We start from the raw sequence: 56,386 nt of genomic DNA, 5'->3' as shown, positions 1-56,386 counted from the left end.
CGACGTTCGACGAGAGTGCCATGGATCGGCTGATCGCCGAGGCCCAGCGGCCCGCGGGCGGGCTGGACGACCTCTACGATCAGGTTCTCGCCGTCAAGGGGTCCGCGCAGGACCCGGACAAGCTGGTACGGGTCGAGTGCTCGGCGCAGGGCGTCACCGGGCTGGACATCGACCCGAGGGCCATGCGCTGGGGCTCGCAGCGCCTCGCCGAGACGATCCTGGTGCTGATCGCCGACGCCCTGGCCGACATGCAGGCCAAATCGACCGAGCTCCTCGGGGACGTCCTGGGGGAGGGCCCGCTGGACCTGGCCGCCGAGAACAACCCTGCCGACCTGCGCATGCGGGAAGCACGGGAGGCGTACGAGCAGGCCATGGACCAGGCGGTGGCCGAGCTGGGCCGCATCGAGCGCGACCTGGACCGTTAAAGGCCAGGGTCGAGGTAGGCGGTCTGCACGAGCTTCTCGCCCGACCGCCGGTCCACGTAGAGCCCGCGCCCCGGCGGGAGCTGGCGCGGGCGCACGTTCCCGAACAGCTGGCCCTCGTCCCGAGGGCCCGACAGCATCACGGCGGGCGAGTTCATCTCCTTCAGCCGCCGCACGATCGGGTCCAGCATGCTCCGCCCGGCCCCGCCCATGGCGCGTGCCAGGACCAGGTGCAGCCCGATGTCCCTGGCCTGCGGCAGCAGCTCGCCGAGCACGGACAGCGGGTTGGCCGAGGTCGCCACGAGGTCGTAGTCGTCCACGATGACGTACAGGTCCTGGCCGGTCCACCAGCTCCGCGTCCGCAGCTGCTCCGAGGTGAGGTTCGGCGGCGGCAGGCGCGTCTGCATCACCTCCTGGACGCCCTTGAGCAACTCCGCGGCGGCGGCGCTGGAGGCCGCGTACCCGATGCGGTGCTCGGTGTCGGTCGCGTCCAGCAGCGAGCGCCGGTAGTCGATGACGATGAACCGCGCCTCCAGCGGCGTCTTCCCGGCCGCGATACCCCGGGCGAGCACCCGCAGCAGGTTGGTCTTGCCGCTCTCCGTGTCGCCGAACACCACGAAGTGCGGGTCGGCGTCGAAGTCCAGCAGGACGGGCGCCAGCGCGGCCTCGTCGATCCCGATCGGGACGCGCGTGCCGCCCTGCGGGGGAGCGGGCAGGGTGTGCGCGGGCAGCAGGGCGGGCAGCAGCCGTACGGGAGGCGCCGGATGCCCGCGCCAGGCCGCCGCGGCGGCCTCGACCAGGGCGGCGACCCCGTCGGCGAGGTCGTCCACGGTGGAGCGGCCGTCGATGCGCGGCAGTGCGGCCAGGAAGTGCAGGGCCTCGCGGGTGAGCCCGCGCCCGGGGGCCCGCTCGGGCACGTTCGAGGCCGCCTTGCGGTCGATCTCGGAGTCGAAGGAGTCGCCGAGCCGCAGCTCCAGCCGGGTGCCGAGCAGGTCGCGCACCCCGGCCCTGAACTCCATCCACCGGTTCGCGGTGCCGATCACGTGGATGCCGAACCCCAGGCCCCGGGTCACCAGGTCGCCGAGGTCGGGTTCGAGCAGCTCGTACTCCTGGCGCAGGATCGCCCAGCCGTCCACCACGATGAACACGTCGCCCCAGCCGTCACCCTCGAAGGCGCCCGAGGCGACCATCCTCCGGTAGGTGGCCATGGAGTCGATCCCGCGCTCGACGAACAGCCGTTCACGCCGGTCGAGCAGCGTCTTGACCTCGGCGACCGTCCTGCGTACCGCGTCGGCGTCCAGCCGGTTGGCCACCCCGCCGACGTGCGGCAGCCCGGTCAGCGAGGACAGCGTGCCCCCGCCGAAGTCCAGGCAGTAGAACTGCACCTCCTTGGGGGTGTGCGTGACCGCGAGCGAGGCGATCAGCGTGCGCAGCAGCGTGCTCTTGCCGGTCTGCGGCGCGCCGACGATCGCGACGTTGCCCGCCGCCCCCGACAGGTCCAGCCAGTACGGGTCCCGCCGCTGGTCGAACGGGCTGTCCACGATCCCCGCCACGGCGTGCAGCCGCCCCGGCCGGTCCTGGGCGGTGCCCGCGGCCGTCAGCCCGTGCTCCGGCGAGACCTCGACGGGCGGCAGCAGCTGGTCGAGCGAGGCGGCCTCCTTGAGCGGCGGCAGCCAGATCCGGTGCGCCGCGGGCCCCTGCCCGGCCAGCCGGCCCACCACGATCTCCAGCAGGCTGTCCTTCTTGCCCTGCTTTCCGGGCTCTGCCACCACCGGCGGGGCCTGCTCGACGGGCGGCATCGGCACCCGCTCGGGGCCGTACCAGACGATCTTCCCGCGGTGCCCGGCGCGCGCCGTCACCGCCGGTCCCTGCGCCGAGGCGAGCTGGTACGGCCCCGACACGTACGCCGCCTTGAACCGCGTCATGCCCGTGGTCTCGAACATCAGGTAGGCGTTGCCCGGCTCCGGCGGCAGCGAGTACGCGTCCGCCACCCCCAGCACGGCCCGGCTCTCGGCCGCCGAGAACGTCCGCAGGCCGATCCGGTACGACAGGTGCGTGTCGAGCCCGCGCAGCCGCCCCGACTCCAGCCGCTGCGAGGCCAGCAGCAGGTGCACGCCCAGCGACCGGCCGAGCCGCCCGATCATCACGAACAGCTCGATGAACTCCGGCTTGGCCGACAGCAGCTCGCTGAACTCGTCCAGCACGATGAACAGCGTCGGCATCGGCCGCAGGTTCGCACCCTGCTCGCGGGCCTGCTCGTAGTCCCGCAGCGAGGCGTGGTTGCCGGCCGCCCGCAGCAGCTCCTGGCGGCGTACCAGCTCGCCGTGGAGCGCGTCGTGCATGCGGTCCACCAGCGGCAGCTCGTCCTCCAGGTTCGTGATGACCGCCGAGACGTGCGGCAGCGTGTCCAGCCCGAGGAAGGTGGCGCCGCCCTTGAAGTCGACGAGCACGAAGTTCAGGGTCTCGGAGGAGTGCGTGATCGCCAGCGAGAGCACGAGCGTGCGCAGCAGCTCCGACTTCCCGGAGCCGGTCGCGCCGACCACGAGCCCGTGCGGTCCCATGCCGCCCTGGGCGGCCTCCTTGATGTCCAGCTCGACGGGCCGCCCGTCGGCGCCCAGGCCGATCGGGACGCGCAGCCGGTTCCTGACCGGGCGGGGCTGCCACGTCTGGGCGGGCGCGAGCCGCCGCGCGTCGCCGATCCGCAGCAGCTCGGTGAGCGTCGTGTTCGTGGCGAAGACGTCCCGCACCTCCTCCGCGCCCGCCCCCGAGCCGGTCCGCATCGGCGCGAGCTGCCTGACCAGGGCGGCGAACGCGGGCGGGTCGAGCCGGTCCGGCCGCCCCAGACCCGACCGGACCTCCTTGCCGAGCTCGTCCTCGGCGACCCGGACCACCTCGTCCGCGCCGACCTCCAGCCGCAGCGTGAGCTGCGCGGGCACCTGCGCGGTGCTGCCGCCGACGTCGATCACGGTCACGCCTTCGATGACGTCCAGGCCGAGCTGGCTGCCCGCGGGCACGGTGCCGCCGTCCATGACGACCACGTGGTACGGCAGCGCGTCCGGCGAGAGCCCCTTGCTGAAGCGCGGCCGGTCCTTCAGCTCGAACCCCAGCAGGTCGTCCAGCTCGCCCAGATCCCCCGAGACCAGCCGCACGGGGCCGGCCCCGTCCTCCTCGGTGGGGTGCAGGGCGTGCGGCAGCCACTTGACCGGCTCCCACTCGCGGGCCCGTTCGGCGCCCGCGCAGACCGAGATCCGCAGGTCCTCCGGCGAGTGCAGCGCCGCCGCCTGGGCCAGCAGGGCCCGTACGAGCCCGCGCGCCGCCGCCGGGTCGCCCGTGATCACGATCCTGGCGAACGAGTGCAACGCCAGCGCCACCGGCAGCCCGGGCACGGTGGCGTGCGTGCGCACGAACCGCCGCAGCGCTCCCGCCGTCACCGGGTCGAGGTCCTCGATCGGCTTGGTCTCCGGCGGGATCAGCGGCAGCGCCAGCCGCTGCGCCGAGGTGGCGATCCTGATCTGGGCGAAGTCGTCGTCGCGGGGCCGCCGCTCCCACAGCCGGGTTGTCATCACCAGCGACCACAGGGCGGCCGGGTCCGGATGGCTCCAGGTCATGACCTTGTGCTGCTGCGCGGCGGCGGCCCGGACCCGCTTCCTGACCTGCTCCAGGTAGCGGTAGTAGTCGCGGCGCTGGCCGTTGAGCTGGCTCTTGCGCTCGCCCGCGCCGCGCATCATCTGCCCCACGGTCATGCCGATCATCGAGACCGCGAACAGGCCGCTGGAGACCAGCATGATCGGGTTGTTCGTGGACCCGCCGGTGAACATCAGCGCCATCGCGCCCGCGCCCGCCAGCATCGGCAGGTACGTCAGAAGCTGGGTCAGCCCGCCGCCCGTCACCGTCTCGGGGACCTCGGGCGGGGACTCCAGCAGGACCTCGCCGCCGGGAGGTTCGGGTGGCCGGCGCCGCTCGGGCCTGCGGACCACGATCAGGCTGCCGCTCACGACGCCATACAAGTCGCTGACGTAGCGAAACAGGCGATATTTCAAATTTCCTGTACGTATTAAGCCCGTCGCGTTCGGTGTCCGATCCATACACTCGTCCGGGTGAGCGCCACCGGAACCGACCTGTGCCGGGTCACCGTCGTGACCCCGCGTGGATTCCTGGACCTGGGCCTGCCGCCGGACATCCCGCTCGGCAACCTGCTGCCTACCCTGCTGCGCGTCGCCGGCGAAGGGCTCGCGGAGGCGGGCCTGGCCCACGGCGGCTGGGTGCTCCAACGCCTGGGCGGCCCGCCGTTCGACGTGAACGCGACGCTGTCGGAGCTGGCCGTGCACGACGGCGAGATGCTGCACCTGCGGCCGCGCGGCCACGAGCTGCCGGAGGTCGTCTTCGACGACGTCGCCGACGCGGTGGCGACCGGCGTGCTGGAGCGCACCGGCCGCTGGCAGCCCGCCACGACCAGGGCCTACGGGTTGCGCGCCGCCGCCACCCTGCTCGGCGCGGGCGCCGCCGCACTTCTGGCGACCGGCCCGCCCTGGCTGCCCACGGCCCTCGTCGCGGGAGCCGTCGCGCTGGTCCTGCTGCTGGTGGCCGTGGCGCTGTCGCGGGCCCTCGGCGACGCGCGGGCGGGCGCGGTGATCGGGTACGCGGCCCTGCCGTACGGGTTCGTCGCGGGCCTGACCGGACCGGCCTCGGCGGCCGTCGTCCAGCCGGACACCCTGCTGTCGGCCTGCGGCGTGGTGCTGATGCTGGCCACGGCGACCGGGTTCGCGGTCGCCCAGGGGCTGCCCACGTTCCTCGGCGTGGCCGCCGCCGCGCTGTCCGGGCTGCTGGCGTCCGGGCTGGTCATGGCCTTCGACCTGCCCGCGGCCGGGGTGGTGGCGGTGCTCGCGGCCCTCGCGGTGGGGCTGACCACGGCGATCCCCTCGCTGTCGTTCCGGCTGGCGGGCATGCCGCTGCCCGCGCTGCCGACGACGGCGGAGGAGCTGCGCCGCGAGAGCGGCGACCTGGACGGCGAGCTGGTGATCGACAAGACCGTGGTGGCCGACCGCTTCTGCACGGGGCTGGTCGCCGGCGTGGCGGTGATCGTGCTCGCCGCCCAGGTGCTGCTGACGGTGGCGGGCACCTGGGCCGCGTTCGCGATGAGCGCCGTGCTGTCGCTGTCGCTGCTCATGCGGGCCCGCGTGTTCGAGGGCCGCGGCCAGCGGGCCTGGCTGCTGACCGCGGCCCTGCTGGGGGTGGCCCTGCCCGCCGCGGCCGCGGTGGTCACGGCGGTGGTCACGGCGGCCGACGGGGTGGTGCTCTACGGGATCGTCCCCGGGCTGGTCGTGCTCGCCCTGGCCGTGGTGGGGACGGCGCTGTGGCTGACGTCCGCGCGGCCGTCCCCCTTCTGGGGCCGGGTGGGCGACATCTTCGACATCCTGCTGATGATCGCCCTGATCCCGCTGGCGCTGGCCGTGATGGACCTGTACGAGACCATCCGCGGGCTGGTGAGCTAGCTACGGCTCTTGACCACGTCCTCGAGGCTCATGTCGCCGCCCGGCGCCTTGACCGTCCACGGGAAGGACCCCGTGCCGGGCGGGAGCGGCTGCCCCTGCGGAGGGGCGGCGAACGTCCCCGCCTTCGCGGGGTCGACGGCCCCCGTGCCGAAGTCGATCGCCGCGGCGCCGGTCGGGCGCATGAAGGCGAGCTGCACGGCCGCCGTCCCGCCGACGCCCGCCGCGACGCCGCCCAGCACGTCCTTGAGCCCGAGCGAGCCGAGGAAGCGCTTCAGCGCGCCGGTCGAGGCGGTCAGCGACGCGCTCGCCTGGACCCCCGTCCTGCGCATGGCGATCCTTGCGGCCAGCCTGGTCTGCGGCGCCAGCGCGAGGACCTGCAGCGCGGCCAGCCGCAGGTACGTCTCCTGCGCGATCTTGGCCGCAGCGCCCCAATAGACCATGAATCCGTCACCGATGCTGTCCACGTGCCCGGCCACCCACTGCACGTTGGTGCGGAAGGCGTCGAGCTCGGCCCGCAGCCGGTTGGCCGCGCTCGCGAACTCCTTCTGGTCCCCGGCGACCCAGTTCTGCCCCGAGTTGTTGATCACCATGGTCATCGAGTTGTTCGCGCCCTTGTCGAGCCGCCCGCCCGCGCCCGCCTGGAGGTTGGCGGCCGCCTCCCAGATGCCGGGCACGTTCGCGACCGCGGGAACGGTGGCCAGCATGCCGACCACGACCGACGGCTCCATCCTGGCCGCCTTGCGCAGGATGCCCTGCACGGCCTCGGGGTCGGGCGGGTTCTTCGACAGGCGCAGGGGAGAGCCGTCCCGGGCGCGCCCGGCCACCCTGGGCCTCACGGCTTCTTCACCCGCTGGACGATCAGGTCCTCGGCGGTGCGCCAGTTGCGCTCGGCGAAGGCCAGGTCCTCGCCCTCCCACTTCCGCATCACCGCGAGCGCGGTCTCGGTGTCGCGGACGAACGAGTCGATCAGCGACCGGTACAGTGCCCCGACCGTCCACTCGCCCAGCGGCCCCCAGCCGGGGAAGCCGACCGCCCGGTTCTGCTCGAAGATCTGGCGCACCTCGTCGAAAACCGGCAGGAGGTCGTCCCTGATGCCCCGCCGGACCTCGCCGATCGCGTCGGGGGTGATATAACGCGTATCCGGATTCACGATCATCAGCCTGTAACGTGCCGGGCGCGCGGGACAGGTACGTCATTCACTGGTCATTGATCATTCTCAATTACGAAACCATGCAGCTTCTCCCTATTTATCCCGATAAATTGGGTTAAGTAGGGGAGTCATGTGATCCAAGGGGCGGGAGTTGCACAGCCAGCGCGACCTTTATCAGGCGTACCGCCTCACCGTTCAGCGCATCGGCCTGGCGCTCCTGCGCGCCCAGCCGAACCAGCCCGAATGGCCGCTCCGCCGGCAGAACATCGGCTTCCTCGCCGGCATCATGGTCGCGGTCCTGCTCTGCGTCGGCTTCGCGGTCTTCGGCCTGCTGCGCCCGGGCGGCACGAAGGCGCTGGAGGAGCCCGGCACGCTGATCATCGAGCGCGAGACCGGCGCCAGGTTCGTCTACAGCCAGGAGCAGCGCCGGCTCATCCCCGTCGCCAACTACGCCTCCGCCCGCCTCGTGCTCGCCTCCCAGGACGTCAAGGAGCGCGTCGTCGCGCGGGAGGCGCTGGCCAAGTACGAGCGCGGCGCCCTCATCGGCATCCCCGAGGCCCCCGACTCGCTTCCCGGCCCCGCGAACCTGGCCCGCGGCCCCTGGGCGGCCTGCGTCCAGGAGCGCGCCGAACCGACCGGGCGCAAGCCGTACGTGACGCTGGTCGCCGGGCGCGACCTCGGCGGCACGCCGCTCGCGGAGGGGAACGCGCTGCTGGTCGACGTGGGCGGCCAGCGGTGGGCGATCTGGCGGGGCGCCCGCATGCGCGTCCCCACCGGCATCGCCCGCGGGCTCAGCTCGGCCGTCCCCGCCGCCGTGCCCGTGGCCTGGCTGAACGCGCTGCCCGAAGGGCCCGACCTGGCCGCGCCGGACGTCCGCGGGCGCGGCCGGCCGGTGGCGGGGCCCGGGGGCAGGACGGCGGCCGTGGGGCAGGTCTTCCGCGCGGGCGGCGTGGCCGGCGGCGAGGACCGCTGGTACGTGCTGCTGGACGACGGACTGGCCCCCATCACGCAGACCCAGGCCACGCTGCTGCTGAGCGACCCCGACAGCAGGGCGGCCTACGGCGGCGGGGCGGTCAGGGAGATCGCCGTCGACGCGGCCTCCGCCAACGCCGCCCCCCACTCGCGGACCGCCGTCCCCGCCGACGGCCTGCCCGCGGTCATGCCGCGCATGACCGCCTACGACCCGGCCGGTGCCATCTGCGTCGTCTACGCCGACACGGGCACCGGATCCACCCGCGTCCGGCTCACCACCGGCGCCAAGCTGCCCGAGCCGCGCGGCGACGCCACCGACCTGGTACGCCTGCCGCCGGGCAGGGCGGTGCTGGCCGGCGTCCTGCCCGGCGACGGGCAGCTGAACGCGGTCCAGTCCTACTACCTGGTCACCGCCGAGGGCCGCCGCTACGCCGTGCCCGGCACCGACGTGCTGGCCAAGCTCGGCTACGCCCCAGGCCAGGCCACCCCGGTGCCCGCCAACGTGCTCCAGCTCATCCCCGAAGGGCCGGTGCTCGACCCGGCCAGGGCCGCCAAGCCCGTGCTCGAAGGGAGGGGGCAGCAGGCCGCGGGTCAGTAGCCGCGGTAGCCGCCGCCGGTCTTCATCCCGACCACGCCGGGCACGTTCGAGACCGAGCCGTAGCGCTCGATGGCGTACCGGACGCCCGCGATGATGTTGTCCACCGGGTTGTAGACGTTGTCGTGTCCCGGCAGCTTCCACCGCTGGAAGGTGGGGTCGATCGTCTGCATCAGCCCCTTGGACGGCGTGCCTCTGGCCGCGTTGGAGTCCCAGGTGTTGATGCTGTTCGGATTGCCGCCGGACTCGTGCCGGATGATCGTGTAGATGTCGTTGACGTTCATCTTCTCGACCGGGTAGCCGTTGGCCTTGAGGATCTCGATGGCCTGGCTGATCCAGCCGGCGATCTCCCCTGGAGGGGCGGGTCCGCCGCCGGGCGGGGGCGGGCCGCTGGTGCCGTACCCGCCGAACCCGGCGCCCGACGAGCCCGTGGTCGCGGCCAGCGCGGTCGTGCCCGGGCCCTGCTGCGCGGGCGACCAGCCGAGCGGTTTGCCCGCGCGGGGGGCGAAGGGTTGCGCGTCCGGCTCGCCCAGCTCGGCGGCGACGTCCGGGATCGTGCCGAGCGCCTTCTGGATCTTTCCCGCCGTGTCGGACAGGACCGTGCCGGTGTCGGCGACGAGCTGCTGCAGCGTGCCGCGGGCCTGGTCGAGCGCGGGTTTCAGGCTCTGGGTGACCTGCTCCTCGGTGGGCCGCGGCTCGCGGCCCCGCACCTCCTGCGCGGCGGCGGCGTAGGCGTGGCAGGTCTCCAGCGCCCGCGACTCCGCCGAGCGCAGGGTGCTCGCGGCGGCGTCGAGGTGGCCCGCGCACTCCTGCAGCGCCTGCCGCAGCCCGTCGCCGCAGCGCACCACCTGGCCCATGTAGCCGGCGAACGCGTCCGCGCTGCCGCCCTGCCACGCGCCGCCCACGCCGGCGGTCGCGGTGCGGATCGCCTCGGTGTGCCGCTGACCGGTGCCGGCGGCGGTGCGCCAGGCGTTCGCCGACGCGGCGATCCCGCCCGGGTCGCCGATCACCTTGGCGGCCAGCTCGGCCAGCTCCGCGCCGCCCGGCGCGGCTCTGACCTCGTCGAGCGGGCTCATGCTCGAACCGCGCCGCCATCGGCCTCGATGACCGTGCTCCGGACGGCGTCGAGCGTGCGCTCGACCGCCTCCAGCCGGCCGCCCAGGGTCCTCGCCGCCAGCTCGGAGACCCGTGCCAGGTCGGCCGCCGCCGTGGCCATGGCCGCGGATCCGGACACGTTCCCGAACGCCGCCGCGCCCGGCGCCTGGCCCTTGATCCCCGAGAACGCGCCGGACGCCGCACCGGCGGCCTCGGCGCACGTGGCCAGCGCGTCGCGCTGGAACTTGAGCATTCCGCTCCTTCCCGTCAACGCCGGAACAGCTCCAGCAGTTCGTCCGCCCGATGGGTGCGGGCGATCCACACCTCGCGCCCGCGGCGCTCGCGCGTGATCAGCCGCCCGGCCCGCAGCCGGTCGCAGTGGTACGTGAGGCCGCTGGGCGCGATCTTCATGTCCGTGGCCAGCATCGACATGGTCATGGGCTGGTCGAGCGCGCACAGCAGGTCCGCGCGGACCGGCCCCACGAGCGCCGACAGCTCGTCCACCGCCGGCGCGAGGGGCTTGCGCCACAACGAGTCCGCCCCGCGCACGGGGTAGGCGATCCACACCGCCTCCGGGCTGTCCATGCTGAGGATCAGGGCGTCCTTGCCGGCCAGCATCGGCACCAGGACGATCTTGCGGTCGCCCAGCTCGAACGTGCCGGGTTCGAGGTCCGGGACGAGCAGGCCGTGCTCGCCGTACACGAGGCGGTCGCTGAGCGCGCCGAGCAGCAGCTCCGGGCCGCCGCGCACGGTGGCGACGCCGACCCGTTCGATCTCCCTGTCCAGCAGCGGGCGGCCGCGCTTCCACAGGGGCTCGGTGGTGTTCCAGACGTCGGCTAAGGCGCCGGCGTAGCCGAGCAGCCAGCGGGCCGGCCGCTCGGCCGCCGCCCGCCAGTGCGGGGGCAGCGGCCCCGGGCCGAACGCCTGCTCGAGGTCCCTGATCAGGTGGTCAGGGGGCGTGTCGTGCAGGGCGCTGATCTGGGCCTGCATGGAGACGTCCTGGCCGATGGGCGTGTGCGGCACCAGGATGTCCGGCGCGACGGAGTGGCCGGGTGCGGCCAGCGGGCGTACGGCCTCGTGGCCCAGCGGGCCGACGCGCGAGCTGATCGCCCGCCGCCAGAGCTCGGGCAGGCCGCGGCGGCGGCCGGCGAGGGCGTCGGCGATCATGGCGAGGACGGTCAGGTTGGGCGAGACGGAGATATAGAGCTGAGGAGTGGAGCTCACGCGCAGCTCGCTCCACACCTTGGTGCGTGTTACTTGGGCCCCCACAGGTAGGACTGTAGACAGGGGAGACATCTCCGGAGGAATGCTTCGAGAATGCTCGAAACGTCCGTAAGCGGGATGATCAACTTCTACGTGATGCGAACGCTCCGGCTTTCCGGGACGCGCGTCCGCCGCTCTGGGGTCACGTTCATGATGTGTCCTCTTTGTGGTGCTGTGCTGTGATTTATCGAGAACTTACGCCCCTCCACTAACTTCTCACTTAAAAGGCTCTAACAGACACTTGTCCATCACTGGCCACTGGTGCGCCCTGAGGGTCGGCAATCTTGCGTCCCGGGTCAAGAGATCGCCTCCTGTGAGTGGGTTTTTCCAACCTCCCTCGTCCCCGGCCCAGTGGCCGGGTCACCCCTCGGGGTGCAAGGCTTCCCGCATCCGCCCCGGTCCTCCTGCGAACGGGTGGCCGGGGTGGAATCCCCGCAGGGCATTGGAAGGAGTGCGTATGAGTCAAGTCGCCGGCCGCGTCGAGGCCAAGCGGATCAACGACCACGTGGAGCTCATTCACGTCGACAACCCGGACGCGGTGTTGGAAGTACCGCGCCGCGACTGGGAGTCGTTCACCACGGCGGTCAAGGCGGGCTCGTTCGACCTCGAGACGCTCAACCGGTTGGCCCAGGAGAACGTGGCCTGACGCCCCGCCGCACGAAGAGGCGCCCGCTCTCAGCGCAGTGGAGCGGGCGCCTCCGTGGTCATGGGGCGGGCGTCAGCCGCGGCCGGTCCAGTACGCCTTGGCGCGGTCCCAGGCCGCCGTGCCGACCGCGCGGCCGAGGGCGCGGCCCTGCAGGTCACCCAGGCGGAAGTGGATGCCGCCGTACCGGCGCGAGATCCCGGCCTCGTCGGCCGCGGCGGTGAACGTGGGCCAGCGCAACGTCACGTCCTGCGCCGGCGTCACCCCGGGCTCCACCAGCGACGAGCCCTTCGCCACCACGGCCTGCCCGCCGAACGCGTCACCGCCGGTGAAGCGCTTGAGCACCTCGGCCGCCGCCCCGCTGAACGTGCTGTGCCCCGAGACGTACTCGGCGAACGGCGGCGTCGGGAACGTCGGCACCTGGAACGGCACCCACGTGGCCCCGTCGATCGTCCGGCCGCCCCACGTCGGGATCTGCTGCCCCTTGTACAGGAACCGGATCGCGGTGATCGGGCGGCCCGAGTCGTGGTCGCGCTTGACCTCCCACGAGGCGATCCCGGCGTCCATGACCGAGTTGGCCAGCGCGAAGAACAGCTTCACGTCCTGGTCGAGACCGTAGTGGTCGCGCGCCGAGATCTGCTGCGCGAACAGGCTCCAGTGGCCGGGCGGCGTCTCGCTGCTGGGGCCGTCGGCCCAGTATTCGGCGATCGACTTCTGCCGGTCGGTCAGCGCGGCCGTGATGGACACGATCTCGGCGGCCTGCGTGCGGAAGCCGGACGAGCCGTAGGCGTACGGCGGGGGCACGGCGTCGGCGAGGCCGCGGGCGGTGCCGCTGAAGGAGGCCACCTGGCCCCAGTGCGGCGCGAGGAACGGCGGCGTGACCGTCGCCCCGGCCCGGTTGACGAACGTCAGCGGCGCCCACCGGCCGGGATCGTTGAGCGAGGTCAGCGGGTCGGCCACCACCACGGGGGCGTTGACGGGCGCGTAGCCGGTGGTGTCGGCGTAGCCGCCGAGCTGGTTGGAGCCGTCGGTGTGGCGGTAGTCGAGCACCGCCTGGCAGGCGGTGACGCCGGTCTGCGCCGGGACGCTCGACGTGTCGGCCGGGTCGTAGCCCAGGTCGGTCATCAGCGCGTCGAACGTGGCCCGCTGCGCCGGATAGAGGTCGACCGCCGCCAGGTGGGCGGCGAAGCTGACGGCCTTGGCCTTGTTCGCATCGGTGCGCTCCGCCGCGGGCCGCCGCAGCGAGCCGCCCAGCCGGGTGCCGACGGCGACCGCGTCGTAGGCGGCCCACGCGTCGTAGGCGCAGGTGTGCACGATCGCCAGCGCCCTGGCCACGAGCGGCGGCCCCAGCGTGCCGGTGCGCACCGCGGTGAGCAGCGTCTGGTTCCACCGGACGACCACGTCGGGACCCGTGGCCTGAGCGGGTAAGGCGGGCAGGACGAGCGCGGCGGCGCTCACCAGCGCGAGCGCGGCCACGCGTAAGGATCTCAGAACGGGCAAGGCATTCCCCTCGCTGTCGGCGGCCCCGGGGGTGTCCCGGGGCATGACGACAATTCCACGCTCGAACACATTTTCGGGCTAGCCTTCCGGTGACAGTCGCCTGCCGTTGCGGTGACCCCCGCTCGATCTTTTCCAGGCGCGTCCTGGGGTGCTGACCTGGCCAGTGTGCCTGCGCGGCAGCGTGGTCGGATTCCTCGCAATTTTCCTTGATAACGCCGCAGTCCGAAAGTTTCGGCGACCCATCGAAATATTCTTGACGGCTTTTGCGGTGGGCACCTAGAGTCCGAATTCAATGATCGGAATGAGCTTTCGAAGGTTTCAGAAGGAAGGCCATGACATCAGTGAACGCGCCGGGTCTGGCACCCTGGCGGGACAGCGCGCGGACGGTCGGCGAACGGGTCGAGTCCCTCCTCGCGGAGATGACGCTGGAGGAGAAGGTCGCGCAGCTCGGCTCCGTCTGGCTGCAGAACGGGCCCGAGCACGGCAACGTGGCGCCCATGCAGGACCGCTTCGACAAGGCCGAAGGGCTGGACGAGCAGCTGGCCCACGGGCTCGGGCACCTCACCCGCGTGTACGGCACCGCCCCGCTGTCCGCCGCCGAGGGCGCGGCCCGGCTGCGCAAGCTCCAGGAGCTCGTGGTCACGTCGAACCGGCTCGGCATCCCGGCCATCGCCCACGAGGAGTGCCTGACCGGGTTCGCGACGTTCGGGGCGACCGCGTACCCGACCCCGCTGGCCTGGGCGGCCACGTTCGACCCGGAGCTCGTCGAGCGCATGGCCGCGGCCATCGGCGGCGACCTGCGGGCCGCGGGCGTGCACCAGGGCCTGTCGCCGGTGCTCGACGTCGTACGCGACTACCGCTGGGGGCGGGTGGAGGAGTCCCTGGGCGAGGACCCGTGCCTGGTGGGCCGGATCGGGACGGCCTACGTGCGGGGCCTCGAAGGCGCCGGGATCATCGCCACCCTGAAGCACTTCGCCGGGTACGGGGCCTCGCGTGCGGCCCGCAACCACGCCCCCGTCAGCATCGGGCCGCGCGAGCTCGCCGACGTGATCCTCCCGCCGTTCGAGGTCGCGCTGCACGAGGGCGGCGCGCGTTCGGTGATGTGCTCCTACACCGACCTCGACGGCGTGCCGGTCGGGGCGAGTGCCGACCTGCTGCGGCGGCTGCTGCGGGATGAGCTGGGGTTCGACGGGACCGTGGTGTCCGACTACTGGTCCGTCCCGTTCCTCGCCTCCACGCACCGGGTGGCCGAGGACGACGCCGCGGCCGGGGAGGTGGCGCTGCGGGCGGGCGTCGACGTGGAGCTGCCCGAGACGGTGTCGTACGGCGCGCACCTGGTCGCGAAGGTCCGCGCGGGTCACGTCGAGGAGGCGCTGGTCGACGAGTCGGTACGCCGGGTCCTGCGCCAGAAGATCGAGCTCGGCCTGCTGGACGGCGGCCCGCTCGTCCCCGACGGCGCGGACGACGTCGATCTGGACAGCCCGCGCAACCGCGGGATAGCCGCCGAGATCGCGGAACGTTCCATCGTGCTCCTGAGCAACCCCGACGGCCTGCTGCCGATCGGCCCCGGCACGACCGCCCGGCTCGCCGTCATCGGGCCGTGCGCCGACGACCCGCGCACCCTCATGGGCTGCTACGCCTTCCCCAACCACGTGCTCGACCGCTACCCGGAGCACGGCATGGGCCTGCCCATCCCGTCCATCAGGGAGAGCCTCGCGCTGGAGTTCCCCTACGCCGAGGTGCGCCACTGCCTCGGCGCCGAGGTGTCGGGCGACGACGCGTCGGGGATCCCCGGGGCCGCCGAGGTCGCGGCCGAGGCGGATCTCGCGCTCGTGTTCGTCGGCGACCGGGCGGGGCTGTTCGGCGGGGGCACGTCGGGCGAGGGCTGCGACGTGGCCGACCTGCGGCTGCCGGGACTCCAGCCCGACCTGGTCGAAGCGGTCCTCGCGACCGGCACGCCGACCGTGCTCGTCGTGGTCTCGGGCCGGCCGTACGCGCTCGGCGCCTACAAGGATCGGGTGGCCGCGCTGGTCCAGGCGTTCTTCCCCGGTGTGGAGGGTGCGGCCGCGGTGGCGGGCGTGCTGAGCGGGCGGGTCAACCCGTCGGGGCGGCTGCCGGTGCAGATCCCCGGCACGCCGCCGATCAGCCCGTCCACCTACCTCCAGCCGCCCCTGGGGAGGAGGGCGGAGGGCATCACGGTGCTGGACCCCACTCCGGCGTACGCCTTCGGGCACGGCCTGTCGTACTCGGCCGTCGAGTACGTGGCCATGACGACGGACACGGCCGAGTGCCCCACCGACGGCTCGGTCGAGGCCCTGGTGAAGGTGCGCAACACCGGCGCCAGGCCGGCGGAGGAGGTCGTGCAGCTCTACGCCTCCGACCCGGTCGCGCAGGTCGCCAGGCCCGTCGTGCAGCTCATCGGGTTCGCCAGGGTGGCGCTGGAGCCGGGGGAGGAGCGGGCGGTGGCGTTCGGGGTGCCCGCGGACGCGTTCTCGTACACCGGTCCCGACCTGCGGCGCATCGTCGAGCCTGGGACGATCGTGCTGTCCGCCGGGCCCTCCGCCGAGGACCTGCCGCTGCGGGCCGCCGTCCGGCTCACCGGCGAGACCGTCGTGCTCGGCTCGAAGCGGCGGCTCACCACCCACGAGACGCCGGCCCGCCGAGCCGGTTAGGGCAGGCGCAGCTCGGCGAAGACGCCGCGGTGGTCGGTCCTGGGCACGTCCACGATCTCGACCCGGTTCACGGCCACCCGCCGGTCGGCCAGGACGTGGTCGATGGAGATGACGGGCGGCACGGCCCGGCCGTTCGGCCAGGTCGGGATCAGGCCCTTGCCCACCTGGTCGGCCGCGTCCACGTAACCGCGGTCGAGCAGGTCGCGGAAGGCGCGGTGGTCGAGGCTGGCGTTGAAGTCGCCGGCCAGCACCCGGATCGCCGACGGCGAGGCCGGGGGGAGCGCGCGCAGGGAGGCCTTCCACTCCGCCTCCATGCGCCCGAGCGGCGGATTGGGGTGGATGGCCACGAACTCGACCTTGCCGCCGCCGGGCAGCGCCACGGTGGCGGCGGGCATGTTGTGGCCGATCGGGGTGAACAGGCCGGTCAGCTCCGTCACCGGATGCTTGGAGAAGATGCCGCTGCCGGTGGCGCCGAAGTCCGCCTGCAGCACCCGGTACGGCAGGAGCTGCTTCAGCCCGGCCGCGTCCAGGCGCTCGACCTCGGCCGGGGTGAGCTCCAGGGCGCTGAACACCTCGACGTCGAACCTGCGTACCAGGTCGACGACGGTCTGCGCGTCACCGCGGCCGAACAGGTTGACCGACAGCACCCGCAGCGGCGCGCCCTTGGCGGGCGGCTGCTCGGCACTGAAGGCCCGCGGCGTCACGACCGACACCAGCACCGCGCAGACGAGAGCCGCGGCGAGCGCGGCCGGGCGGTTGCGCCTGAGCAGGGACAGGATCGCGGTCAGCGCCGCCAGGCCGGCCCCGATGGGGGTCACGGTCATGAGCTGGGTCACGAACGAGCCGCCCTCCATGCCGGCGACCCTGATGACGGCCCACAGGGCCAGCAACGCGACGACCGTCCACGCGAGCCACCGCCTGCGCCGCTTCCCGGGAGCAGGGGAGCCGCCCTCCTTGGCCCGCCCGGTCTCCACCGTTGTGCTCACACTCCGCCGTCCTGTCCGCGCGTCCTTCCGCTGCTTGAACCTTAAACCGCCTTGCGGCGGCTCGCGCCGGGTCCACAGCTCGCTCTCAGGGTTCGGCGTCGGCGGAGGTCAGCGCTTGTGGCCCACCCCGGCGTACATCCAGGTCGCCGGGTCGGCGAAGAGCGGCGTGTGGTGCCACTCCGAGACCGCCACGAGCCCCGGCTCCACCAGGTCGAACCCGTCGAAGTAGCGGGTGATCCGCTCGCCCGTCCTGGGCGTCCGGCGCCTGCGCCTGCGCGACCTCGTGGGTGTTGCCCTGGGTCGGGATGCCCGTGCCGACGTCCGGCGGTCGGCCTCGAAGTTGTCCTTGCCGCCCAGCCAGTAGTCATAGACGCGGGCCGAATGCGGGACATCGGGGTTGATGCCGTGCAGTACGGTCACGCTCACGAGCTTAAGCCGGGGATGTAAGAAATCCTTCCTTCGGACCACATACGCCATGAAAGACGTGTTCCCGACCGAAGGAACGGGCTTGCCCAACCGACATGAGCGCTTCACCGTGCTCTACAACACCTACCAAACGCGGGTGTACGGCTATGCGGCCGGCCGAGCCGGGCACCAACTCGCGGAGGAAGTGGTCAGCGAGACCTTCCTGGTCGCCTGGCGGCGTCTCGACGACATCCCCGACCAGGCACAGCTGCAATGGCTCTTCCGCGTCGCCCGCAACATCCTGCGCGACAACTTCCGGCAGGCCGCCCGCCGTGAATCCCTGGAGGCCGAGCTGCGCACGTGGATCACGGAGGCCGTCGCCGACGTGGGCGAACACGCCACCGAGCGGCTCACCGTGCTCCGCGCGCTGGCCACCCTGTCCGACGACGACAAGGAGATCCTGACCCTGACCACCTGGCACGGCCTGTCCACCGCCGAAGCGGCCCAGGTGCTGGGCTGCACCAGAGCCGCCTTCTTCGTCCGGCTGCATCGGGCGCGCCGCCGGCTGCAGTCGGCGATCGACGCCGCGGACACCGCCGCATCCCGAAAGCCCGTGACCGTTCCAGGGAGGGGACCCCGATGAGCCGTAAGCCCGACGCGATGCGCCTGCTCACCATGGCGCGACCGGCCTCGCTGGACCGCGGATCGAGCGTGTCCGCCGACGACCTGCTGGTCATGGCGGCCGCCGAGGCGCCGGCAGAGCCCGGCCGCAGGCGGCCGCGCCTCTTGACCGCCTTCCGGCTCGCCTCCGTCGCGACGGCCGTCGCGGTCGCGGCCGTCGTCCTGGTCCGGAGCGAGGGCGCTACGCCTTCCCTGGAGCCCGCCCGTACGGTGCTGCTCGCCGCCGCGGATCGCATCGAGAACGCGAACCCGGCGACCGGTCGGTACTGGCACACCATCGGTCAGAGCATGGCTGTCGGGGCGGGGGGAGAGGCGCCCGCCGGCATGGAGCCTCGATTGGTCAACTACCGGGTCACGTGCACCCACGAGGTCTGGATGGCGAAGTCGGGTCGGGATCCCAGCTGGCTCGTGGTCACCGCCCAGTCAGGGAAGCCGCTCACCGAGGCCGACGAGGAGACCTGGCGGCGGCAGGGAGCGTACCGGCTCGGCGGTTGCGAAGGGCCCGGCGTTCCCGGCGTGGGAGGTGTGGTGCCGGCGCCGCCGTTCGCCGTACGGCTCGACGACGAGCTCGCTCCTGAAGTCTCCTATCCCCAGGTGGGATCCACCCACGTCACCACGAAGGAGGTCATGAACCTGCCGACCGACGTGGCGAAGCTCCGGCAGGTGCTCCAGGGGTGGACCCGGAGAAGTGGTCAGCGGGCCGACGACGAGTCCCTGTACACGCAGGCCACCAGCCTGCTCTCGCAACTTCCGACGACTCCCCGGCTGCGCGCCGCGCTCTACCGCGTGCTGGCGGACGTGCCGCGAATGCGGAACACCGGGGCGACCACCGACCCGATCGGACGCGCCGGGACGGGCATCGAGCTGTCGGGCAGCGGCCGGCGGATCGTCATCGACGAGACCTCGGGCCGGCTGCTGGCCGCGGAGGAACGGGACACACGTGCACTGACCTCGTGGACCGCCCTGACCGCCTCCGGCTGGACGGACGCGAGACCGGAGCTTCCCACCAGCGTCATCGGCTCATGAGGCGGCCCTACCACGAAATCGGCACGCCACCTGGATCCCGGGCCGCGCGGGCGTCTCAGGCGGTGGCGTAGTCGGCGATGATCACCGTGGCGTCGTCCTTGGGGTCGGCCGCGGCCATCTCGTCGTACAGCCGGTCCAGGCACGCGCTCGGCGACATCCCCCCGGTGACCAGCTCCTTCATGCGCGCCGCCCCCAGCGCCCTGATCGCGCCGCTCGTGACGACCACGACGCGGTCGCCAGGACGGAGCGGAACGGCGCCGACCTCGGGGTTGAGCTCCGAGGGTAAGCCGATCCCGCGTAACGGCGGGCCGTCGCCGAAGGAGTGCGACGTGGTGAGCTGCTGCGGTCGCCCGCCCTTCGGGCAGTGCCAGATCGCGCCGTCGCCGACGTGCGCGAAGCGCAGGCGCGGGCTCTCGCCCGGTTCGAGGACGATCACGTCCAGGCTGGTGACCATGGCGGACCCCGCGCCGCCGCGCAGGGACGCGGTCCGCACGGCGCGATGCGCCGCCTGTGCGCACTCGTCCAGGTTCTCCTGGTACTTCGGCCTGGCGCCGACCACGGCACCCAGGGCCAGGGCCGCGGCCGTGTGGGCCGCCCCGCCGCCGGCCGCGCCGCGGGCCGCCGCGACCAGCCGCTCCTGGATGACGTACGCGTCCGACGGCCGCCCGCGTGAGCCCTCGTACGTGCCCCCCACCGCCACCAGGCGCGGCCGGGCCACCGGCATGCCGGGCGGCCAGTTCCCCCGGCGGCCGCGGGCCGTCATCACCGACAGGCAGCCGACCAGGATCGAGATCACCAGCAAGGTCATGAGGTCCCCTCTCGTCGCATCGTCGCGACCCGCAGCCCAGTACACGCGCTGCCGAGCGGACGCGACTGACGGCTGATCGGCCGTCGTAGCGAATGACGGCCGATCAGCCGTCGTGCCGCGGGACGCGCGGGGAGCGAGGGTGCGGGGAGGCGGTCAACACCGCGAGCAGAGCCGGCACGAGGGAAATGACGATGCGATCCATGTCTCCACCCGGCGCCACACAGACGCTCTTACGTTATTGTGAAGCCCGTCTTGTGCTGTCATCGCGAGCGGGCGGCTCATGTCTCTCCCCGGTTCCACGAGATACGACTCCGCGACCAGGCACATGGAGCGGACCATCGCGCGCACCGGTGCGGGGGCACGGGGTGTGGTGGGGTTCGTGGCGATCGTCGCCGCGACCCTCGGCGCCGTTCCACCGGTGTCCGTCGCCTGGCTGGCGCCCGCGCTCGCGGTCGACCTGGTGTGGACAGGGCTGTTCCTGTGGGTGGCCTGGCGCGGCCGGCGGCTTCCGGCCTGGCTGGTGGCCGGTGACGCGGTCATCACCGTCGCACTCTGCCTCGCGCAGGGCCATCTCGTCGGCGGGGCCGCGCTCGAGGGCGGGTCGAGCTGGATCGCGGGGCTGGTGACGATGACCATCGTCGTATCGGGGGTCACGTGGCGGCCGTGGGTGGCCGTGTCCGTCGGGCTCGTCGTGGCGGGGGCGTACCTGGCCGGGATGCGGCTGGCGGCCCCGTATCAGGAGGTGGCCGGGACGCTGGGGATCCACCTCGTGCAGATCCTCTGCATCGCGCTGCTGATGACGCTGTTGCGCCGCTCCGCCGCCTCGGCGGACGCGTTCCTGCGGGAGAGCGCGCGCGCCGAGATCGCGCTCATCGTCGAGCGGCTGCGCCGCGAGGACGAGCTGCGCCAGGTCGGCAGCGTCCACGAGACGTCGCTGCACACGCTGACGATGGTCGGGCTGGGCACGTACGACAGGCTCTCGCCCACCCTGCGCCGGCAGGCGGTGGCCGACCTGGCGGCGCTGGAGAAGCTGCGTGACCGGCCGAGCGCCGAGTCCGCGCCCATCGCCCTGGACGCCCTGCTCGACGAGGTGGCCGGGCGGGTGACGGGGCTGGACGTCCGCAGGCGGCTGACGCCGGAGACGGTGCCGGGGGAGGTCGCGGAGCGGTTCGCCCGCGCGGTCACCGAGGCGCTGGCCAACGTGGCGCTGCACGCCGGGGTGCGCGAGGCCGAGCTGGTCTCCATCCGGTCCGACGGCGAGATCAGGGTGGAGGTCGCGGACGCGGGAGGCGGCTTCGACATGGAACGGGTGCCGTCCGACCGGTTCGGCGTGCGCGGGTCGATCCTCGACACGATGCGCTCGCTCCCGAACGCGGGCGCCGACATCCGGTCCGGCGACCAGGGCACCCGGGTGAGCCTGTGGTGGCGGCCATGACCGGCGGCATCTGCGGCCCGGGGGGCGGCTCGCGGCGTTGGGGGCGGCCATGACCGATGACATCGAAGAGGTGGCGCAGCGGTACGCCCGCTACACCGCGATCGGCGCGGTCGTGATCACCGCGGTCTGGCACACCGGCTATGACCTCACCGTCACCGTCTCGGGCTGGCCCACCTTCCGCTGGCCGTGGCTGGTGGCCGTGGCCTGGATCGCCTACACGGCGGTCGTCGTGATCGCGGCGCGATCGCTGGTCACGGCGTTCGAGGGGCCGGCCAGGGCCCGCGCGCTGGCCGCCGTCGTGCTGGCCGCGGACATCGCGGTGATCGTGTCCTGCCGCCCCGAGGACCTGCTCGGCCCCAGCGACTGGGGATGGGGCTCGGTGGGCTGGGTCGGCGTCCTGCTCCTGTGGAACCGGCCGGCCTGGCGGCGCGAGCTGATCGCGTTCCTCGCGCTCAACGCCGGGATCATGCTGACGGCGATGATCGTGACGGGGACCGACGACCGGGTCTCCATCGCCAAATACCTCATGGTCATGGTGGGGAGCATCACGCTCCAGCTCGGCTACGCGGCGGGCTGCCACACGCTGCGCGTCCGCGCCGAGGACGCCGCGCTGCTGGCCCGCCGGCTGGCCGCCGACGACGCCTGGCGGGAGTCCGCCCAGCGCATCCACGCCGACCGGATCCGCCGTTACGCCGCGATCCGTGACGTGGCGGAGACGCTGCTCGAACAGCTCGCCGACGGGGCCGACCCGGGGGATCCCCGCGTACGCGAGGACTGCACTGCCGGGGCCATGCGGCTGCGGCGGCTCATCACGGAGCGGGAGGACGTACCGGACGAGCTGGTTTCGGTGCTGCGCGAGCGCATCGACGCGGCCGAGCGGCGCCAGGTCCTGGTGACGGCGCCGCCGTTCGGGGAACGCATGCCCGCGCTGCCGGACGGCGTACGGGAGGATCTGCTCAGAGCACCCGTACGGGCGCTGGACGGGGCGAGATCGCGGGCCAGGGTCACGGTGTCCGCGATGTCCACAATGGTGAGCGTGGCCGTCGTGGCCGACAACGACGACCTGCCCGTCAGCGCCACCCCGGTACGGGAGCCGAGCGGGGTCGTCGTCACCTATCAGCGGCAGGGAGGGGAGGTATGGGTCAACAGCATCTGGGAGGGCCCGCCGGCGGAGCGGCGGGACGCGTGACGGTCGCCCTGGTGGAGGACCATCAGGTGGTGGTGGACGGCGTGAGGTCGTGGTTCGGGCCGCCGAGCCCGGTTGAGCTGGTCGCGCAGGGGCCGACCATCGAATCCGTACGGGGCGTGCAGGCCGACGTGCTCCTGCTGGATCTCAACCTCAACGGCACCATGGTCGTGGACCGGGTCGCCGAGCTGTGCGCGGGCGGCCAGCGGGTCATCGTCTTCTCCGAGCACGAGGAGCCGGAGACGGTGCGCGCGGTGCTGGACGCGGGGGCGTCGGCGTTCATCGGCAAGGGCCGGGCCACCCGGGAGTCCTGCCTGGAGACCATCCTGGAGGTGGCGGCCGACCGGCCGTCCGTCACGCCGCCCATGGCCCAGGCGATCGCCACGGACGAGGGCCCGCACCGGCCGCAGCTGTCCGACAAGGAGCGGGCGGCGCTGCTTTTCTGGTTCCAGTCGATGTCGAAGGCGTCGGTGGCGGCCAGGATGGGCATCAAGGAGCGCACCGTGCGCCAGTACATCGACCGCGCCAGGGTCAAGTACGCCGCCGCCGGCCGCCCCGCGCCGACCAAGGAGAAACTCCTCATCTGCGCCATCCAGGACGGGCTGGTCCAGCCGGACGAGGTGACCGTCTACACCTCACTGGCCGCCCGGGCGACGCCGTCCGACGAGTTCCGCCCTGGGTGAAGACGTTATGCCGTGGGCGATGCGGGGCTGCCCGGGGCGATCCGGAAGGGCAAGGTGATTCTCGAACGGTCTGCCGATCGAGAGGTGGTGTGACGCCATGGCGGTGGCGGAGGTGCTGGGACCGGGGGAGTGGCTGGGGTCGGAGCTGAGAGGCGACGACAGCTGGCGGATCCGGCTCACGGAGGCGCACCGGCAGGAGGTGCTCGCCGCCGTGCACGCGGCGGGGAGCGAGGTCACGGAGGCGCACCGGCGGGAAGTGCACGCGGCGGGGAGTGAGGTCACGGAGGCGCGTCGGCAGGGGGTGCTCGCGGCGGGGAGCGAGGTGTCGCGAGAGAGCTTCCGGCTGCCGACGCTGGGCCCCGTCCTGCGCCGGGTGCGCGACGAGCTCACGCACGGCCGCGGCTTCGCGCTGATCCAGGGGGTGCCCGTCGAGGGGCTGAGCGAGCGCCAGTGCGAGACGGCCGCCCTCGGCCTCGCCTCCCACGTGGGCGGCATCGTCCCGCAGCCCCCGGAGGGAGCGCCGCTGATGCACGTACGCGACACCGGCGCCGACCCGTCCCATGCGCGGACCAAGAGCTACCAGCACAGCGGCCGGCTCGGCTACCACAGCGACCCGACAGACGTCGTGGCCCTCCTCTGTGTCCGTCCGGCGAAATCCGGCGGGCTCAGCGCCGTCGTCAGCTCCGTGGCGGTGCACAACGAGGTCGTGCGCACCCGGCCTGACCTGGCCGAGGTCCTCTACGAGCCGTGGTGGCACGACCGCCGCACCGGCGACGGCCCCGACAGCTTCTACACCAAGCCGATCTGCGCGGCTCGCCCCGGGGGCGGGGTGTCCATCGCGTACGGCCCCGACTACCTACGCTCCGCCCAGCGCGGCGCCACCGTGCCGCCCTTCACCCCGGCGCAGGAGGAGGCCATGTCCCTCCTCGACGACCTGACCAACGACCCCCGCTTCACGCTCACCATGGATTTCCGGCCCGGCGACCTGCAGTTCCTCAACAACCACGTGACCTTGCACAGCCGCACCGCCTACGAGGACCACCCCGAGCCGTCCCGCCGCCGCCACTTACTCCGCCTCTGGCTCACCACCGCTCCAGATGAGCGCCGCTAGTCGCCGAGCAGTTCGGCAGGGTCGAAGCTGACAGGGAACGGCCAGGTAAAGCTCGCGAGCGTGCCGGCCTTGTAGCGGACCGGCGTGTCATAGCACTCGTCTTTGAGCTCGTAGACCCAGAGTGTCGGCCCTTCTTCCGGCTCGATCCGCCAGTAAACGGGGATGCCCGCGTCTCCATACGCTTCGGCTTTGAGAACCTTGTCCCGCATCTTGGTGCTCGGGCTGCCCACCTCCACCGCGAGCAGGACGTCCTGAGGCGAGAACATGAGCCCGGTAGTTCGCGACCTCTTTTTGGGCACGACGACAAGGTCAGGGATGTAGACGTCCTGATTGGTGGCTTTTAGATTGACGGTCGTCAACACCTCCATCTGCGGTGGCGCCGCATGCTTGAGGAGAAGCAGCCCATAAGTTATGGCGATCTGGTGCAGGACTGTGGGGGCAGGGCTCACCAGTAGGCTCCCGTTGAAGAGCTCGTAGCGGTTCCCGTCGTCCGGGAGCTTGAGTAGGTCGTCGACAGTGAACGGCGCACTGGGAAATGCTGTGCGTCCCGCCGGTTCGATCGTCGCCATTGCGGTCACCCACCAAGTATCGGGAACCTTGCCCTCGCTCACATGCTACTTCCCCCATTCTCATCACTTTGAGTTCTGGGTCGATCACATATTGATACATCCCATCCGGATCGGACATAACTGAAAGTTTCAGTCAATCTGCCGGGTTGATGGGAAAGCCCTTTCCGCTGCTCATCTGGCACGCCGACCTGGGTATGCGGGGTGATGACCATGAGCTGACATAGCCCGTCATTTGTGTGTACTTGCGGGGTCAGATACGGTCGCCTCGCGGAGCGCTCCCCTTCCCGGAATCCCCCCGACCGGAACACGGAGATCGCACTATGCCCCAAGCCGGACCCCACCGCTGGGCGCGGCGCGCCCTCGCGGTGCTGCTGACAACGGCGATGATCTTCGCCGTCCCCCTGGCCGAGTCCGCCTCGGCACACGGCTCGGTCGTCGACCCCGCCTCCCGCAACTACGGCTGCTGGCTGCGCTGGGGCAACGACTTCCAGAACCCCGCCATGCAGCAGCAGGACCCCATGTGCTGGCAGGCGTGGCAGGACAACACCAACGCCATGTGGAACTGGAACGGCCTCTACCGCAACGGGGTCGCCGGCAACCATGAGGCGGTCATCCCCAACGGCCAGCTGTGCAGCGCCGGCCTGACCGAAGGCGGCCGCTACCGCTCCATGGACAAGCCGGGAGCATGGACGATGGCGAACCTCACCGGCAGCACCTTCAACATCCGCCTGAGCGACCAGGCCAGGCACGGTGCGGACTACATCAGGGTCTACATCACCCGCCAGGGCTACAACGCCCTCACCACGCCCCTGGGCTGGAACAACCTGGAGCTGGTCCGCACGACCCCCAAGTACGCGCCCGGTGACGTGTACATGATCAACAACATCAGCAAGGGCTCGCGCACCGGCCGTCACGTGATCTACACGATCTGGCAGGCCTCGCACATGGACCAGTCGTTCTACTTCTGCAGCGACGTCAACTTCGGCTGAGCCGCTGCTACGGGCGGGGGCGGGTCGAGGCGCGGATGGAGAGCTCTATCGGGTGTACGCGCTCCGTGCCCAGGGGCGCGGCCCCGGACAGCAGCTCGAACAGCAACTCCGCGCAACTCGCCCCCGCCTCCTTCGGTCGCAGGTCGATCGCGGTGATCGGCGGATCGGACTGGCGGGTGGCGGCGCTGTCGACGCACGAGGCGAGCAGCACGTTCACGCCTGCCTCCCGCAGCAGCGGCGCCACCTCGGTCGCCGCCCCGGCCGGCGCACACACCAGGGCATCCAAAGGCCCATCCCCGCCCCGCCCCAAGGCCGTCCCCGCCTCATCCAGCCCCTGACCGGCGTCCCGGCTGATGGACCGGCCTTCACCCCGCTCGACCCCACGGCCGGTTGGACGGTCGTCGCCCTGCTCAGCCCCTAGGTCGGCGCCTCGGCCGGAACCCCCGGCGGTGTCGAGGAGGGCGCGGGCGGCGGCGCGGACCTCGTCGCCCGAGGCGTCGAAGGACACCCGTCGCACCAGCGGCACAACCCCGTGTGCCGCGCACCACTCCAGGTAGCCCCGGTGCACGCTGGCCGCCCAGTCGCTCTCGTCCCCGGCCACGATGAGCGCCGGCCGTGACGCGCCCGACTCGCGCAGGTGGTCGAGGAGGCGGCCCAGCATCGAGGCGTGTTCCGACCACACCACGCCGTCCGCCTGCCGGGAGCCGGGGAAGCGTTCGCACGAGACCGTCGGCAGGCCCGTCGCCATCAGGCTCTCCACCACGGGGTCGCCTCCCAGCGGGTCCCCGAGCACGAGGCCGTCCACGCGCGGCGGCCGTGAGCGGCGCTGGCCGGACGTGATCAGCGTGACGTCGTAGTCGTGCCGCGCCGCCTGCTCCACCACGCCGAACACGAACGACATGTAGTAGGAGGAGCGGGTCAGGACCTCGGGAACGTGCAGGCCGATGGTGCCGGTGCTGGCCTTGCGCAGGTGCCTGGCCGAGCCGTTGGGCACGTAGCCGAGCCGCTCGGCGACCTGCGCGACCGCCTCCCGGGTGCGCTCCGAAACTCGCCCGGAGCCGCGCAGCGCGTCGGAGGCCGTCGTCTTCGACACCCCCGCCTCCCTGGCGACGGTGAGGATCGTGACCGGCTCCTCCGTGCGCACGCCTGCCCGCTCGCGCTCCTCGTCTGCTCGCACGCCCCGATGCTAGCGGCCCTGATCGCCCACTTCCGCCGAGCGAGCCGCCGCGCCCCCACCGGACCGCCCGACGGTCTCCGCGTCTCGCGCAGCGGGGCCCTCCGGTGGTTTCGGCGTTTCCAGTGTGGCGGGGGTTCTTCGGTGGTCTCGGTGTTTCGCGTGTGGCGAGTCCGTCCGGCGGTCTGCGCGTTTCACGGGTGGTGGGGTCGTCCGACGGTCTGCGCGTCTCCCGAGGTGCCGGGCCCGTCCGGTGTTCTCCCTCGTCGGGTGGCGCGACCCAGGGGCGGGCGGAGGTCCGCGTGGGTGGTGGGGGCTTCGGTAAACGGTCTGTTTCGGGTGGCGGTTGGGTCTTGTCTCCGTCCGGGGGTCGCAACTAAGTTAGCCCAAACCTTGCCGGAACGTTCCGGCATCAGAAAGGGGCGGAGCGTTGCACCTGACCACCGGGAAGCACCCCCATCCTCTCGACCCCCTCGCCGCGCAGGAGATCGACGAGGTCAGGCGGATCCTGATGCAGGAGGGCCTGCTGACCGACACGGTGCGGGTGTCCTACCTCGGCCTCGAGGAGCCGCCGAAGGGCGAGGTCCTGGCGTACGAGCCGGGCGCCCCCGTCGGACGCCGGGCCCGCGCGTTCCTCCTGGACCTGGCCACCGAGACGGCCGAGGACGTGATCGTGTCGATCGGCGCGGCCACGGTCGAGGAACGCAGGCCCATCGACCCGGTCACCGACGGCCAGGTGCCCATGCTGGACGAGGAGCACGCCCTGGTCAGGCGGGTGCTGAGGGAGGACCCGGCCTGGGCCGAGGCGCTGCGGCGCCGGGGGATCGAGGACCCGGCGGGCGTCTACCTGGCCGCGCTGAGCGCGGGCAACTTCGGACTCCCCAAGGAGAAGGGCCGGCGGGTGGCGAGGGTGCTGGCGCACCTGATGCCCACGCCCGAGAGCCTCCCGTGGGCCCACCCGGTGGACGGCCTGGTCGCGTACGTGGACCTGGTCAAGGGCGAGGTCATGGAGATCGTGGACACCGGCCCCCAGCCGATCCCCGCCGAGCCCGGCGACTACCACCTGGGCCCGCACCGGACCACGCAGAAGCCCATCCACATCACCCAGCCCGACGGCCCCAGCTTCACGGTCGACGGCCCCCTGGTCACCTGGGAGAAGTGGAGCCTGCGCCTCGGCTACGACATGCGCGAAGGGCTCACCCTGCACCAGATCGGCTTCGAGGACGACGGCCGCGTCAGGCCGATCGTCTACCGGGCGTCGGTGGCGGAGATGCTGGTCCCCTACGGTGACCCGAGCCCGATCCGGTTCTGGCAGAACTACTTCGACACCGGCGAGTACCAGCTCGGCAAGCTGGCCAACTCCCTGGAGCTCGGCTGCGACTGCCTCGGCGAGATCACCTACTTCGACGCCGTCGTGACGGACGGAGCCGGCGTGCCCAAGGTGATCGCGAACGCGATCTGCATGCACGAAGAGGACTACGGCGTGCTGTGGAAGCACACCGATCCGGCCAACGGCTCCAGGGAGACCCGCAGGCAGCGGCGCCTGGTGATCTCGTTCTTCGTCACGGTGGGCAACTACGACTACGGCTTCTACTGGTACCTCTACCTCGACGGCACCATCGAGCTGGAGGTCAAGGCCACCGGCATCGTCTTCACCGGCGCCTACGACGACCGCGCCGCGCCCTACAGCTCGGAGGTCGCGCCGGGGCTGGCGGCGCCGTACCACCAGCACCTGTTCAGCGCCCGGCTGGACATGACGGTGGACGGCGTGGCGAACGCGGTCGACGAGGTGGAGGCGGTCGCGGTCGAGAGCCCGTACGGCAACGCCTTCGGCCGCGCCGTGAAGCGGCTGCGCACCGAGGGGGAGGGGCGGCGCGACGCCGACCTCGCCAGGGAGCGCACCTGGCATGTCGTCAACCCCGACGTACGCAACCGCCTCGGCCGCCCGGTCGGCTACGCCCTGTACCCCGAGGGAAAGCCGGCCCTGCTCGCGCACCCGGAGTCGTCGATCAGCAGGCGGGCCGAGTTCGCGACCAGGCATCTGTGGGTGACGCGGTACCATCCCGCAGAGCGCTATCCTGCCGGTGACCTGGTCAACCAGCATCCCGGCGGCGCGGGCCTGCCCACCTACACCAGGGCCGACCGCGACATCGACGGGCAGGACATCGTGCTGTGGCACACGTTCGGCCTGACACATTTCCCCCGCACGGAGGACTGGCCGATCATGCCGGTCGACACGTGTGGCTTCGTACTCAAGCCGGTCGGGTTCTTCGACCGCAACCCCACGCTCGACGTCCCGCCGAGCGCCGCCGAACGTTCCTGCCACTAGAGGAGAAGAGGCCCATGCGTCCCATACGCCTGGCCTGCGGTGTCATGGCAGCCCTGCTGGCCTCGGCCTGCGCCGCCACCGGAACGACCACCACCCCCGCCACAGCCCCCGACCAGCCCAATCCGACCGGTTACCTCGCCACAGCCGACCCGTCGCTCCCCACCGGTGGCACGCTCAACCTGGCCGTGCACATCGACAGCGGCGCCGCCACCGGGTACGACCCGCAGCTCGCCGACGTCGCCACCACCTGGCAGCTGCTCTCGCTGTCCTACGAGACGCTGGTCACGGTGGGCCCCGACTTCAGCGTGCAGCCCATGCTGGCCGAGAAGTGGGACACCCCCGACCCCAAGACGTACGTCTTCCACCTGCGCGACGGCGTCACCTTCTCCAACGGCCGCGAGATGACGGCCGACGACGTGGTGGGCAGCCTGAAGCGGCTGCTGGCCTCCAAGTCGGTCTGGCGCGGCCAGCTCGGCCCGGTCAAGTCGGTCGCCAAGGACGGCGACCGCGCGGTCAAGGTCACCCTGAGCGAGCCGTACACGCCGTTCCTGGCCGCCCTCGCCAACATCCCCGCCGCCGTCCTGCCCATGAAGGAGATCGACGACAAGTCGGTCGACCCGGCCAAGACGCTGCTCGGCACCGGCCCGTACGTGGTGGAGAACCACCGCCAGGACGTGTCGTGGACCTTCAAGCGCAACGACAAGTACTGGGCCAAGGGCAAGCCGGCCGCCGACGCCGTCAACGTGACGATCGCCCCCGAGGAGGCCGCGCGCATCGCCGCCCTGCAGAACGGCAGCGCCGCCCTGGCCACGCTGGGCAACGTCGACTCGGCGACCATGCTGGCCGGGGCGAAGAACGTCCAGGTCGTCACCCAGGCCACCACGGACTTCTACTACCTCATGCTCAACACCCAGGCGGCCGGCTCCAAGTTCGCCGACCCGAGGGTGCGCCAGGCCGTCGCCATCGCGCTCGACCCGAAGCAGATCGCCGACGTGGCGCTCGGCGGCAAGGGCAAGCCGACGGCCGTCACCCCGGCGGGCCTGCCGGGCGCGTGCGACCCGGCCGCGCTGCCGTCGGCGTCCAAGAGCGTGGACGAGGCGAAGAAGCTGCTGGCCGACGCGGGCGCCCAGAACCTGACGTTCACGCTCAGCATCTTCTCCACCGAGCCCGCCCCGGCGGTCGCCCAGGTGATCCAGCAGAACCTCCAGCAGGCCGGCATCACCATGAAGATCGAGCAGCTGGACGAGGCGAGCTGGTCGGGCAAGGTGTACGGCAAGGCGCCCGCCGAGTTCGACGCCGCGATGTCGTGGTTCGCCGGTTACGCCGACCCCGGCATGGTCACCAAGTGGTGGAACCCGGAGACGGCCGGCTTCAACGTCGGCTTCATGAAGCCGGACAAGGAGCTGAACACCCTCATCGACGCAGCCGGCAAGGAACCCGCGGGAGCCGCCCGCGACAAGGCGCTGGCGGCAGTCTGCGCCAAGGCCGACACCGACGCGCAGATGATCCCGCTGGTCACCCGCCCGGCCACGATCGCGTTCCGGACCGACGCGCTCAGCCCCAGCCTGTACGCCACCGAGGGGTACGGCAACGTGCTGCGCCTGATCGCCGACGCCCGCGTGAAGAAGACCCAGTAACCATGCGCCTGCTGATGTGGTGGTCCGGCCGGGCGCTCAGCTCGGCCGCCACGCTCCTGGGCGTCTCCGTGCTGATCTTCACGGCCGTGCGCCTGATGCCCGGCGGTTTCGCGGAGACCGTGCTGGGCCCGTTCGCCACGGCCGAGCAGAAGGCGGAGCTCGCCGCCCGCTACGGGCTCGACCAGCCGGTGTTCATGCAGTACGGGCACTGGCTGGCCGCCGTCGCGGGCGGCGACTTCGGCATCTCGATGATCAGCCGCCAGCCGGTCGGCACGGAGCTCCTGGCCCGGCTGCCGGTGACCGGCGAGCTGACCGTGCTGGCCGTGATCGCCAGCGCGCTGGCGGGGGTGCCCCTGGGCGTGCTCACCGCCGTGCGCTCCCAGTCAGACCGCTCGCCGGGCGGCGGCGGCGCGGCGGGGCGGCTGCTCAGCGGGCTCGGCGTCAGCGTGCCGGAGTTCGTGCTGGGCAGCCTGGTCGTGTTCGTCTTCTCCCGGTACGCGCTCGGCCTGGAGGTCGGCACGTGGGTGCCCTTCACCCGGGACCCGGCCGCGAACCTGGCCACGATGGTGCTGCCGGCCGCCGTCCTGTCGGTGTTCGCCATCTCCGTCACCGCCAGGACCACCCGGGACGCCGTGCTCGGGGTGCTGGTCGAGCCGTACGTCACGGCAGCCGTCGGGCGCGGCGAGTCGCCGTGGTTCATCGTCCGGCACCACATCCTGCGCAACGCCGCCACCCCGGTGGTGACGCTGCTCGGCACCATCACCGCGTACCTGCTGGGCGGGGCGCTCATCGTGGAGCACGTGTTCAACCTGCCGGGCGTCGGCTCCTACATCGTGCAGGCCGTCGGCCGCCGCGACTACGCGGTCGTGCAGGCGGGCGTGCTGCTGGCGGCGGCGGTGTTCATCGTGATGAACGTGCTGATCGACTTGCTCGTCGGAGTCCTGGACCCGAGGCTGGGCGTGCTGGCGGGGAGGCGTTCATGAGGAAGCTGGACCGGCTGTCCATCGGCGGGCTCGTCTGCCTGGCGGTCCTGGTGGTGTTCGCGCTGGGCTCGCTGGTCGGGGCCGGGGGAGACCCCGACGCGATCGTCGGCCCGCGCCTGCAGCCGCCGGGGCCCGGCTGGTGGCTGGGCACCGACAACCTGGGCCGCTCGGTGCTGCCGCGCGTCATGGAGGGCGTGGGCACGACGCTGCTGCTGTCGTCCGTCGCCGTGCTGGTGACGGCGGCGCTCAGCGCGACGTTCGGCATCATCGCCGGATACCGCGGCGGCTACCTGAACGAGCTGGTGATGCGCCTGGTGGAGGTGCTCTACTCCTTCCCCGCCATCGTGCTCGCGATCCTGGTCGCCGCGGTGCTCGGCCCCGGGCAGACGGCGGCGCTGGCCAGCATCGTGCTGGTGACGATCCCGCTGATGACCCGGCTGGTGCGAGCCGCCGCCGTGGCCGTGTCGCAGCGCGACTACGTCACCTCGGCCGTCATCAGCGGGGCCGGGCTGCCACGCGTGCTCGGGCGGCACGTGCTGCCCAACGTAGCGGGCACGATCGCGGTGCAGGGCACGTACGCGCTGTCGGTCGGGATCGCGGTCGAGGGCGGGCTGAGCTTCCTCGGGTTCGGCGTGCAGCCGCCGCAGGCCTCGCTCGGCGTGCTGATCCAGCAGGGCGGCACCTACATGATCGCCGCGCCCTGGCTGATCCTCGGCCCGGGGGTCGTGCTCGTGGCGGCGATCCTGGCGATCAACGTGGTGGGCGACGGGCTGCGCGACCGGCTCGAACCCCGGGAGACGAGGTCTTTGACATGAGCCTGCTCACGGTGCGGAACCTGGTGATCGACTACGCCGGGACCCGGGCGCTGGACGGCGCCGATCTGGAGGTGGCGCAGGGGGAGACCGTCGGCCTGGTCGGCGAGAGCGGGTCCGGCAAGTCCACGCTCGGCTCCGCCGTCGGCCGGCTGCTGCCCAGGGCGGCCCGGCGGAGCGAGGGGGAGGTCGTGGTGGCCGGGGAGCCGGTCTTCGACCTGCCCGCCGACCGGCTGCGTCACCTGCGCAGGAAACGTCTCGGGTTCGTCTTCCAGGACCCGATCGCCTCGCTCAACCCGACCATGCGCGTCGGCGACCAGCTCCGCCTGGTGCTCGGGCGCGGCGCCGACGTGGGCTTCCACCTGGGGCGGGTCAAGCTCGACGACCCCCGCGTCGTGCGCTCGTACCCGCACCAGCTCTCCGGCGGCATGGCGCAGCGGGTGGCCATCGCGATGGCCATGGCCACCGAGCCCGAGCTGCTCGTCGCGGACGAGCCGACCGCCGCGCTGGACAGCCAGGTGCGCGAGGAGGTGCTGAACGTGGTCTTCTCCCTGGCCGCCGCGGCCGGGACGAGCATCCTGTGGCTCAGCCACGACCTGCCCGCCGTCGCCCGTAGGTGCGACCGGGTCGCGGTCATGTACGGCGGCCGGGTCGTCGAGACCGGGCCCGCCCGCGAGGTGCTGGGCCATCCCGCCCACCCCTACACGGCGGCGCTGGCCGGGTCGGCGCCCGCCGCCGCGGCCCACGGCGTCCGCCTGGAGCCCGTGCCCGGCCGCCCGCCCGTGCTCACCGGGCCGTCGCCGGGCTGCGCCTTCGCGCCGCGCTGCCCGTTCGCGGAGGAGCGCTGCGAGCACGAGCGTCCGCAACCGGTCCGGGTGGGCGACCAGGACGTGCTCTGCCACCGCGCGGGGGAGGTGGCGGCGTGATACTCGAACTCGACGATGTCACCGTCACCTTCGCCGCGGGCCCGCCGCTGCGGCGCATCCACCTGGACGCCATGCGGCACGTGTCCCTGTCCGTCGCGGAGGGGGAGACGCTCGGCCTGGTCGGCGAGTCCGGCTCGGGCAAGACGACCAGCAGCCGGGTCGCGCTCGGCCTGCAGCGGCCCACGTCCGGCACGGTCAGGTTCGACGGCCGTCCCTTCCCCAAGCGGCGGCGCGAGCTGGCGGGCCGGATGCAGGCCGTGCTGCAGCACCCCCACTGGTCGCTCAACCCGCGCATGCGTGTCGGCCAGAGCGTCGCCGAGCCGCTGGACGTGCTCGGCCGCCCGGCCGGCGACGCGGTCACCGAGATGCTGGAGCACGTGGGGCTGGAGGCGTCGTTCGCCTCGCGCTACCCCCATGAGCTGTCCGGCGGCCAGCGGCAGCGCGTCTCCATCGCCCGCGCGCTGGTCACCCGGCCCAGGTTCATCGTCTTCGACGAGGCCGTCAGCGCGCTCGACGTCTCCGTGCAGGTGCAGATCCTCAACCTCATCAAGGACCTGCAGGCCGAGTACGGCTTCAGCGCCCTGTTCATCTCCCACGACCTCGGCGCGGTCCGCTACGTCGCCGACCGGATCGCGGTCATGCGCAGGGGCGAGATCGTCGAGACCGCCGACACCGCCACCTTCTACACGGCACCCGCCCACGAGTACTCGAAGCAGCTTCTGGAGGCATTGTGACCAACGAGCCCCGGCTCGCCACGCCGTCCGCTTTCGCGCCCGGGGTCCCGCGCAACGCGGACCTGCCGCTGACCCCGCAGGCCAGCCCCGGGCGCGGGTCGGTCGCGTTCGACCTGCCCGGCGTGCTCGTCGGCACGGCCGAGTACGCGGAGGGCCCAACCGGGTGCACCGTGATCCACGTGCCGGCGGGTGCGCGCACGGCCGTGGACGCGCGCGGCGGCGCGGTCGGCATGAGCGGCGGGTACGACTACAACCACGCCATCTGCTTCGCCGGCGGCTCGGTGTACGGTCTGGCCGCCGCCGCGGGCGTGAGCGACGAGCTGCTGGCCCGCAGGGACAACCGGACCCGCTGGGACGACCTCCAGCTCGTGTCCGGCGCGGTGATCTACGACTTCTCGGCCAGGGAGACCGCCGTCTACCCGGACGGCGAGCTGGGCCGGGCCGCGCTCCGCAACGCCGTCGAAGGCGAGTTCCCGGTGGGCCGGTGCGGCGCGGGCCGCACGGCGAGCGCCGGCAAGGTGGACTTCGGCCGGGCCGAGTTCGCCGGCCAGGGGGCCGCGTTCGGCACGTTCGGCGAGGCCAAGGTGCTGGTGGCGACCGTGGTCAACGCCGTCGGCGCGGTCGTCGACCGGCAGGGCGGGATCGTGCGCGGCAACTACCACGCCGAGGACGGCGCCCGCCGCCACCCCGGCGCCGACTACGCCGCGATGGTCGGAGACCCGGCCCCGGCCGTCATGGGCAACACCACGCTGACCGTCATGGTGACGAACGTGAAGCTGACCGACATCGAGCTGCTCCAGGTGGGCCGCCAGGTGCACAGCTCCATGCACCGCGGCATCCAGCCGTTCCACACCATGAACGACGGCGACGTGCTGTTCGCGATGACCACGGACGAGGTGGACCTGGTGAGCGTCAAGCCCACCGGCCTCGGGACGCTCGCGTCGGAGCTCGCCTGGGACGCCATCCTGAGCGCGGTGGAGTAGCCCGATGCACGTCTTCCCCCGTTACGCCGCCACGGACCCGGCCCAGGCGGTCGAGCTGGTCAGGCGGAACCCGTTCGCCCTGGTCGTCAGCACGGTGGACGGCGTGCCGGTCGCCACGCACGTCCCCGTCATCCTCGAGGGCGGCGCCCTCGAAGGCGGCGCGCTGCTCGGCCACATGGCCCGCGCCAACCCCCACTGGCGCTCCTTCGAGTCATCGCCCGAGGTGCTCGTGGTCTTCTCCAGCGCGCACGGGTACGTCTCGCCCACCGTGTACGCGACCGACCCGGCCGTCCCGACCTGGGACTACGCGGCCGTGCACGTGACGGGACGGGTGGAACTGCTCGACGACGCGCTCGACGTGGTGGAGCGCACCGTCACGGCGCTGGAGTCGCTCCGCTCGCCCTCCTGGGAGCCGACCCCGGCGTCCAGGGAGAGGTTCGCGGCGCTCTTGCCGGGGGTAGTGGCTTTTCGGGTGCATGTGCATACCGAGAAGAGCATGTTCAAACTGAGCCAGGACATCGACGCCGAGCGGTACGCGCGCGTCCGCGCCTCGTTCGCGGCCGAGAACCCCAGGCTCGCCGACCTGATGGATGGTTCATGACTTTCCCCAGCTTCACGTCGACGCAGATTGACCCCCGAGCCCGCGGCAAAGAACTCGGCACGCACCGGAGCAAGGCGATCCGTGCCAACCTCTCCGGCTACACCGACCTGTTCACCGTCGCGGGCGCCACCGCGACGCAGGTCCGTACGTGGGGCGAACTGAGCCTGGAGCGCACCGCCGACTGGGCGCCGCACCTGGCGGAGGAGATCGCGGGGATCGCGCGCGGCGCCGGCCTGGAGCCCTGGCAGGTCGCCGTCGTCAACGCGCGCACGGAGATCCTGGCCGCCATCGACGCGACCGGCGAGGGGGAGTGCTCCACCTCCGTCGTGCTGCCCGGGGTGGGGGAGGCGCCGCGCACGGTGCAGACGTGGGACTGGCACGACCACCTGCGCGACGCGCCCATGCTCTGGGAGCTGGAGCCGCGTCCGGGGCACGTCGTGCGCACGTTCACCGAGGCCGGGGCGCTGGCCAAGATCGGGGTGAACACGGGCGGGCTCGGCATCCACTTCAACATCCTGCGCCACGACTCCGACACGGCCGACCTCGGCGTGCCCGTCCACCTGATCGCCCGCAGGATCCTGGACGAGGCCACCACGGTCGAGGAGGCCGCCGACATCGCGCGCTCGGCCACCGTCTCCGCCTCGACCGTCATCACGGCCGTGACCTCGTCGGACGCGGCCTCGATCGAGATCTCCCCGGCCGGCGTCGCGGTCATACCGCCGGAGCCCGACGGCGTGCTGCAGCACTGCAACCACTTCCTCGACCCCGCGCTGGCCAAGGACGAGCGGCATTCCACCGACCGGCCCAGCACGTACGCCAGGTTCCAGCACCTGCGGGCCAACACCGAGGGTCTGAGCAGCGACGACCACACCAAGCGGGCGCTGGCCATGCTCAGCCACGGCCCCGAGGACGCGCCCGTCTGCGCCCACCCGGACCAGACGATGCCGATCAACCAGCGGTGGGAGACCGTCGCGACGATCGCGCTGGACCTCGTCGCCGCGCGGCTGCGGGTGCACCAGGGCGGGCCGTGCCAGGTCACCGAGGCGACCTGGCAGACGTTCTGATCAGTGGAACGCGGCGATCCCGGTGAGCGCCTTGCCCAGGACCAGGGAGTGGATCTCGGACGTGCCCTCGTAGGTCAGCACCGACTCGAGGTTCACGGAGTGCCTGATCACCGGGTATTCGAGGGTGATGCCGCTCGCTCCGAGCAGCGTGCGGCACTTCCTGGCGATCTCCAGGGCCTCGCGCACGTTGTTCAGCTTGCCGGCGCTCACCTGCTCGGGGGTGATCGTCCCGGCCTCCTTCAGCCGGCCCAGGTGCACGGCGAGCAGCAGGCCCTTGCCCAGCTCCAGCGCCATGTCGGCGAGCTTCTCCTGGGTGAGCTGGAACGAGGCCAGCGGCCTGGCGAACACCTCGCGGTCGCCCGCGTACGCGATGGCCGTCTCCAGGCAGTCGAGCGCCGCCCCCATCGCCCCGAACACGATCCCGAACCGCGCCTCGTTCAGGCAGCCGAGCGGCCCCGACAGGCCCCGCGCGCCGGGCAGCATGGCCGCGTCCGGCAGGCGCACCCCGTCGAGCACCAGCTCGCTCGTCACGCTCGCGCGCAGCGAGATCTTGTGCTTGACGTCGTTCACGGTGAAGCCCGGGGTGCCCGCCGGGACCAGGAAGCCCCTGACGCCCTCGTCCGTACGCGCCCACACCACCGCCACGTCCGAGACCGAGCCGTTGGTGATCCACATCTTGGTGCCGTTCAGCACCCAGTCGCCGCCCTCGCGCTTGGCCGTGGTCCGCATGCCCGCCGGGTCGGAGCCGAAGTCGGGCTCGGTCAGGCCGAAGCAGCCGATGCGCTCGCCGGCCGCCATCGCGGGCAGCCATTCCTGCTTCTGCTCCTCGCTGCCGTACTTCCAGATGGCGTACATCGCGAGGGAGCCCTGCACCGAGACCAGGCTGCGCAGCCCGGAGTCGGCCGCCTCCAGCTCCAGGCAGGCCAGCCCGTACGAGACCGCGCCCATGCCCGCGCAGCCGTACCCCTCCAGGTGCATGCCGAGCACGCCCAGCGAGCCGAGCGTGCGGGCCAGCTCGCGGGCCGGCAGTTCGCCGGTCTCGAACCACTCCGCGACGTTCGGGCGGATCTCCCGGTCGCAGACGCGCCTGACCGTGTTCCTGATCTCGCGCTCCTCCTCGGTGAGCAGCGTGTCGATGGCGAAGAGCGCGGTCGGGGTGATCATCGGATGGCCTCCGTATTTTGGATCCAATATTGAAAATCCAATATTGCACAGTTAGGGTTCGTTGACCATGGACCTTCTGAATCTCATCGGCGGCCGCTGGGTCGAGGGCGACGGCGAGGAGTTCGCCGACACCAACCCGGCCCGGCCCAGCGAAGTGGTCGCGCGGGGGCGTTTCGCCTCCGCCGCCGAGGTGGAGCGGGCCGTCGCCGCGGCCCGTGCGGCGGCGCCGGAGTGGGCGGCGACGCCGCACCACGCCCGCGCGGCGGTGCTCGTGGCCGCCGCCGACCTGGTGGACGCCGCCGCCGAGGAGTGGGGCGCCGAGCTGGCCCGCGAGGAGGGCAAGACGCTGCCCGAGGCGGTCGCCGAGGTACGGGGCTCGGCCCGGATCCTGCGCTACTACGCGGGCGAGGCCGACCGGGAGAGCGGCGAGATCTTCGCCTCCCCGCGGCCCGGCGAGAACGTCCTCGTGGTCCGCAAGCCGATCGGCGTGGCCGGGCTGATCACGCCGTTCAACTTCCCGATCGTCATCCCCGCCTGGAAGATCGCGCCCGCGCTCAGCTACGGCAACACCGTCGTGTGGAAGCCGTCGTCGCTGGTGCCGCTGCTGGCCTACCGGCTGGCGCAGGCGCTGACCTCGGCGGGGCTGCCGGACGGCGTGCTCAACCTCGTGTACGGCGAGGCCGAGGCCGGCTCGGCCATCGTGGACCACCCCGGCGTGGACGCGATCTCGTTCACCGGCTCCACGGCGGTCGGGCGGGCCGTGATCGCGCGCTGCGGCGAGCTGGGCAAGCCGGTGCAGACGGAGATGGGCGGCAAGAACGCCTCCGTCGTGCTCGCCGACGCCGACCTCGACCACGCGGCCGAGCAGGTCTGCCTCGGCGCGTTCCGCTCCACGGGCCAGAAGTGCACGGCCACCTCGCGGCTCATCGTGGCCTCCCCGGTCGCGGACGAGCTGCTGGAGCGGGTGGCCGAACGGGCCGCGCGCCTCGTGGTCGGCGACCCCCTGTCGCCCGGCGTCGAGATGGGCCCGCTGGTCAGCTCGGCCGCCCGGGACCGGGTGACGTCCGGGGTCGCGCGGGCCGTGGACGAGGGGGCCAAGCCGCTGGCGGGCTCCCCCCCGTACGACGGCGAGGGCTGGTTCGTGCCGCCGACCGTGCTCGACCTGCCGGGGACCGGGGTGGACTTCTGGCGTACCGAGCTGTTCGGGCCCGTGGTGGGCGTGGTGCGGGCGTCGGGGACCGAGGAGGCCCTGGGGCTGGCCAACCTCAGCGACCACGGCCTGTCGGCGGCCATCTTCACCAGGGACCTGGGGGTGGCCCTGCAGGCGGTCGATCGGCTGGACGTCGGCGTGCTGCACATCAACTCCGAGTCGGCCGGGACCTTCCCGTACGTGCCGTTCGGCGGGGTCAAGCAGAGCGGGTTCGGGCCCAAGGAGCAGGGGCGGGCGGCCCGCGAGTTCTTCACCCACACGATGACCGTCTACCTCGGGGCGCCGGCGTGACTAGTGCGCTGTCGGGGCTTTTGGTGGCGGACTTCAGCCGGGTGCTGGCGGGGCCGTACGCCACGATGCTGCTGGCCGATCTGGGCGCCGAGGTGGTCAAGGTGGAGCGGCCGGGCGCGGGGGACGACACCCGCGCCTGGGGGCCGCCGTACGCGCCCGACGGCGAGGCCACGTACTTCCTCGGCGTCAACCGCAACAAGCGCTCGATCGCCCTCGACCTGCGCGCGGACGTCGAGGTCGCCCGGGCGCTGGCCGCCCGGGCGGACGTGGTGGTCGAGAACTTCCGGCCCGGCACGATGGACCGGCTCGGGCTCGGCTACCCCTCGCTGCGCGAGCTCAACCCCGGGCTGGTGTACTGCTCGATCACCGGGTTCGGGTCGGGACCCGGGGCCGGGCTGCCCGGCTACGACCTGATCGCGCAGGCGGTGGGCGGGCTGATGAGCGTCACGGGCGAGCCCGGCGGGCCCGGGACGAAGGCCGGCGTGGCGCTGGTGGACGTGATCACCGGCCTGCACGCCGGGCTGGGCATCCTGGCCGCGCTCCGCCACCGCGACAGCACCGGCGAGGGGCAGCACGTCGAGGTTTCGCTGCTGTCGTCCCTCCTGTCGGCGCTCACCAATCACGCCTCCGCCTACGCCGCCGCCGGAGTGGTCCCCCAGGCGATGGGCAACCGGCATCCCAGCATCGTCCCGTACGAGGTCTTCGAGGCCGGCGACCGCCCGATCGTGATCGCGGCCGGCAACGACCGCCAGTTCCAGGCCCTCTGCGGGGCGCTGGACCGCCCGGACCTCGCCGGTGACCCTCGTTACGCCACCAACGCGGACCGGGTCGCCGGTCGCATCGGGCTCGTCGCCGAGCTCAACGCGGCGCTGGCCGCCCGCACGGCCGACGAGTGGTTCGAGACGCTCACCGCCGCCGGGGTGCCCTGCGGCCCGATCAACGACCTGGCCGCCGCCTTCGCCCTGGCCGACGACCTCGGCCTGGAGCCCTCCGTTCAGCTCGACGGGGTCGGGCAGGTCGCCAACCCGCTGCGGCTCAGCGCCACCCCGCCCTCCTACCGCCACCGGCCGCCCCGGCTGGGGGAGGACGAGGAATGGGTTCGTGAGATATTGGGGCGATGAGTTCGGACGAGGCACGACGCAGGCCGCCGACGGCCCAGCAGTTCGTGCTGGGCGAGCTCCGCCTTGCCATCACCACCGGGCGCCTGCGCCCCGGCGCCCCCATCCGGCAGGACGCGCTGGCCGAGGAGCTGCAGGTCAGCCGCGTCCCCCTGCGCGAGGCGCTCAAGACGCTCGAAGGCGAGGGCCTGGTCACCTACAAGGCGCACAAGGGCTACTGCGTCGCCATGCTCTCCCTCGACGACCTGCGCGAGGTCTACCGCATCCGTGAGCTGCTGGAGGAGGAGGCCGTCCGGCGGGCCGTCGAGCGGCTCACGGACGACGACCTCTCCCGGCTGGAGTCGGCCCAGGAGGAGGTCGAGCGGGCCGCCGCGGCGGGTGACGTGCTGGCCATGGCGACGGCCAACCGGCTGTTCCACATGACACTGTTCGACTGCGCGGGCATGCCCCGGCTGGTCCGCCTGATCAGGACCCTGTGGGACACCACGGACGCCTACCGGTCGATGTACTACGGCGACGCGGGCAACCGGGAGCGGGTCGTCAAGGAGCACCGCGCCACCCTCGACGCCCTGCGCCGCCTCGCCGCCGACGAGGCGGTGACGACCCTCGACATCCACCGCGCCCACGCGGTCGCCGAGCTGGAGTCACTCCTCGACCACCCCGCCTGATCGGGGGAGCCGGAGCGGTTACGGGGCGCAGTGGTCGCGGCAGCCGCCGAAGCGCGCCAGGTCCGGTTTCGCGAACGCCGTCCCCGCGCTGCCGGCCAGCGCCTCCGTCATCGAGGACTTCCAGATCGGGCCGGGGATCGACGTGCCCTCGACGTGCCGGTAGCGACGGCCGCCGATGGTGATGTCCGACAGCTTGTGCTTGACCGCGCCGCGCGGGTCGCCGAGCGCGACGGCGGAGGCCAGGTCGGGGGTGTAGCCGGCGTACCAGGCGGTGGAGAACTCGTCAGCGGTGCCCTCCATGCCCGCCGCGTCCCGGCTGAGCCCCTTGAGCGGGCCCTTGGCCAGCGCCTGCGCCAGCACGCCGGTCACCGCGTCGGCGACCGCGGGCTCCAGCGCCTCCTGGCACCGCGCCGGGAAGGAACGTACGACGCCCGAGTCGCCGCGCACCTCCGTGACCAGCCGCGGCTCGCACCGCCTGCCGTGCGCCGCGAGGGTGGCGTACGAGCCGGCGAGCGAGACCGGGTCCACCTCGTTGATCCCCAACGGGAACGTCTCGAATTCCTGGAACGGCAGGCCGTCGGCCCGCTTGAGCCCGAGGCGCTTGGCCACCTGCACGCTTTCGCACAGACCGACCTTCTCCGTCAGCTTCATGAAGAACGTGTTCTCGGCGGTCCGGGTGCCCGAGCGCAGGGTGGTGAACGCGCCGTGGTCGCGTTCCCTGTTGACGATCGAGAATGACGGCTCGGCGACGTTCTGACCTTCGCAGTTCTTGAACGCGTGGTAGTTCGCCGCCCGATACTGGCTGAGGTAAGGGAAGCCGTCGTCGTAGCGCATGCCGCTCTCCAGCGCGGCCGTCAGCGTGTACACCATCGCCGTGGTGCCCTGCTGGAAGCCGAACCGGTCGGTGGGCGGTTCGGCGCCGGGTCCGGGCGCGCGGCTGGCAGCCAGGGCCCTGATCTCGCCGGTGCCCGGCACGATCATGGCCTGGGCGGCGACCGGCGCGTCCTCGCGGCGCACGTACCGGTCGATGCCCTGCTGTGCGGCGCGCTGCACGCGCTGGTCGATCGCCGTCACGATGGTCAGGCCGCCGCGGCGGAGCAGGTCCTCGTCGAGGTCCTTCTTCGCCTGAATGCAGACGTACGGGTAGCGGCTGGCCGAGCAGTCGCCGGTGAGCTCCTCCAGGACCGCGCCCTGGGCGTCCACCAGCACGTTGGGACGCACGACCATGGGCGCGACCGTCAGGCGATCACGCGGCGGCGGGTTGTCGCCGCCGCCGCGCAGTAACAGGAAGCCGCCGGCCAGAAGCGCCCCCACCCCCACGGCGGCCACGACGGCGCGGAGCGGTTTCATGGCTCACCTCGGGGGCTCGCGGATCTTCAGGGACAACCCGCATTATGAGCCCTCATGACTGCAAAGAGCCCCAGAAGGCGCAATTGCTGGCGCCGGCGGTGTCGGTCAGGTGGATGCCGCCGCGGCCCGGCGCCAGGCTGAGCACGTCGCCGGAGCCGCTGAAGCGCGGCCAGCGCGGGACCCAGGGGGCGTTCGGGTGGCCGTCGCGGGCGAACGACGTCCAGTAGCCGATCATGGCGTTCGACAGCTTCTCCTGCTCGGCGTTGAGCCGGCCGAGCAGGCCGGGGAACAGGTAGACCAGCTCCGTCGCGTGCTCGGCGCCCTCCTCGAAACCGGGCACGTCCATCAGCGGCGGCGCGGCGCGGTCGGCGAACTGGTAGGCGTAGACCTCGACCCCGGCCCGGGAGAGCAGGCCGAAGGCGTCCTGGTGCGTGCAGGTGGCGAGCGGGCCGGTGCCGTGGGTCAGCATGGTGGCCAGCCCGATCCGCAGGTCGGGGCCGGTGGCGGGATAGCGGGCCAGGACCTGGCCGGCGTTGGCCCCGTACGTGGCGCGCACGAACTGCTCGTATTGCGCCTGCGTGATCGGCTTCGGGTAGGTCAGGCCGGCATACAGGCGCATCTCGTCGAGCGTGTTGCCGTGCATGACGGGCACGCGGTTGATCCGGCCGCTCTCGATCGCCGCGCGGGGCTGGAGCGGCAGCACATGGTCGCCGCCCGCGACCGGGTACGGGTTGTGGCCCCGGAACGCCTCCAGCAGCGTCTTGACCGGCAGCGCCCGCAGGCAGGCGGCGGCCCCGGCGGCACAGCCCACGGCCGCGGCGAACCTGGCCCCCTCGGCCTCCGCCTGCCCCTCGGTGCGGGTGGGGGAGGAGCAGCTGAAGCTCTGCACGATCGCCTTGTCGAACAGCCCGGCGGCGGTGGGAGAGGCCAGGCCGGCGCAGATGTCGGCGGCTCCGGCGGACTCCCCGAACACCGTCACGTTGCGGGGGTCGCCGCCGAACGCCGCGATGTTCCGCCGCACCCAGCGCAGCGCCGCCTGCTGGTCGAGCAGCCCGTAGTTGCCGCTCTGGTAGCGCTCGCCCGTCTCCAGCGCGGGGTGCGCCAGCCAGCCGAGCGCGCCGAGCCGGTAGTTGACGCTCACGACCACGACGCCGCCCCGGGTCGCCATCCTGGTCAGGTCGTAGAAGGCGGGGTTGCCGCCGGCGTTGCCGCCGCCGTGCAGCCACACCATGACCGGCCGGTCGCGGCCCCTGCGCGGCGCGGTGACGTTGAGGTAGAGGCAGTCCTCGCCGTACGACGTCTTGCCGCCGTAGGGCTCGGCGAGCTGCGCGCACTGGCTGCCGAACGCCGTCGCGTCGCGGACGTCCGTCCACGGCTTGGCCGGCTGCGGCGGCCGCCATCGGAGCGGGCCCGTGGGCGGCTGGGCGTACGGGATGCCGCGGAAGGCCCGGTGGTCCTTGCGCACCTCGCCTTTGACCATGCCCTTGTCGGTGCGCACCAGCGCGGACGGGGCCGACTCGGCGGCGACGGGAGTGGTGGTCATGACCAGGGAGAGTGCCGCCGCTGCGGCGCGAACGAGTCTCACTGGGCCCCCTATTGTTACCGTACGTAATCCTTCCGTTCCTGAACGTACACGATGAGGGGGTGTGGAACTACTGATTTATTCGTCCGGCCAGGTCGACCACGGCGCCCACGACCTCGTCGCCGGCCAGCATGACCAGGTCGTTGTGGCCCGCCCCGGCGACCTCGACGGTCGTGGCGCGCTCGCCCGCCGCCTCGGCGACCGCCCTGCTGAGCCGCGGGGGCACGATCGTGTCGCGGGTGCCGTACACGACGATGACCGGCGCCCGCACCCGCCGGATGCTCTCCGCGACCGGGAAGCGGTCCCGCAGCAGCGTCCTGACCGGCAGGAACGGGTAGTTGGCCCGCCCGGCGGCGGCCAGGTCGGTGAACGGCGAACGCAGCACCATGCCGTCGGGCGGGCGCTCCAGGGCGAGCCGGGTGACCACGGCCGCGCCCAGGCTCTCGCCGAAGTAGATGACGCGGGTGTCGCCGAGGTGGTCGCGGGCGGCCAGGGCGTCCTGGCGCAGCCCCTCCTCCGTCGGGCTGCCGGGGTTGCCGCCGTAGCCGCGGTAGTCCATGAGGAGCACCGCGAACCCGTGCTCCGACAGCGCGCGGGCCAAGGGGGCGCGGTCGCGCCGGTTGCCCCCGTTCCCGCCCGCGATCAGGACGGTCACGCCGCGGGTGCCGGGGACGTACCAGGCCGTGAGCCGGAGCCCGTCGCCGGTCGTGAACGTGACGTCCCGCGCGCCCGGGACGACCTCGGCGGCGGGCGGCACGGGCGCGCTGTCGGGCAGGTAGATCAGCCGCCGCTGGAACACCCACAGCAGGGCGAGCAGCAGGAGCAGCACCGCGACCACCACGAGAGCGGCGCGCGTCAGCGTGGTCACCCTGCCACTATGCAACGCCGCCCGCCCCGAAGCGGCCCCGGCTCAGCCGGAGACGACGCGGCCCGCCTGGACGACGTGCCTGAAGTGGGCGGGGTCCGCGAGGACGCCGATGTCGGCCAGCGGATCGCCGTCGAGCACGAGCAGGTCCGCGTGCGCTCCCACGGCCAGCGTGCCGACCTCCCCCGCCATCCCGACCAGCTCCGCCGCCCCGGCCGTCGCGGCCCGCAGCACGTCGATCGGCTGCTGCACCTCCCGCCGCAGCCGGAACTCGTGGTTCTGGTGCCGGTGCATGCCGCCGAGCAGGTCGGTCCCGTACGCCAGCCGCACCCCGCCCCGCGCGGCCCGCTCCAGCGCGACCAGCCCGGCCTCGAGCACCTCGTCCACCTTGCGCCAGCTCCGCTCGGGCAGCCCGAACGTGAGCCCCTCCTCCTTGAGCGCCCAGTACGTCACCAGCGTCGGCACCAGGAACGCGTCGTGCCGCCGGAACAGCTCCACGCTCGTGTCGTCGATCAGGTTCCCGTGCTCGATCGAGCGCACCCCGGCCTCGAGCGCCCGGTTGACGGCCCGGGCGGTGTAGGCGTGCGCGGCGACGTACCGGTTGGCCGCCTCGGCCTCCTCGACGACCGCGCGCAGCTCGTCCATGGAGTACTGGGTCGAGTCGATGCGGTCGGTCGGGGAGGCCACGCCGCCGGAGGCCATGACCTTGATGTGGTGCGCGCCCTTGCGCAGCTCGTCGCGGGCGGCGACGCGTACGGCGTCGACCCCGTCGGCCACGCGGCCGACGCCGGCGCAGCAGGGGTGGTCGTCCTGCTGGTGCTCGCCCCGGCCGCGGAAGTCCGCGTGGCCGCCCGTCTGGCTCAGCCCCTTGCCGCAGAACAGCAGCCGTGGCCCCCGGATCAGCCCCTCCGCCTGCGCGTCGGCCAGCCCGAAGTCGGCGCCGGACGCGTCGCGCACCGTGGTGAAGCCCCGGTCGAGCATCCCGCCCATGATCTGGGCGCTGTGCGCGGCGACGTAGGAGGGGGACATGGAGCCGAGCGTGCCGAGGTTCGCGGTGGAGGCGGTGACGTGCACGTGCGCGTCGATCAGCCCCGGCACCACGTGCGCACCGGCGAGGTCGATCACCCGCGTGCCGTCCGGCGCGCTCAGCCGCGGTCCCGTCTCGGCGACCCGGCCGTCCGCGCAGCGCAGGTCGCCCTCGGCGTACTCGCCGCTCGTCACGTCCAGGATCAGAGCGTTACGCAGCAACAGGCTCATGCGGCACCTCCGCGCGCTGCCGACGACCGAAGCGCCGGGACGGCGAGCGGCGCGAGCGAGCGCGCCACGGTCACCGACTCCTCGTCGTAGCTTCCCTCGGCGTCGAGGATGTTCAGCACGCCGAGCACCTCCCCCTGGTCGACCACCGGGACGTTGATGATCGTCCCGCAGCCCAGGCTCTCGATCAGCTCGTGGTCGGCGAAGATCTCCCGTACCGCGGCCCGGTCCTTGCCGAAGTACGGCTCGCGGCCCTCGATGCACCGGGCCAGCCAGCCCTGGGCGACCTCCACGGTCTTCTCCCCGCCCACCGGATACTGCTCGGGATGGCTGGTGTGGACGCGGCGCAGCGCCCGCCGCTCCGGCACCCAGGCCAGGACCGTGAACAGCCGCACTCCCACCTCCCGTCGCACGGTCTCTTCAAGCTCGCTCAATCCGGTCATTTGCTCGCCTCCTTGGCGGGTTCCGTCAGCTCCTCAAGTGATCTCCCGGCCGTGGCCAGGCCGAACACGACCACGCACACCACCCCGACCACCAGCACCGCCGTCGTCAGGCCGAACACGCCGCCGAAGCCGAGGCTCGCCGCCGACAGCCCGATGATCGTCGGGGCCAGGATGCTGCCGACCCGCCCGAACGCGCTCGACAGGCCCGTTCCGGTGGCGCGGATCCAGGTGGGGAAGACCTCGGGGGTGTAGGAGTAGACGCCCGCGTACGTGCCGTTCAGGAAGAACGACAGCACCGCGCCCGCGAGCGTGATCGTGGCGGGCGTGTCCATCTGCGACAGCCAGAACGCGCTGACCGCCGAGCCGGACAGGTAGATCGCGATGGTGTTCTTGCGGTCGAGCCGCTCCGACAGCCAGGCCGCGGAGAAGTAGCCGGGGACCTGCGCCAGGTAGATGATGATCGAGAACTCGAAGCTCTTGGTCACCGTGATGCCGCGCTGCACGAGAAGGGTGGGGATCCACGAGAAGAACCCGTAGTACGAGAACGTGATCACGAACCAGATCAGCCACGTCACAGCCGTCCGCCTGGCCATGACCGGGCTCCACAGGAACCGGAGCGCGCTGATCAGGTTGACCCCGGCCGGCTTGGTGGCGGCGTTGGTGGCCGGCTGGGCGGCCGACTCGGGCACCGGCGGGAGCGGCTGTCCGGTGGCCCGCTCGACGCGGCGTTCGAGGTCGGCGACCACCGCCTCGGCCTCGTCCACGCGGCCGTTCTGCAGCAGGAAGCGCGGCGACTCGGGCAGCGAGCGGCGCCACCACAGCAGCATGACGATCGGCAGCGCGGTGATCACCTGCGCGATCCGCCAGCCGTCGTCCATCGTCGGCACCACGAAGCGGCCGATCAGCGCCGCCATCACGAACCCGAACGAGAAGAACCCGGCCAGCGCGCCGATGAACCATCCGCGCCGCTTCGCCGGCACGAACTCCGACAGGAACGGCGCGATGATCGCGCTCTCCGCGCCCGCGCCGGCCCCGGCCAGCACCCGGGAGCCCAGGAAGACCTCATAATTCGGGGCGAACGCGGCGACCACGGAGAAGGCGGCGTAGAAGGCGAGCGCGTACATCATGACCTTCTTGCGGCCGATACGGTCGCCGAGCAGGCCCGCGACGGTCGCGCCGAACAGGAACCCGAACGGGGTCGCGGACCCGATGAGGCCGAGCTGTCCGTTGGACAGGCCCCAGGCGTCCTGCGCGCTGGGGAGCAAGAATGCCACGACGGCCGAGTCCATGCCGTCGAAGGTGTAGCCGAGGCCGCCGATGAGGAGGAGCAGGTAGTGAGGGCGGCTCAGCGGGAGCCGGTCCAGACGGGCCAACAGGGTCATTGAACAACACCTTCCCGAGGTCATGGCCCCTTCAGGTTGATTGCGCAGCAACATATAGTGCGAAATATCCGAAATGCAATGGTCTTTGCAGAATGGCAGTGGAGAGGGACACGGTGACAGAGCAGGCCGCGGACAGCTTCGAGGAGTGGTTGCGGACCCGGGTGCCCCCGCGCGGGCTGCGCGGCAAGGCGGCCGCGGTGCTGGAGATCCTGCTCTCCCAGCCGCGGCGGGCGTCGTTCGAGTCCGCGGCCGAGCTGGCGCAGGTCGCGGGGGTGAACGTGGCGACCGTGACGCGTACGGCGCAGGCGCTCGGGTTCGCCGGGTGGCCGGCGCTCCAGCAGGAGCTGCGGGCGCGCTACCTGTCCTCGCTGAGCGCCGGCCAGGTGGCCGCCGAGCACCGCGGCACCGGCTCGCCCAGCTCCCGCTCGCTCCGGCGCGACCTGGACAGCCTCGCGCTGCTGAACCGCCGCCTCGACGAGGGCGTCCTGCTCACGATCGCCGAGGCCGTCGCCGCGGCGGGCCGTACCGTGATCGTCGCCGACGGCAGCTACGCGGCCGTCGGGCTGGCCCTGGCCCACAACGCCCGCCTGGCGGGCTATCCCGTCACGGCCGTGACCAACGGCGACGCGGAGCTGGCCAACGCGGTGGCCGCGCTCGGCGCCGGGGACGTGCTGGTGGCGATCAGCTTCTGGCGCCTGTACGAGAGCACGGTCCTGGCCGCGAACGTGGCCCGCTCGCGCGGGGTGCGGGTGTTCGCCCTCACGGACGCGGCCAGTCCCGCGCTGGCCGAGGCGGCCGAGGAGGTGGTCATGGTGCCGGCGGAGGGGGAGGCGTTCTTCCCGTCGCTGACGGCGGGCATGGCGGTCGCCCAGGCCCTGGTCACCCAGCTCGCCGCCGTGGACCCGGCCCGTACGGGCGCCTCGATCGAGGCGGCGGAGGCCATGTGGACGCGCTTCGGCCTGCTGCACCGCCGCCCGGCCACCCCTACACCCCCCAGTCCGCCGAGGCCTTAGTTATGTGAGCCTTGCCTATTCGAGAATGCCTGTAACAAAATCGGTTCCAGGCGGAAACCCTCGAAGCGCGGAGGCTCACACATGACGATCACCGCCGAACCGGCGGCCCCCGTGGCGTCCCCGCCCGAGGACGGCGGGCCCGCTCCCGACCGCGCCGCGTTACTCGCGCTCCTCGCCCCCATCCGCCCGAGGCTGGTCGCCGCCGCCGTGCTCCAGGTGGTGTACGCCGTCTCGGCGCTCGTGCCGTTCGTGTGCGTGGCCGAGCTGGCCCGGGTGCTGCTGAGCGCGGCCCCCGAGGCCGGCCGGGTCTGGCTGATCGCCGGGATCGCGGTGGCCGGGCTGCTGGTCAGGTTCACGTCGTTCGGCCTGGCCGGGGCGATCACCCACTTCGCGGACGCCGACCTGCAGCTCCACCTGCGCCGCCGGATGGCCGCGCACCTGTCGCGGGTGCCGCTGGGCTGGTTCGGCGAGCGCAACTCGGGCCAGGTCAAGAAGGTCCTGCAGGACGACGTGCGCGAGATGCACCACCTCGTCGCGCATGCCCTGCTCGACCTGCTCGCCGCCGTGGTGACCCCGCTGACCGCGCTCGCCTACCTGCTGTACGTCGACTGGCGGCTCACGCTCGTCGTGCTCATCCCCGTGCCGCTGTTCGCCGTCGCGTTCGCGGTCATGATGCGCGGCTACGACGAGCAGATGCGGCGCTGGAGCGAGGCGAACACCAGGATCAGCGCGGCCGTGGTCGAGTTCGTGCAGGGGATCGCGGTGATCAAGACGTTCGGGCAGGCCAGACGCTCCTACCGGCGCTTCGCCGAGGCCGCCGACGACTTCGCCGAGTTCTTCGGCGCCTGGGTGCGGCCCATGCTCAGGCTCAGCGGCGTCTCGAACGCGCTCATCTCGCCCCCGACCATGCTGCTCGTGGCCACCGCGGGAGGCGTCGTGTTCGCCGCGAACGGCTGGCTGGCGCCGGTGGACGTGCTGCCGTTCGTGCTGGTCGGGGTGGCGCTGACGGCGCCGTTCCTCACCCTGGACATGGGCTCGATGCGGCTGCGGCGCGCGGCCGAGTCGGCCGGGCGGGTGGCCGCGCTGCTGGCGACGCCGCCGCTGCCCGAGCCCGCCGAGCCGACCCGCCCGCAGGGCCGCCGGGTGGAGTTCCACGACGTGTCGTTCTCGTACGACGGGAGCACGCCGGTGCTGCGCGGGGTGGACCTGACGCTGGCGCCCGGCACCGTGACCGCGCTGGTCGGGCCGTCGGGCTCGGGGAAGTCCACGCTGGCCAAGCTGCTGCCCCGCTTCTACGACCCCGGCTCGGGCCAGGTGACGGTGGGCGGCGTGGACGTGCGCGACATCGGCTCCGCCGAGCTGTACCACCACGTCGGCTTCGTCCTGCAGGACGTGCAGCTCCTGCGCGCGTCCGTCGCGGACAACATCGCGCTCGGCCGCCCCGATGCGGGGCGCGAGGAGGTCGAGCGGATGGCCCGCGCGGCCCAGATCCACGACCGGATCACGGAGCTGCCGCGCGGCTACGACTCGGTGATCGGGGAGGACGCCCACCTGTCGGGCGGCGAGGCGCAGCGCGTGTCGATCGCCCGCGCCCTGCTGGCCGACGCGCCGATCCTGGTGCTGGACGAGGCCACCGCGTTCGCCGACCCGGAGTCGGAGTCGGCCATCCAGGACGCGCTGTCCACGCTGGTGGCCGGCCGCACGCTGCTGGTCATCGCCCACCGGCTGGGCACGATCACCGGCGCCGACCAGATCGCGGTGCTCGACGGCGGCCGGATCGTCGAGCGCGGCACCCATGACGAGCTCCGCGCGGCCGGCGGGCTCTACACCCGGCTGTGGGCGGCCCACGTACGCGACGACGATCGGGATTGGACCCGGGCATGATCGGAGAACTGGGCGCCGTACTCGGCCCCGAGCACGGGGCGCGCCTGCGCCGCAGCCTGCTCGCGATGATCGTCTACGGCGTGCTGCAGGGCGCGTCGTTCGCGATGCTCGTGCCAGTGCTGCGCGCGCTGCTGTCCGGCGAGGCGGCCGGACCGTGGCTCGCGGCCTTCGCCGTCGTGGTCGCGGCCACCGCCGTCGCCTCCTACCAGCAGTCGCAGTACGGCTACGCGGTCGGCCTGGCCGCCCTGCGCACGCTCTACCACCGGATGGGCGACCACGTGGCCGGGCTGCCGGTCGGCTGGTTCAGCGCCGACCGGGTGGGCCGGCTCGGGCAGCTCGCGGGCAAGGGCGTCATGGACGTGATGAGCGTGCCCGCCCACCTGCTCCAGGTCGTGGTGACCTCGGTGACCGCGCCGGCGACCGTGCTGGTGTGCATGTTCGTGTTCGACTGGCGGCTGGGGCTGGCGGCCCTGGTCACGGCGCCGTTCCTGTGGCTGGCGTTCCGCTGGACGCAGACCCTGGTGCAGCGCAGCGACACCGCGATGGACGACGCGGGGGCCGAGGGGGCCGACCGCGTGGTGGAGTTCGCCCGGCAGCAGGCGTCCCTGAGGGCGTTCGGGCGCACGGCGGACGGCTACGACCTGCTCGACGACGCGCTGGTGCGGCAGCGGTCGGCGCTGCGGCGCCTCCTGCGGACCACGCTGCCCGGCCTCGGAACGGTCGCGCTGACCGTGCAGCTCGCCTTCACCGCGATCCTGCTGGTGGGCTGCTCGCTGGCGCTCGGCGGCGCGGTGGACGTGCCGGAGCTGGTCGGGGTGCTGGTCCTGGCCGTGCGGTTCACCGAACCGCTGCTCGCCGCCGCCGACGTGGGCGGCGAGCTGCGCATGGCACGCGGCGCGCTGCGGCGCATCCGCGACGTCCTGACCACGCCGCCGCTGCCGTCCGGCGGCACGGCGCGGGCCGGTGAGCCGTCGATCGAGCTGGACGGGGTGAGCTTCGCCTACGACGAGCGGCCGCTGCTGCGGGACGTGAGCTTCACCGTCGCGCCCCGCACGGTGACCGCGCTGGTCGGGCCCTCCGGGTCCGGCAAGACCACGCTCACCCGTCTCATCGCCCGCTTCTGGGACGCCTCCGCCGGGTCGGTCCGGGTCTGCGGGAACGACGTGCGCGACTACCCGCCCGAGGACCTGATGGCCCAGCTGTCGATCGTGTTCCAGGACGTGTACCTGTTCGAGGGCACGCTGGAGGACAACATCCGGCTGGGGCGGCCGGACGCCACGGACGAGGAGGTCCGCGAGGCGGGCCGGCTGGCGCGCGTCGAGGAGATCGCCGCGCGGCTGCCCGGCGGCTGGCAGGCGAGGGTCGGCGAGGCCGGGGCGACCCTCTCCGGCGGCGAGCGCCAGCGGGTGTCCATCGCCCGCGCGATCCTCAAGGACGCGCCGATCGTGCTGCTGGACGAGGCCACCGCCGCGCTGGACCCGGAGAACGAGTCCGCTCTGATGGACGCGCTGGCCACGCTCGCCCGCGACCGGACGCTGCTGGTGATCGCGCACCGGCTGACCACGATCGCCGCCGCCGACCAGATCGTCATGCTGGAGGGCGGCGTGATCGCCGAGCGCGGCACCCACCAGGAGCTGCTGGACGCGGGTGGCCGGTACGCTGCGTTCTGGGAAGAACGCGCGCGGGCCCGCGGCTGGCGCCTCGTACGCGCCTGACCGGTGGACGGCCCGGCGCGACGTGATCGACGGCGGTAGGGGGCTCGATGGGTGAGGAGACGACGGCGCGGGAGTGGCGCGTGCTGGGCCGCCCGCGCGGCCGCCCGCCGCGCATCACCCGGCCCGACATCGCCGACGCCGCGCTGGCCGTCGGGTTCGACAACCTGACCCTGGCCACCGTGGCCGACCGCCTCCGGGTCGCCCACTCGGCCCTCTACCGCCACGTGGCCGACCGCGAGGAGCTGGTCGTCGTGGCCATCAACCGCGCGATCGGCAAGGCGGACTGGCCGGAGCCGACCGGCGAGTGGCGCTCGGACCTGGAGGCGCAGGCCGGGGCGCTGTGGGCGCTGCTGGAGGCCCACCCCGGCCTGATCAAGGAATTCCTCAAGCTCAAGCGCTTCCCCGACGAGGTGATGCACCGCTTCGGCGCGGCCGTCCAGCGCCTGATCGGCTACGGCTTCGCGGTGGAGGACGCGTTCCTCGCCGTCGACACCGTCTTCGACCTGGCGATCGACGTCTTCGGCAGGGGCCAGCAGCTGGACGCGCCCGCGGGCGGCTCCGCCGGCACGGCCAAGGTCCGCGACAGCTCGGCCGACGCCTGGGCCGAGGCGGTCGGCCCGGAGGTGGCGCCCGTCATGCGGCGGGCGCTGTCGGAGCCGGCCTCCGTGTGGTTCAACCGCAAGCTCGGCCTCGTCCTGGACGGCATCGCGGCCGGCCTGGCCCCCTAGCTGGAAGCGCTGTCGTCCTCACAACCAGCTGGCGCGGACGGCGGCGGCCGAGGCGTCGTCCGGCGGGGTCGCGAGGGCGCCGGAGTGGACGCCGTCGAGGAGGCGGGCGACGGTCTCGACGATCTCCTCGGCACGCTCGCGCAGGCCGGCCACGTCCGCCGGGCTCACCTCGCCGCGGTCCACCCCGACCTCGTCGAGCACGCCCTCCAGGTCGGCCAGCCGTCCGCTCAGCCACTTCAGCGGCTCGCCGGAGAGCTCCTTGTCGAACACCCGCCTGCCCGGTTCCCACCCGTCGATGCCGGGGTGATGGTGGGTACGGTCGAAGCTGCCGGGTGCGCTGTTGACCGACTCCAGCAGGTCCACCCGCCACAGGGGGCGTTCGACGGTGATGGGCCGGGCCGAGTAGATCGACCCGTTCAGCTCGCCGGGATGCAGCTTCCGCAGCTCCAGGCGTACGCCGCGCTCGGCGCCCTCCTGTCCTCTGATCGGGTCGGGGTCGATGAAGTAGATGTCGCTGACCGCCACGCCGATCCGTTCGAAGCCGAAGACGTAGAGCATGGGGAACCACTCCTTCATGAAAGCCGGGAGTCGGGACCTTCATGGACGTACCCACTTGAAGCCCGGGCGATCGCTCAGTGGAGCCGGTAGCCGATCTGCCCCGCCGGTTCGGCCGGGCCCCTGCTCAGCAGCAGCGTGCCGAGCCAGATGAGCGCCATGCCGACCGGCGTCAGGGCCGGTTCGAGCAGCCCTCCGATCAGCACCGCCACGCCCGTGGCCGTGACGGCCGCGCTCAGCACCGTGACCCGCCGCAGCGCCGCGAGCACGGACGCCAGCGCGACCAGGGCGGCGAAGGCGGCACCGTAGACGAACGGCTCCCACGCCGCGACGCGCGGGCTCTCGAACCTGTTGTAGAGGTCGACGGCGAGACCGACGACGTTGGCGGCCGTGCTGAGCAGCGCCACCGCCGTGGCGGCGTCCGCCGCCGCCCGCCACCCGCCCGTCACGGGCCCGGCCATGCGGCGCAGCGCCAGGAGCATGACGCCGAACATCAGGAACCCTGCCAGCAGGACCGCGTGCGCGGCCGCCCACCACGGCCCGCCGACGGCATCGGCGCCGGGGAGGCGCGTGAGGAGACTGCCGGCGAGCAGCGCGGCGGGGGCCGCGGTGAAGGAGATCTGGGTGAGGCGGTTCATGAGGCCCACGATGCCTCCTCGGGTCAGGGGCGCTCATCGGTGATCGCCCCTGACTTTCCCCTGATGTCCCCGGTCAGGCGAAGTAGCGCAGCCAGACGTACGCCCAGGCCATCAGCGTGCTGATGACGGTCACGACGATGCCGTACCGGGTGAACTGCCAGAAGGTGATCTTGTGTCCGGAACGCGCCGCGATGCCGAGTGCCACCACGTTCGCGCTGGCCGCCACCGCCGTGCCGTTGCCGCCGAAGTCCGCGCCCAGCGCGAACGCCCACCACAGCGCCTGCCCGGTGCTCGGGTCGGGGATCTGCGCGACGACGCCCTCCACGATCGGGGCGGTCGTGGCGACGTACGGGATGTTGTCGAAGAACGCGCCCAGCACGCCCGAGCCGAACAGCAGCGCCGTCGCGGCGACGAAGTAGTCGTCGCCCAGCGCGCCCAGGGCCCACGTGCCGATCGCCCCGATGACACCCGTGTGGACCAGGCCCGCGACCATGACGAACAGGCCCATGAAGAAGACCAGCGTGGACCACTCGACCTCGCGCAGCACCTCGTGGACGTCCGTGCGCGAGACCATCAGCATCACCCCGGCCCCCACGAGGGCCACGATCGACGGGTCGACGTGAGCCACCGCGTGCAGCGCGAACCCGGCGATCACCAGGCCCAGCACCACCAGGCAGCGGGTCAGCAGCCGCGGGTCGGTGATGGCCCGCCGCTCGTCCAGCGCCATCACCGCCGCGGCGTGCCCGGCGTCATAGTGGAACGACCCGCGGAACAGCACCCGCGTGAGCAGCACGAACACGGCGAAGACGACCACCACGATCGGCGCCATGTGGACGAGGAAGTCGTTGAACGTCAACCCCGCCCGGCTGCCGATGATGATGTTGGGCGGGTCGCCGATGAGGGTCGCGGCGCCGCCGATGTTGGAGGCCAGCACCTCCGCGATGAGGTACGGCTGGGCGGGGATGCGCAGCCGGTCGCACACCATCACGGTGACCGGCGCGACCAGCATGATCGTGGTGACGTTGTCGAGGAAGGGCGAGGCGATGGCGGTGATCGCCATCAGCATGACCATCAGCCGGTACGGCCTGCCCTGCGACCGCTTGGCGGCCCAGATGGCGAGGTAGTCGAAGACCCCCGTCTGCTTGATGATCCCCACGATGATCATCATGCCGAACAGCAGGAAGATGACGTTCCAGTCGATGCCCTCGTGCTCGGAGAAGAACACCTCCGCGCCCGGGACCAGGCCCAGGACGGCCATCAGCCCGGCGGCGATGAGCACCACCTTGACCTTGTCGGCCTTCTCGGTGGCGATGAAGAAGAACGCGACCAGGAAGATCGCGAGGGCTACGTATGCGCTCATCCGTCACGCCCCGGCGGCCCGGACCGGGCGGCGGGGCATGACGATACAAGGCGGGATTGGCGGCACACGACTATCGACCTCCGGGGTCGGAACGGGTTCGGGCTTGGTGAGCCGCCGCTCCAGGATGATCGTCTCGTCGCGCGCGCCGCTTCGAGGACATCCTTCGCGGGCGGCGGCTCCGTCCCAGTCTCGTGGCCCGGGCGGGCCCGGCACCATCGGGTCCAGCACCCATACCGGGAG

Annotated in this window: 50 protein-coding genes (1 of these 50 cut by a window edge); 28 read left to right on the top strand and 22 right to left on the bottom strand. The window is 72.5% G+C overall.

Features of this window, described 5'->3' with window-relative positions:
- Window positions 1-425: the 3' portion of a YbaB/EbfC family nucleoid-associated protein gene (locus ACWDRB_RS42390; protein ID WP_449903745.1), read on the top strand. The gene continues 4 nt to the left of window position 1, outside the view; the window shows 425 of its 429 coding nt (coding positions 5-429); its start codon lies off the left edge, out of view; it ends in the stop codon at window positions 423-425.
- Here the strand turns inward: ACWDRB_RS42390 and eccCa are convergent.
- Entirely contained in the window at window positions 422-4,417 is a 3,996-nt protein-coding gene (gene eccCa, locus ACWDRB_RS42385) for a type VII secretion protein EccCa (RefSeq protein ID WP_449903743.1), read from the bottom strand. The genes ACWDRB_RS42390 and eccCa overlap by 4 nt on opposite strands.
- Window positions 4,418-4,519: 102 nt before the next feature.
- Here eccCa and eccD point away from each other — a divergent pair, with 102 nt between their 5' ends.
- A complete protein-coding gene (gene eccD, locus ACWDRB_RS42380; RefSeq protein ID WP_449903741.1) occupies window positions 4,520-5,914 on the top strand; it encodes a type VII secretion integral membrane protein EccD in 1,395 nt (464 codons plus the stop codon).
- Here eccD and ACWDRB_RS42375 read toward each other — a convergent pair.
- Both ACWDRB_RS42375 and ACWDRB_RS42370 read right to left on the bottom strand, forming a co-directional pair.
- A complete protein-coding gene (locus tag ACWDRB_RS42375; protein ID WP_449903739.1) occupies window positions 5,911-6,750 on the bottom strand; it encodes a hypothetical protein in 840 nt (279 codons plus the stop codon). The two genes, eccD and ACWDRB_RS42375, sit on opposite strands and share 4 nt — an antisense overlap.
- Window positions 6,747-7,064 (bottom strand): hypothetical protein, encoded by a 318-nt coding sequence (locus ACWDRB_RS42370; RefSeq protein ID WP_350733947.1) that lies wholly within the window; start codon window positions 7,062-7,064, stop codon window positions 6,747-6,749. Before ACWDRB_RS42370 ends, ACWDRB_RS42375 begins: the two co-directional genes overlap by 4 nt.
- Window positions 7,065-7,215: 151 nt before the next feature.
- Here ACWDRB_RS42370 and eccB point away from each other — a divergent pair, with 151 nt between their 5' ends.
- Window positions 7,216-8,634, top strand: a complete 1,419-nt coding sequence (gene eccB, locus ACWDRB_RS42365; RefSeq protein WP_449903735.1) for a type VII secretion protein EccB — start codon at window positions 7,216-7,218, stop codon at window positions 8,632-8,634.
- On the opposite strand, the gene ACWDRB_RS42360 is transcribed toward eccB, so the two are convergent.
- From ACWDRB_RS42360 to ACWDRB_RS42350, 3 genes are read right to left on the bottom strand one after another with little or no spacing between them, the layout of a single operon-like run.
- Window positions 8,628-9,707: a transglycosylase SLT domain-containing protein gene (locus ACWDRB_RS42360; protein WP_449903733.1), complete on the bottom strand. Its 1,080-nt coding sequence runs from the start codon at window positions 9,705-9,707 to the stop codon at window positions 8,628-8,630. The two genes, eccB and ACWDRB_RS42360, sit on opposite strands and share 7 nt — an antisense overlap.
- Window positions 9,704-9,979 carry a hypothetical protein gene (locus tag ACWDRB_RS42355; RefSeq protein ID WP_363966856.1) on the bottom strand — a complete coding sequence of 92 codons (276 nt, stop codon included), beginning with the start codon at window positions 9,977-9,979 and terminating at the stop codon, window positions 9,704-9,706. The genes ACWDRB_RS42360 and ACWDRB_RS42355 overlap by 4 nt, the downstream gene beginning before the upstream one ends.
- A gap of 14 nt (window positions 9,980-9,993) precedes the next feature.
- Window positions 9,994-10,995: an ArsR/SmtB family transcription factor gene (locus ACWDRB_RS42350; protein ID WP_363966854.1), complete on the bottom strand. Its 1,002-nt coding sequence runs from the start codon at window positions 10,993-10,995 to the stop codon at window positions 9,994-9,996.
- Window positions 10,996-11,446: 451 nt separating this feature from the next.
- On the opposite strand from ACWDRB_RS42350, the gene ACWDRB_RS42345 reads away from it, so the two are divergent.
- The gene (locus ACWDRB_RS42345) at window positions 11,447-11,635 is read left to right on the top strand and encodes a hypothetical protein (RefSeq protein WP_350733938.1); all 189 of its coding nucleotides are present in this window, start codon (window positions 11,447-11,449) and stop codon (window positions 11,633-11,635) included.
- A gap of 72 nt (window positions 11,636-11,707) precedes the next feature.
- Here the strand turns inward: ACWDRB_RS42345 and ACWDRB_RS42340 are convergent, their stop codons facing one another.
- Window positions 11,708-13,132 (bottom strand): vanadium-dependent haloperoxidase, encoded by a 1,425-nt coding sequence (locus tag ACWDRB_RS42340; RefSeq protein WP_449903730.1) that lies wholly within the window; start codon window positions 13,130-13,132, stop codon window positions 11,708-11,710.
- A 332-nt stretch (window positions 13,133-13,464) separates the two neighbouring features.
- Here ACWDRB_RS42340 and ACWDRB_RS42335 point away from each other — a divergent pair, with 332 nt between their 5' ends.
- Complete coding sequence (locus ACWDRB_RS42335) at window positions 13,465-15,804, top strand: beta-xylosidase/alpha-l-arabinosidase (protein WP_449903727.1); 2,340 nt, start codon at window positions 13,465-13,467, stop codon at window positions 15,802-15,804.
- On the opposite strand, the gene ACWDRB_RS42330 is transcribed toward ACWDRB_RS42335, so the two are convergent.
- Together ACWDRB_RS42330 and ACWDRB_RS42325 are read right to left on the bottom strand one after the other, a co-directional pair.
- On the bottom strand, window positions 15,801-16,790 hold the full coding sequence (locus ACWDRB_RS42330; RefSeq protein ID WP_355201178.1) for an endonuclease/exonuclease/phosphatase family protein: 990 nt from the start codon (window positions 16,788-16,790) through the stop codon (window positions 15,801-15,803). The two genes, ACWDRB_RS42335 and ACWDRB_RS42330, sit on opposite strands and share 4 nt — an antisense overlap.
- A gap of 108 nt (window positions 16,791-16,898) precedes the next feature.
- Window positions 16,899-17,210, bottom strand: coding sequence for an SAM-dependent methyltransferase (locus tag ACWDRB_RS42325; protein WP_449903723.1), 312 nt, complete (start codon window positions 17,208-17,210; stop codon window positions 16,899-16,901).
- Between the two features lie 88 nt (window positions 17,211-17,298).
- Here ACWDRB_RS42325 and ACWDRB_RS42320 point away from each other — a divergent pair, with 88 nt between their 5' ends.
- Both ACWDRB_RS42320 and ACWDRB_RS42315 read left to right on the top strand, forming a co-directional pair.
- The gene (locus tag ACWDRB_RS42320; RefSeq protein WP_449903720.1) at window positions 17,299-17,838 is read left to right on the top strand and encodes an RNA polymerase sigma factor; all 540 of its coding nucleotides are present in this window, start codon (window positions 17,299-17,301) and stop codon (window positions 17,836-17,838) included.
- Window positions 17,835-18,902 carry a CU044_5270 family protein gene (locus ACWDRB_RS42315; RefSeq protein ID WP_449903717.1) on the top strand — a complete coding sequence of 356 codons (1,068 nt, stop codon included), beginning with the start codon at window positions 17,835-17,837 and terminating at the stop codon, window positions 18,900-18,902. Before ACWDRB_RS42320 ends, ACWDRB_RS42315 begins: the two co-directional genes overlap by 4 nt.
- A 55-nt stretch (window positions 18,903-18,957) precedes the next feature.
- On the opposite strand, the gene ACWDRB_RS42310 is transcribed toward ACWDRB_RS42315, so the two are convergent.
- Window positions 18,958-19,710: a PP2C family protein-serine/threonine phosphatase gene (locus ACWDRB_RS42310; RefSeq protein WP_449903715.1), complete on the bottom strand. Its 753-nt coding sequence runs from the start codon at window positions 19,708-19,710 to the stop codon at window positions 18,958-18,960.
- A 325-nt stretch (window positions 19,711-20,035) separates the two neighbouring features.
- Here ACWDRB_RS42310 and ACWDRB_RS42305 point away from each other — a divergent pair, with 325 nt between their 5' ends.
- The 4 genes from ACWDRB_RS42305 to ACWDRB_RS42290 all read left to right on the top strand — a co-directional run bounded on the left by ACWDRB_RS42305 (window position 20,036) and on the right by ACWDRB_RS42290 (window position 24,125).
- Entirely contained in the window at window positions 20,036-21,145 is a 1,110-nt protein-coding gene (locus tag ACWDRB_RS42305; protein WP_449903713.1) for a hypothetical protein, read from the top strand.
- 49 nt (window positions 21,146-21,194) lie between these two features.
- Window positions 21,195-22,334 (top strand): hypothetical protein, encoded by a 1,140-nt coding sequence (locus tag ACWDRB_RS42300; RefSeq protein ID WP_449903711.1) that lies wholly within the window; start codon window positions 21,195-21,197, stop codon window positions 22,332-22,334.
- Window positions 22,331-23,014, top strand: coding sequence for a response regulator (locus ACWDRB_RS42295; RefSeq protein WP_355201169.1), 684 nt, complete (start codon window positions 22,331-22,333; stop codon window positions 23,012-23,014). The genes ACWDRB_RS42300 and ACWDRB_RS42295 overlap by 4 nt, the downstream gene beginning before the upstream one ends.
- Window positions 23,015-23,111: 97 nt before the next feature.
- Window positions 23,112-24,125 carry a TauD/TfdA family dioxygenase gene (locus tag ACWDRB_RS42290; protein WP_449903709.1) on the top strand — a complete coding sequence of 338 codons (1,014 nt, stop codon included), beginning with the start codon at window positions 23,112-23,114 and terminating at the stop codon, window positions 24,123-24,125.
- Here ACWDRB_RS42290 and ACWDRB_RS42285 read toward each other — a convergent pair.
- Window positions 24,122-24,736 carry a Uma2 family endonuclease gene (locus tag ACWDRB_RS42285; protein ID WP_449903707.1) on the bottom strand — a complete coding sequence of 205 codons (615 nt, stop codon included), beginning with the start codon at window positions 24,734-24,736 and terminating at the stop codon, window positions 24,122-24,124. The genes ACWDRB_RS42290 and ACWDRB_RS42285 overlap by 4 nt on opposite strands.
- 278 nt (window positions 24,737-25,014) lie before the next feature.
- Between ACWDRB_RS42285 and ACWDRB_RS42280 the strand changes: the two genes are divergently transcribed.
- Window positions 25,015-25,683, top strand: coding sequence for a lytic polysaccharide monooxygenase auxiliary activity family 9 protein (locus ACWDRB_RS42280; RefSeq protein ID WP_449903705.1), 669 nt, complete (start codon window positions 25,015-25,017; stop codon window positions 25,681-25,683).
- A gap of 7 nt (window positions 25,684-25,690) precedes the next feature.
- Here ACWDRB_RS42280 and ACWDRB_RS42275 read toward each other — a convergent pair whose 3' ends face one another.
- Complete coding sequence (locus tag ACWDRB_RS42275) at window positions 25,691-26,860, bottom strand: LacI family DNA-binding transcriptional regulator (protein WP_449903703.1); 1,170 nt, start codon at window positions 26,858-26,860, stop codon at window positions 25,691-25,693.
- Window positions 26,861-27,287: 427 nt separating this feature from the next.
- On the opposite strand from ACWDRB_RS42275, the gene ACWDRB_RS42270 reads away from it, so the two are divergent.
- From ACWDRB_RS42270 to ACWDRB_RS42230, 9 genes are read left to right on the top strand one after another with little or no spacing between them, the layout of a single operon-like run.
- Window positions 27,288-29,186 carry a primary-amine oxidase gene (locus ACWDRB_RS42270; protein WP_449903701.1) on the top strand — a complete coding sequence of 633 codons (1,899 nt, stop codon included), beginning with the start codon at window positions 27,288-27,290 and terminating at the stop codon, window positions 29,184-29,186.
- A 14-nt stretch (window positions 29,187-29,200) separates the two neighbouring features.
- Window positions 29,201-30,823: an ABC transporter substrate-binding protein gene (locus tag ACWDRB_RS42265; RefSeq protein WP_449903699.1), complete on the top strand. Its 1,623-nt coding sequence runs from the start codon at window positions 29,201-29,203 to the stop codon at window positions 30,821-30,823.
- 2 nt (window positions 30,824-30,825) lie between these two features.
- Window positions 30,826-31,806: an ABC transporter permease gene (locus ACWDRB_RS42260; RefSeq protein WP_449903697.1), complete on the top strand. Its 981-nt coding sequence runs from the start codon at window positions 30,826-30,828 to the stop codon at window positions 31,804-31,806.
- Window positions 31,803-32,621 carry an ABC transporter permease gene (locus ACWDRB_RS42255; RefSeq protein ID WP_185072287.1) on the top strand — a complete coding sequence of 273 codons (819 nt, stop codon included), beginning with the start codon at window positions 31,803-31,805 and terminating at the stop codon, window positions 32,619-32,621. The genes ACWDRB_RS42260 and ACWDRB_RS42255 overlap by 4 nt, the downstream gene beginning before the upstream one ends.
- A complete protein-coding gene (locus ACWDRB_RS42250) occupies window positions 32,618-33,544 on the top strand; it encodes an ABC transporter ATP-binding protein (protein WP_449903694.1) in 927 nt (308 codons plus the stop codon). The genes ACWDRB_RS42255 and ACWDRB_RS42250 overlap by 4 nt, the downstream gene beginning before the upstream one ends.
- On the top strand, window positions 33,541-34,278 hold the full coding sequence (locus ACWDRB_RS42245; RefSeq protein ID WP_449903692.1) for an ABC transporter ATP-binding protein: 738 nt from the start codon (window positions 33,541-33,543) through the stop codon (window positions 34,276-34,278). Before ACWDRB_RS42250 ends, ACWDRB_RS42245 begins: the two co-directional genes overlap by 4 nt.
- Window positions 34,275-35,261 carry a P1 family peptidase gene (locus ACWDRB_RS42240; protein WP_449903690.1) on the top strand — a complete coding sequence of 329 codons (987 nt, stop codon included), beginning with the start codon at window positions 34,275-34,277 and terminating at the stop codon, window positions 35,259-35,261. Before ACWDRB_RS42245 ends, ACWDRB_RS42240 begins: the two co-directional genes overlap by 4 nt.
- Window positions 35,262-35,265: 4 nt before the next feature.
- Window positions 35,266-35,862, top strand: a complete 597-nt coding sequence (locus ACWDRB_RS42235) for an FMN-binding negative transcriptional regulator (protein ID WP_449903688.1) — start codon at window positions 35,266-35,268, stop codon at window positions 35,860-35,862.
- On the top strand, window positions 35,859-36,926 hold the full coding sequence (locus tag ACWDRB_RS42230; protein WP_449903686.1) for a C45 family autoproteolytic acyltransferase/hydolase: 1,068 nt from the start codon (window positions 35,859-35,861) through the stop codon (window positions 36,924-36,926). Before ACWDRB_RS42235 ends, ACWDRB_RS42230 begins: the two co-directional genes overlap by 4 nt.
- On the opposite strand, the gene ACWDRB_RS42225 is transcribed toward ACWDRB_RS42230, so the two are convergent.
- Entirely contained in the window at window positions 36,927-38,090 is a 1,164-nt protein-coding gene (locus ACWDRB_RS42225) for an acyl-CoA dehydrogenase family protein (RefSeq protein ID WP_355201148.1), read from the bottom strand. It lies immediately after the preceding gene.
- A gap of 67 nt (window positions 38,091-38,157) precedes the next feature.
- On the opposite strand from ACWDRB_RS42225, the gene ACWDRB_RS42220 reads away from it, so the two are divergent.
- Genes ACWDRB_RS42220 through ACWDRB_RS42210 form a run of 3 tightly spaced genes read left to right on the top strand, consistent with a single transcriptional unit; the run spans window position 38,158 to window position 41,377 of the window.
- The gene (locus ACWDRB_RS42220; RefSeq protein WP_449903684.1) at window positions 38,158-39,591 is read left to right on the top strand and encodes an aldehyde dehydrogenase family protein; all 1,434 of its coding nucleotides are present in this window, start codon (window positions 38,158-38,160) and stop codon (window positions 39,589-39,591) included.
- Window positions 39,588-40,712, top strand: a complete 1,125-nt coding sequence (locus ACWDRB_RS42215) for a CaiB/BaiF CoA transferase family protein (RefSeq protein WP_449903681.1) — start codon at window positions 39,588-39,590, stop codon at window positions 40,710-40,712. The genes ACWDRB_RS42220 and ACWDRB_RS42215 overlap by 4 nt, the downstream gene beginning before the upstream one ends.
- The gene (locus ACWDRB_RS42210; protein ID WP_397369557.1) at window positions 40,709-41,377 is read left to right on the top strand and encodes a GntR family transcriptional regulator; all 669 of its coding nucleotides are present in this window, start codon (window positions 40,709-40,711) and stop codon (window positions 41,375-41,377) included. The genes ACWDRB_RS42215 and ACWDRB_RS42210 overlap by 4 nt, the downstream gene beginning before the upstream one ends.
- Window positions 41,378-41,395: 18 nt before the next feature.
- On the opposite strand, the gene ACWDRB_RS42205 is transcribed toward ACWDRB_RS42210, so the two are convergent.
- The 6 genes from ACWDRB_RS42205 to ACWDRB_RS42180 form a co-directional block, all read right to left on the bottom strand.
- Window positions 41,396-42,727, bottom strand: coding sequence for a hypothetical protein (locus ACWDRB_RS42205; protein WP_449903678.1), 1,332 nt, complete (start codon window positions 42,725-42,727; stop codon window positions 41,396-41,398).
- A gap of 52 nt (window positions 42,728-42,779) precedes the next feature.
- Window positions 42,780-44,270: a carboxylesterase/lipase family protein gene (locus tag ACWDRB_RS42200; protein ID WP_449903676.1), complete on the bottom strand. Its 1,491-nt coding sequence runs from the start codon at window positions 44,268-44,270 to the stop codon at window positions 42,780-42,782.
- Window positions 44,271-44,379: 109 nt separating this feature from the next.
- Window positions 44,380-45,177, bottom strand: coding sequence for an alpha/beta hydrolase (locus ACWDRB_RS42195; protein WP_449903674.1), 798 nt, complete (start codon window positions 45,175-45,177; stop codon window positions 44,380-44,382).
- A 42-nt stretch (window positions 45,178-45,219) separates the two neighbouring features.
- Window positions 45,220-46,431, bottom strand: a complete 1,212-nt coding sequence (locus ACWDRB_RS42190) for an amidohydrolase family protein (RefSeq protein WP_449903672.1) — start codon at window positions 46,429-46,431, stop codon at window positions 45,220-45,222.
- Window positions 46,428-46,871 (bottom strand): GAF domain-containing protein, encoded by a 444-nt coding sequence (locus ACWDRB_RS42185; protein WP_449903670.1) that lies wholly within the window; start codon window positions 46,869-46,871, stop codon window positions 46,428-46,430. Before ACWDRB_RS42185 ends, ACWDRB_RS42190 begins: the two co-directional genes overlap by 4 nt.
- The gene (locus tag ACWDRB_RS42180) at window positions 46,868-48,253 is read right to left on the bottom strand and encodes an MFS transporter (protein ID WP_449903668.1); all 1,386 of its coding nucleotides are present in this window, start codon (window positions 48,251-48,253) and stop codon (window positions 46,868-46,870) included. The genes ACWDRB_RS42185 and ACWDRB_RS42180 overlap by 4 nt, the downstream gene beginning before the upstream one ends.
- A 113-nt stretch (window positions 48,254-48,366) precedes the next feature.
- Between ACWDRB_RS42180 and ACWDRB_RS42175 the strand changes: the two genes are divergently transcribed.
- The 4 genes from ACWDRB_RS42175 to ACWDRB_RS42160 all read left to right on the top strand — a co-directional run bounded on the left by ACWDRB_RS42175 (window position 48,367) and on the right by ACWDRB_RS42160 (window position 53,593).
- Window positions 48,367-49,266: a MurR/RpiR family transcriptional regulator gene (locus tag ACWDRB_RS42175; RefSeq protein ID WP_350733881.1), complete on the top strand. Its 900-nt coding sequence runs from the start codon at window positions 48,367-48,369 to the stop codon at window positions 49,264-49,266.
- A gap of 81 nt (window positions 49,267-49,347) precedes the next feature.
- Window positions 49,348-51,150 (top strand): ABC transporter ATP-binding protein, encoded by a 1,803-nt coding sequence (locus ACWDRB_RS42170; protein ID WP_449903664.1) that lies wholly within the window; start codon window positions 49,348-49,350, stop codon window positions 51,148-51,150.
- Window positions 51,147-52,865, top strand: a complete 1,719-nt coding sequence (locus ACWDRB_RS42165; protein WP_449903661.1) for an ABC transporter ATP-binding protein — start codon at window positions 51,147-51,149, stop codon at window positions 52,863-52,865. Before ACWDRB_RS42170 ends, ACWDRB_RS42165 begins: the two co-directional genes overlap by 4 nt.
- A 47-nt stretch (window positions 52,866-52,912) precedes the next feature.
- Window positions 52,913-53,593 carry a TetR/AcrR family transcriptional regulator gene (locus ACWDRB_RS42160; RefSeq protein WP_449903659.1) on the top strand — a complete coding sequence of 227 codons (681 nt, stop codon included), beginning with the start codon at window positions 52,913-52,915 and terminating at the stop codon, window positions 53,591-53,593.
- A gap of 18 nt (window positions 53,594-53,611) precedes the next feature.
- Here ACWDRB_RS42160 and ACWDRB_RS42155 read toward each other — a convergent pair whose 3' ends face one another.
- The 3 genes from ACWDRB_RS42155 to ACWDRB_RS42145 form a co-directional block, all read right to left on the bottom strand.
- Entirely contained in the window at window positions 53,612-54,151 is a 540-nt protein-coding gene (locus tag ACWDRB_RS42155) for a hypothetical protein (protein WP_449903657.1), read from the bottom strand.
- A 74-nt stretch (window positions 54,152-54,225) separates the two neighbouring features.
- Complete coding sequence (locus tag ACWDRB_RS42150) at window positions 54,226-54,786, bottom strand: hypothetical protein (protein ID WP_449903654.1); 561 nt, start codon at window positions 54,784-54,786, stop codon at window positions 54,226-54,228.
- A 73-nt stretch (window positions 54,787-54,859) separates the two neighbouring features.
- On the bottom strand, window positions 54,860-56,146 hold the full coding sequence (locus ACWDRB_RS42145) for an ArsB/NhaD family transporter (protein WP_350733872.1): 1,287 nt from the start codon (window positions 56,144-56,146) through the stop codon (window positions 54,860-54,862).
- Window positions 56,147-56,386: the final 240 nt, after the last annotated feature.

The organism is Nonomuraea sp. NPDC003707, from assembly GCF_053587055.1.
Note: the sequence above shows the minus strand (reverse complement) of the source record. Positions and strands in the feature narration are given on the sequence as shown.

Coding starts and splice junctions, on each gene's coding strand:
- ACWDRB_RS42250 (WP_449903694.1), top strand. CDS start 32,618: ATGAGCCTGCTCACGGTGCGGAACCTGGTGATCGACTACGCCGGGACC.
- ACWDRB_RS42310 (WP_449903715.1), bottom strand. CDS start 19,710: ATGACCTTGCTGGTGATCTCGATCCTGGTCGGCTGCCTGTCGGTGATG.
- ACWDRB_RS42180 (WP_449903668.1), bottom strand. CDS start 48,253: ATGACCCTGTTGGCCCGTCTGGACCGGCTCCCGCTGAGCCGCCCTCAC.
- ACWDRB_RS42185 (WP_449903670.1), bottom strand. CDS start 46,871: ATGACCGGATTGAGCGAGCTTGAAGAGACCGTGCGACGGGAGGTGGGA.
- ACWDRB_RS42335 (WP_449903727.1), top strand. CDS start 13,465: ATGACATCAGTGAACGCGCCGGGTCTGGCACCCTGGCGGGACAGCGCG.
- ACWDRB_RS42260 (WP_449903697.1), top strand. CDS start 30,826: ATGCGCCTGCTGATGTGGTGGTCCGGCCGGGCGCTCAGCTCGGCCGCC.
- ACWDRB_RS42165 (WP_449903661.1), top strand. CDS start 51,147: ATGATCGGAGAACTGGGCGCCGTACTCGGCCCCGAGCACGGGGCGCGC.
- ACWDRB_RS42170 (WP_449903664.1), top strand. CDS start 49,348: ATGACGATCACCGCCGAACCGGCGGCCCCCGTGGCGTCCCCGCCCGAG.
- ACWDRB_RS42355 (WP_363966856.1), bottom strand. CDS start 9,979: ATGCTCAAGTTCCAGCGCGACGCGCTGGCCACGTGCGCCGAGGCCGCC.
- ACWDRB_RS42305 (WP_449903713.1), top strand. CDS start 20,036: ATGGAGCGGACCATCGCGCGCACCGGTGCGGGGGCACGGGGTGTGGTG.
- ACWDRB_RS42235 (WP_449903688.1), top strand. CDS start 35,266: ATGCACGTCTTCCCCCGTTACGCCGCCACGGACCCGGCCCAGGCGGTC.
- ACWDRB_RS42300 (WP_449903711.1), top strand. CDS start 21,195: ATGACCGATGACATCGAAGAGGTGGCGCAGCGGTACGCCCGCTACACC.
- ACWDRB_RS42280 (WP_449903705.1), top strand. CDS start 25,015: ATGCCCCAAGCCGGACCCCACCGCTGGGCGCGGCGCGCCCTCGCGGTG.
- ACWDRB_RS42290 (WP_449903709.1), top strand. CDS start 23,112: ATGGCGGTGGCGGAGGTGCTGGGACCGGGGGAGTGGCTGGGGTCGGAG.
- ACWDRB_RS42255 (WP_185072287.1), top strand. CDS start 31,803: ATGAGGAAGCTGGACCGGCTGTCCATCGGCGGGCTCGTCTGCCTGGCG.
- ACWDRB_RS42345 (WP_350733938.1), top strand. CDS start 11,447: ATGAGTCAAGTCGCCGGCCGCGTCGAGGCCAAGCGGATCAACGACCAC.
- ACWDRB_RS42150 (WP_449903654.1), bottom strand. CDS start 54,786: ATGAACCGCCTCACCCAGATCTCCTTCACCGCGGCCCCCGCCGCGCTG.
- ACWDRB_RS42155 (WP_449903657.1), bottom strand. CDS start 54,151: ATGCTCTACGTCTTCGGCTTCGAACGGATCGGCGTGGCGGTCAGCGAC.
- ACWDRB_RS42205 (WP_449903678.1), bottom strand. CDS start 42,727: ATGAAACCGCTCCGCGCCGTCGTGGCCGCCGTGGGGGTGGGGGCGCTT.
- ACWDRB_RS42160 (WP_449903659.1), top strand. CDS start 52,913: ATGGGTGAGGAGACGACGGCGCGGGAGTGGCGCGTGCTGGGCCGCCCG.
- ACWDRB_RS42360 (WP_449903733.1), bottom strand. CDS start 9,707: ATGAGCCCGCTCGACGAGGTCAGAGCCGCGCCGGGCGGCGCGGAGCTG.
- ACWDRB_RS42315 (WP_449903717.1), top strand. CDS start 17,835: ATGAGCCGTAAGCCCGACGCGATGCGCCTGCTCACCATGGCGCGACCG.
- ACWDRB_RS42210 (WP_397369557.1), top strand. CDS start 40,709: ATGAGTTCGGACGAGGCACGACGCAGGCCGCCGACGGCCCAGCAGTTC.
- ACWDRB_RS42220 (WP_449903684.1), top strand. CDS start 38,158: ATGGACCTTCTGAATCTCATCGGCGGCCGCTGGGTCGAGGGCGACGGC.
- ACWDRB_RS42200 (WP_449903676.1), bottom strand. CDS start 44,270: ATGACCACCACTCCCGTCGCCGCCGAGTCGGCCCCGTCCGCGCTGGTG.
- ACWDRB_RS42230 (WP_449903686.1), top strand. CDS start 35,859: ATGACTTTCCCCAGCTTCACGTCGACGCAGATTGACCCCCGAGCCCGC.
- ACWDRB_RS42145 (WP_350733872.1), bottom strand. CDS start 56,146: ATGAGCGCATACGTAGCCCTCGCGATCTTCCTGGTCGCGTTCTTCTTC.
- ACWDRB_RS42265 (WP_449903699.1), top strand. CDS start 29,201: ATGCGTCCCATACGCCTGGCCTGCGGTGTCATGGCAGCCCTGCTGGCC.
- ACWDRB_RS42225 (WP_355201148.1), bottom strand. CDS start 38,090: ATGATCACCCCGACCGCGCTCTTCGCCATCGACACGCTGCTCACCGAG.
- ACWDRB_RS42190 (WP_449903672.1), bottom strand. CDS start 46,431: ATGAGCCTGTTGCTGCGTAACGCTCTGATCCTGGACGTGACGAGCGGC.